We start from the raw sequence: 53,225 nt of genomic DNA, 5'->3' as shown, positions 1-53,225 counted from the left end.
ATTTGTAATCTTTCTATTTTTATTGGCTTAAGTTCTTCTTCGTAAAACTCCTTGAAAATATCCGTATCCTTTAATTTTGTGTAAAGTTCCAACATCTTCTTTATATCCTCTAAATCAACGGAATATTCGTTCACCTTCATGTGTATCACTCCTTTATATAATTATAAATCAGAAAGAAAAACCCGTACACACTGAATATGTACGGGTTTAACTTGCTTTCTCATTATCATTTTTATCTTCATTTTTACGTTCTTTTTCATCTTCTAGTTTTATTTCTTGTGCCAATTCAAGGAGGGCTTTTGCTGCTTTACGAGCATCAAACTTTCCAATTTCTTTGTATTTAAAATTCATGATGCCTCTCACCTCTGCCGATATGATATGCGAGACGTTTTGTCTGTGTTCTATGTCCCTATCGTTTTTTTATCGAGAGAATGAAAAGTGTAAATCAAAAACTAAAAAAAATAAAAAAGCCTCCCTAAAGGGAAGCTTCTTCATAGCCTTTTATTATGTAGCTTTATTTTATTAAATCGCCTTGCTTAACTAATTGTGCTAAGATTTCTTCACCGAAGTTATTTGAAACGAATTCTTTCTCGGATGCTAAATCTAAAACTCCAGTAGCTTTACCAACAGTACCACCCTGAGTAGACCAGAAGTAGTTATGATCAAGTACGATTTGGCTGTAGTCTCCTTTAACCCACCTTTCAGCAATTGCTAAAAGCTCTGCTTTCTTTTCAAAGTTACTGTTATTTAAGATGTCTCGTACTTTCTCTGCATTCTTTCTAGACATTGGGATAACTCCCCATTTCTTTTGAGCGATTACTTTTTGGTGACTCATATGGTGCATTGCTGTAAGAACCTCTTCTTCGCTAGAACTTTCAGTAATAGGAAGATTCATGAAAACACCATCAATTTGGGCGGTGATTGATTCTTCTTCCTCCTTCGGAGCTTCTTTATATTTGCTCGTTTCTACTTCAGCACTTGTTTTCTTGTCTGCGGATTTGGTTGCAAAATGTATTAGTCCGAGAGTTATGCCAATTGTAAGAACAACTAACCCTACGATTGATCCTAACCAAATAAATATTTTCTTTTTCATACTCACTTCTCCTTTTAAATTTTAATATATCGCTATGATTATATTATATCAAAAATTCCTTTTTATGGAAATTAAATTTTAGATTTCCTTTTCAAACCATTAGTACGTATTCTTCAACATTCAAACTTTTATAAGAGTTTATTTACATTTATATGTAATAAAAAAATCACCTCGATTTTCTAATATCGAGGTGATAAAAATAAATAATAAAATTGATATTTTATTAACTACTGTTTTTTTGACAAGAGTTTCTGACTTCTATATAAAGATCTCCCTCTCTTAAATACAGAGAATTCCTCAGGATATTTATCAATTCCGGTCGTTAAAATAATTTGGTAATTATTTTTTTCTGGCTCTTCTTCCGCAGTTGTAAACTTCTCCATTGATTTTTCTAAATTATCTTTATCTATCCCTAAATTTTCAGGGGTATCTATTAATAAAAACCTTGGAAAAGGAACCTTTGAATTATTTATTGACATTTTTAATAATGTTAGAAAATACATTAGTCTAATAGGAACATCAACACTTGCCTCTTTATATTCTCCTTCATTTATAATTGGCATGTAATTTTCTTCATCTATTCTAGCCTTATAAATATCTTCCTTTATATCTACTAATAAACTATTATAAATCTCATTAAATTTTTCGATTTGAATCTTTATTTCCTTTTGTGCATCGTTTTCTTTCTTTATTAACTTAGCGCTTGTTGCTGCTATCGAATTGTTTACTGCTATAAGCAACTTACTAATATCATCAAAATTCTTCTTTACTTTATAGTTTTGTTGCAAGGATGTAATCTCTTCCTTAAGCTTGAATTTTTTCTGCTGTACCTCTTTTATAACAGCAACATTTGTATTTCTCTCAGCATCTTTTTTACTTTCATTAATCAGCTTCAACTTATTTTGTTTTTGTTTTTTAAGGTTCTCAAGCTCTTCATGAAGTATAGAAAATTCATCATCACATGATTGGATTGCAATATCTAAGGTTTCAACAGATTTTTGCTTTGATTTTAGTATAGTTAGATATTCATCAGTGGAATAAAAAAATTTTTCATATTCATTTTCGGATACTTCTCTTCCACATATACAGTGTCCCTCTGCTCTTGTGACTTTATTTACACAATAAGGGCATGTATCTGGTGAAAACAGATTTAGTTCTTCATGAGTTAGAATAATTTTCTTTATTTGTGTAACTTCCAACATAGTATTTTCTTTTAATATTTTTATATTATGTATTTCTTTATACAACCTATTTATTTTATTTAAGGCATTTTCGATTTTAAGTTCTATTTCGATTAATTCCTTTTTGTAGTTTCTTACTTTAGAGATACTTTCAGAAGGATTTTCATCTACCTTAAGCAAATTCCCTTCATAAATTTCCAATCTTTGGAGTTGTAATTTTTTTTCATCTATTAAACTTTTTATTTCTTCTAAAGTTTCATTACGTAATTCCCCATAACCAAATTCCTTAGCAATATCAACAAATCCGTCTTCTCTCGCTTTTAATTTGCTCTTAGTTCTTTTATCCTTATTGAGCTTCCCAATTAATCGATAATACTCAGAAAACTCATGACCCATTAGCATTTGAAATATAACTTTCCTCATAAATTCTGAGTCCGAAACAAAATTACCATCATTTCTTGCTTCTTTATAAATTTTTTCAGGAACAGTCTTTTGATCATAATAAATTAATCTAAATAAATCAGAAAAATTCAACTTAGACTGAGCTGTTCCTTGAAAAAACTCGACAACTGGAATACCTAATTTTTCGAGCAACCAATCAGAAAAAATTTTAATATCATTTTGCGGTCTGTGAATTAAATAGTCCTGTATCTCTCCATCTTCTTCTACAAAAATTCGATTATCATTAAAAAATCTTTTTAATTTATATTTTTTGTCATCAATCGAAACAGTTGTTAAGACATAATTATTTTTATCATTAACAATTTCATTATGTTTCTTGCTTTCTCTTTTATCGAACTCTCTTACATAATTACCAAGAGAGAAACTTAGTAAATTAGAAAAAGTACTCTTTCCAGTTCCATTTTCACCTTCTATAATATTTATACCATTCTCAAATAATGGTGATTCGTAATAATAATTATCACCTTCATAAAAAACTCGCTCCACCTTTAAATATCCCATACAATCACTCCTTTCTCCTTGAAAAGTTTTGCAATTAAACTTTCTAGGCTTATTACCGTTAGTCTTTGATAGTACGATTTAAAAAGAGCGATGTTTTTAGACTCAACTGTAAATATTTCTGAGTTCAAAAAATCACTTGAAATCGAATTTGGAACTAACTGTACGTCTATGCTTTTTCTAGTTTTATTCTTCTCCATTTTTATATAACCTTTTTTTTCAAGAGTGAATAGAATAGATTTTAGTATCGGCTCACGCAATCTAGCATTTATATATATATCCTCTAGCATCTTTATTTCCTCTTCCTTTAAAGAAACTTCTTTAGTAACGATCTTTAAAAGAGTATTTTCGGCTATAAAAGGTAAAATGTATATTAATTTTCTATAATCATAAAAATTCGATTTACCTTCATAACAATTTAAATGATCTAATATTAACAATGAATTATACGTAATAAAATAATAATCGCTGTCCTTAGTAAACATTATTCTTTTCTTTATTTGCTCGTTATATGTTCCCATCGTAAAAACCTTTCTCATCAAAAGATAAAAAACAGCTATCTATTAACTCTAAAATGACTTTTTGTATAGCATCATCACTCTGAATAACGTATGAATAATCTTTAGATTTATCTTCTAAGTGCTTCTTTGATACCTCAAATAACTCTTCAAGCCAACCATCCACATCAACCGGAAGTTCTTTATCAAGTAATTCATTTAATCTTTTTTGACACGCCTCAAAAATCCTATATCTATATGATCCTTGTTCTTGGTCAGATAGCTGCTGGAATTCTTCTTTAATAGATGCAATGTCTCTTGCTTTCAAACCTATTTTCCTTTTTTTATAGTCTTTATCTACATCGAAAATTTTATCTTTTAATCCCCTATTATCGGTAGGTGGTTCTAAATTTTCCCATACACTATAAACCGGATCACTGTCTTTTTTCACTATATCCTTAGCTATTCTGAGTAAGATGTTTTCCACATGAGCTGATGTTACATGTTTGGACATAGCATCATTAAATTTTTCATTAGCTCCAAATTTATTTTCTAGTAAATTGATAATAAGATCTTCATTCCCCAAAACATCAATATTAGTTAAAAATGACCTTTTTTCCAATTTATCTATTAACGCTACTTCTAATTCTTTTTCATCATACTGGCCAAATTGCCAACTTATTCTCGAAAAAAAACTGACCCATTTTGCATATTCGAACTCTTTAATTACTCCTAAATAGCCATTTTCCTCTTTATTTTTATATTGTTCTTCATATTCATATAACAGTCGTTTCTTTATACACTCTATTACTTCCTTATTAAATTCATATGCTATTAAATAGTCTAATATCGGCTTTTCTGGTAACTCTATTCCTAATTTTTTTATTGTTGGAGTATTATCTTTTTCGTATGTATACTGGATATTTGTATAAAAACAATAGTATAGAGTATCACTCATATCACAATTCAACCAATTATCTAAGAAGATTATCAAACTATTTGTTACCTCTCTAGACATAAACGAAAACTTTTTCGAGTTATCGTAATTTTTGTCCCCTTCTGTATATGTAATTATTCCATCAGGAGAAACTTTTTTTATATAAACATCATCAAGATATTCTGTAGAAGCAAATACAGAAATTCTATCATCATTCTTTTCCATTTGGTCGAATAGCAAGCTTATCGCTCTCAATCTTTGTAGTCTAAATCCTTTTGTTTTATCTCCTGCATCTCTATTAATGGTCTTTGCCATAAGAAAAATTCCCCTTAATCTATATACTCATAATTATTATACAAAAAAAACCAATAAATTTATATAATTTTACATATTATCTAAACACCCTTTTTCATTCTAAAGCGTTATTACATTCTTAGAGAGATAAACAATTTAAAATGTTACTTGTAGAAATCAAATACAAATATGAGGTTATTTACAATAAATGGTGGTATGATAGAAGGAGGGGTGAGATTATGGATCTTAAAAGCAATGCGGAGATGTTCAGAGAGTTCAAAGCATTAAACGATGATGAAAAACTTATGGTATTCATGAATATTATGCTTCATCTTGATTTACAAAAGAGTCCACTAATTAAAGAAGTTTACGAGTTCATGGAAGCAGTTAAGACTGCTCAAAAATAAAGTTCATTCATCAGAATGAGCTTTATTTTATTTCAACGGAGTCTGAGAGTTTTCTTTAATGTCAGAGACCTAACGTCTACTAGATGATAAAGAAGGTATAAGCTTTCATAAAAAAGAAATAATATCGGTGAGGCTATTTAAAATTGAACTAAGAGGGAGAAGATGAATATGTCTGATAAAAAGCAAAATGATTCAAAAGAAGGATTAGCCCTTCCAGAAACCCCAAGTCTAGATGAGCCAAGCAATCGAGAGGAATTTGGTGAAGGTGTTACGGTTCACATAAGACCTTATCCAGGCATGGCAGTCGGAGATAAAGTTACACTTGAATGGCGTGACACTCAATCGTTGGGAGAAGATGAAAAAAAAGATAAAGAATAAAAAATAATTCGAAGGGTTATTCGTACAGAATAATCTTTTTTATTTCAACGGAGTTTGGGCCAATTGGTACCTTGTGTGTGAGTGTACTCTCCCTCGTTATTACATGATATTTTTCGTTTTTTTCTAAAGGGGTAGGCGGTATCTTCCAAACTTTTTTAGCCGCACACTTTTTTGTTTTTTTCATCGACTTTTTTTCGGAGAACTTTTCGGAGTTTTGTTTTTGCATTTCCTTCATTAGTTTGAGCAACATTTTCACTCACCTTTTCATCCTCATTAATCAACACACATTAATGCATCATCATCGTAGTTGCATCTGCTGTTGTTGTTGCTTCATCTACTGTAGTTACTGCTTCTTATTGCTGCTCACATCATCCTCTATTAATGCTGATTGATACTGCTTTACTTACTGATGTTATAACTGTTGTAACTACGTATGTGTATGCTGTTGTTAATGCTGTTCACACTGCATATCATTCTGCTTATCTATCAGCATACATATCTGTTATAACTGCTGATTATATTCTGTTTATATCTGCATTTGTATCTGCTATTAATCTGCTAATACCTTCTGATAGAGATGTATATACATAACGTTATATATAACCCCTCACATTCGCATTTAATGCTGTACCCTATAGATGTATATACAGCACCTCTCATAAGCACCTTATCCGCATATATAAGATAGTGCTTATCTCACCTCTTTAAGTATTACTTTCATTTTGTGGATATAGGTTATTACGAATAACACTAAATGATACTGGTTCTAACTGTTGTGATATTAGTACTTTGTTTACTGCTTTATGTAAATCCGTTTTACTTCCCACCTTTTCTTTTAAGTAGTGAGTAGCTATACGTGCAACCAATAGCCTATAATCATTTTCACGAAGTATACCTCTAAATTTTATTACTGATTCTATTTCTTTCATTTGTATGATTCCACCTCTCATTCAATAGTGCTTAAAATAAAAAAAGAAGGACCGGCGAATGCCGATCCTTTGAATAAATAATCTACTGTTGTTCGAATAATTTAAGCAACAACTAATTTAGCGATAGCTTGTGGATTATAGACTGCTCCATCCATATAACTATCCAACACGAAAGTAGTTGTTCCTGCCAGAGCATTTTCAGTATCAATTGTTCGTTGTAATCTTGCAGCCTGTTTAATCATTATTGCATAAGCATGATAAAAGTTTGCGAAAATTACTGGTGTCGATTCAGGTAAAACGTCAGTAATATAAATTGCTTTACCAAATAACGTTCTTGTAGGTCTTCCATTTACTACTCCATTTTGTACATAAGAGTGACCTAACGCATCTTTTAATTTAGCAATTTGGTTATATGTTTTACGTGCCATAACAAATGCTGCATTTCCATCTGCATAATCGTAAGGGATACTATTATGCAAATCCATTAGTTCATCAATTTCAACTTTCTTTACCTTCACAGTTGGAACAAGTGTATCGTTTACTATACCATTAAATTCATTTCCACCGGTACCAACTAAAATTGATTTTTCAATCGCTTTTATTAATTTACGTGATAATAGGTCTGCAATATAATCTGATGTTGAAATTGCAGTATCCTTTAATAACTGATTAGAAGCTCGGATAGCCGCCCCAGCTCTCTTCTGTTCTAATTTAACAGTTTCAAAATCCATAGCTAATTGTTTTAAATTAATTCCTTCACCAACAAAACCTGCATCATCTAAGCTGTCTTCCCTTGCAATCGTTAACGTACCTGCAACTGATGGAAATTTACGAGCCATTTCAAAAATAGGAGAACGCTCTTCCACTTTCTTAATTACTTGATTGTGAACAGATTCAGGAATTACGGCCCCACCAGCTGTTCCCGTTGTATTAAATCTTACCTCACTATTTCGATTTTCAGCTATTTCTTGTCCATTTTGTTTTCCTAAAACAAAGGACTCAAATTGTTCTAGTCCTAATTGTTCTTGTGTTCGTTCCTCAATACCATATTTAACTATCGTCTTTTCCATTTCTCTCTTCTCCTTTAGTTGATTGTTTGTTTTAACTTCTTTCGGGATTTCAACATCTTTAACAAGATCGATGCCTCGAGCTGCGATTGTTGATTGAGAATACGCAGGATTTTTCACAACCGATACCTCAAATAATTCCATTTCTTCAATTGTTCGTTCATAAAGATTAGATTCAAGTGATCTCCAACTGTCTTTAATAGTACGGAAACCAAATGACATGTTTCTGAGAATGCCAGAATTGATTAATTCGTAATAATCTTTTCCCCATGATGTAGGAGTAATTGTAGCTTCCATATAAAGGCCTTGATTATCTTCTGTTAATCGTAAAGAACCGTTGCGAGTCGAAGCTAAAATTAAGTCGCCCTTGTGTTCAGCAAGGAAATCAATATCTTTTTGTGCCGATTGAATCGCACGAGAGAAAGCTCCTTTAGAAATCTTCTCAACAAATCGTTTTGTAACTCCTAATACATTACTTAGTTGGCCAGTTTTATTAACATAACCGGAAACTGTCATTGTTCCATCTGTATTTGTATGTAAATCAGAGACTGCAACACGAAGTTCCATTTTCATTGTTTATTACTTCCTTTCAAGTTCTTAACACTGCTTTTAAAAGCAGTGAATTGTAAAAAATAAAATAGACGATACCGAAGTATCGCCTAAATATTTAAACTAAAATTACTAAATAAAACACTCAAAAGGATGCTTTCAAATGCTTTATCTAATAATCTTTTATTTAATTTTAAGGAAGCGAGATCCAACAAACTTTTAAAATTCGAATTAAGGAACTTTAAAAGCTTAATGGATCTCTAATTGAACTACTTGCATACGTAACAATGATTCTTCCTAACTTGCATTAAAAAGGAGGTTAATATGGAAATTAAAGAGTTGTATAAGTAAGCTTTATTACTTATACGACTCTCTATTTATAATATAAACAAGTAGCGATTTTTAGACAGTTTTTCTCACATTTATGAAACTTTTTATCTCTCTAATATTAATATATGTTTCCGACATTTTTTGTACGACTTCCCTTCATTTCCTTCCATTTTTCTTTTATTCTTTTCACTTCTTCATTGTCTTCATTTTGAATAGGCTTCAAAGTTATATGTCTAACTTGATTTGGAACTTTAAGAGGCTTAGTAATTTGAACTCTTTCTCCAAAGCCATGACGATCTACTTCAACAAACATTTTAAATACCTCCTAGATTTCAAAATTTATCCACCTTTTCAATAATCGTCGCATTCTTGCAGATGGAATATAGCAATACATTTGTTCATTATTTCTGATGCATCCTCTAAATAAGAATTGGATTAAATCTGATATTGCTAACAACTCTTCATCGACTTCAACTTCTCTGTATGAAAAGAATTGATATTCATTTGGATTCATGAATCTATTTAGAAGAAATGCAGTTGCTTTTCTATCAGCATAATCATTTGTTGCTCTAGTATTAAAGGGAACGAAATTATCTTTTGAACGATCATCCTTTTTATTTAACTTACATTTCACATTTTTTAAAGACGCAGCATGCCCTTTAAATGATGTCCAAAATAGCTCATCATTAGAAACAGGATTTTGAGTTCTGAAAATAGAAACTAAGTTTTTCTTTATCTGTTCAACCTGTTTAACATCAGCTTTGTCATACCAATTTTTAGACAAAGCTTTTTCAGGATTGTTCCTCTTATTCAAGTAATTTGAGTTCATCGAGCTCTTTCTTCCAGTAGAAGACTGGTAGTCTTCATAGATAGTTAGCAGACTGCCAATTAAACTTCTTGGTTCCTGAGTTCTATCATATGTTACTAGCTCATATTTCATTTCATCATTTTTTCGAACAGAATATTTCTCATAACTAATATTTTTCATTTCGTAATAGTACTTCTGAATTTGACCATCGAATAAATAAGTTAGTATATATACATCTTTAAATGACTTAAAGTTACTTACAGGCATGGTCCAAAAAATGATTGAATTATTATGGAGAAACAGATTTTTCTTTAGACTAAGTATTTTTATATCACTGAATTTCTTTCCTTGATAAAGAGGGTCTAACCAGGTGATTTGCCCGTCTTCCTCAATTTTAATAAGATTCGAATCAATCATTACTCTAATGTCATCTTTATCAACATCACTAACTGTATCAAGAACGTTTGCTACTTCATCCATAATAAGAACGTATCCTTCTTTTTTTATATTGAATAAAGTTTCTTCATCAAGCCTAGCAAATAATTCATGAGTCATAACAATATTTACTGCTTCTTCAACAAGAGCTTTAACATGATTTATTTTCTTTCCGTTTCCAGATTTAATATTCGGTTCAAAGAATTCTTTAATAGTCTGATTTTTAATTCTCTCAACTTCTGTCAAAAATGGTGTAACATATATAAACAACTTATCCATATGTTCATTCATATATTGAATTGCATAACTTGTTTTGCCTGCTCCACAAATAGCATCAATAACTTTAACAGTCATTTTTCATTCCTCCGTTTGGTTAATTTCCTTATGTTATATTTCTATCTGCTATAACCAAAACGTAAATGGAATGAAGGGACTTTTTAAAAGTTATTTTCCCAGCATCACTACTGACGTATGTCTTTTTTCTCGAACCTAAAAGGTTCTCGAAGAAATGATTTTTTATATTATTCTTTTTTACGAAAAAGTCCCGAAAGTATTGCGGTTGATACATTTCCAACGAGTTTTTGCACACTTTTTATGCAATTACTTTGGACAATCGAAGATTGGACAAAAAGAACATTACGATAGTCTAGCTGCTAAAAATTTATAATGATACATCTTTGTATATAAAATGAGAATTTCATTTCATGAAATACAACTGGTAAATTATAATTATTTGCTATTATAATAAAACGTAGTATGAAATAATAAGTTTTTAAAAGGATGATTCAAATGATAGTTACAAATGATTTTCAATGTAATGTTTGTAATAGTATTACTCGTATACAAGTTCAGCTTGGTTGGTTAAATCGCTATCCAGTAAGAATCAAATGTGGTAATTGTGGTATTTCAATATTCGGCAACGTATATTTAGATCAACAAAATGCAGGATTTTCTATAAAATTAAAAAATGTAATACCTTTAGAGAGCATTGGAAAACCCGATTATCTAATTGAAGTTTCTGGAGAGCTCTTGACTGAAAAAATGCGTCCATATACAGAAGATATGGATACTTTTTGCTCTCCTTTTTTCAAAAATGGTATATTCCCCATGGGAGGAAATATTGATAATTTCAAACAAAACACCATTGATTTTCTAGATAAAATTGAACATACTTGGCCCACTTTGAGACGAATTAATGAACTATGGTTTAATGGCAATCATACATACTTACCTAAAGAAATTCATAAATTATTAAATAAAACAAAATTCCCTGCAGATAATGAGCTAGAATTATTAAGAGCAGTTCATTTTTTAAATTTAATATTCACCAAAAATTTTGCAGACAATTATTTCAAAGGGATTTCTGACCATATTTTCAAAGAGTTGGATAACATTAGTGCAAAAAATCAATTATTTTTGATAGCACAACACTTTGAAAGTCATTTAGCTGATTATGAACGTAAGCTATTCGGTATTATCAATAAGTTTATTGATAAATTCCACATGTTTATTCCTATTTATGGATTAGACTTTTATTCAGAAAAAAATCACAAAGAAGAAGTAATCAAAAAATTAGGATTAACAACTGTTGATTTTGAAGATATTAAAGATTTCTACATAGATACCTTTGAAGATATAGGCGATATTTTAAATTTAATAGTTGCATATAATAATTTAAAGCATCGAGCAGATTTTAAAAAAATGAAAGAAAATGTAAACAAAGATATTTTAGATATTGAAGCTTATAGTAAAATGCGCAATAAAGGGCGAAAGTTAGAATTTATTAATGGTGAAGAAAGCTTCGATAGAATTTTCGTTTCTAAAGTTGATAATAGAATACGTAATGCAATAGGACATAGAAGTTATACTTATGATGTTATCACTCAAAAATTAACCTATTATCCTTCTGGCGATCAAAAAAAGGGAACTCCTGAAAATATATATTTAACAGAGTTTGTTCTTGAATGTTTTGAATTAATGCGATCATGCATTGGACTGGCAGAGATTGTTTATCAAACTCGTAAATTTTTTTATGCCAACCAAGGTGTTAAACCTAGAGCTTTTCAGGATTACTTTCCTTCGTCTATGAAAAAAAATATTAACAAAGATCGAGCTAAAAACCAAAAACATTCTAATAAAAATAAAAAGAAAATATCAAGAAAATCTCGTCAAAATAATAGAAAAAGATAAAGTAAAAGGACCTAAATGGTCCTTTTATTTTTAATTATAAAATAAAGATTTTATATACCAAACAGCCTTTGATTAATTTCCGTACCACGTTTAAATACCTCTCTTAGAAGGATTTCAGTATATTTATCGCTTTCTTTTTCATCATAGAATCTATCATAAGATTGTAAATTTATCTTAGCAAATTCACCTTCACTTAGATTTTTCCTTTCTTTCAATTCATCAATTTTCCCTCTTAAATAAACTTGAAAATCGGCGTCAGTACCCGTATTTTCTTCGAGGCGCAGATAAAATGTTAGTGCCTCCATATTGTTTTCAATCGGTTTTAACGTCCAATCGCTCATCAATTCTAATAAGACTGATGTATTCATAGGCCTACAGCACACTCGATTGTCGATAAGGATTTGAGAATCAGATTCAATCATTCTCTCCGCTATTTCCTCACCAAACTTCTTTTCCAATTGGAGGAACTCCTGTGCTTGTTCAGGTTCGCAACCATATTCCATCACAACATCAACCACTTCTGTCCCATATAAACTCTCCATACTTTTAATTTTCTCTTGATATTCTCGCACCTTTTTTATTTCCTCTAATATATACTCGGGGCTATAAGGATCAATTCCATTCTGATATAAACCAAGATCCTCAAGCTCTGCATTAATTACTTCATCATATTCATCGTTATCAATCATTTCATTGATTCGGCGCTTTAAGTCAGCAATTTCACGTTCAAATTTATTCTTCATTTATAAAACCTCCAATATTGTTTTTGTTTACATTACTCTTATATCTCGAACATATGTTCTTTAAAGTGGTAAATGTGACAGATTTGTGAACAAATAAAAAAAGACCTGAATGAATTCAGGTCAATAATCTTCATCTAACGTTTCATAATGTCCGCTTTTGTTGAAATATAAATCATACATCTTATCAAGTAATTTCCAACGTTCACCGTTCTCCATTTCTTCGATGAGCCTTAAAATGTCCTCTGCACTCATGCTCTAACCTCCATATTTAACCTATTAAACCTACATAAAAATTCAACAGTCAGCCTCTTAAAGCCTTCTAAAAGCCATTCTGAAGCCCTATTTTATAGCCATTCAATTTCTATTGTAGCGTCTTCTTTTGGTCTTGTTGTGTCATGATTCGCTTCTGTATTACTACTGAACCATATCTTCTTTATAAATTTCTTCAAAAACGTATTACATGATTCTGCTTTAAGCTCTTCTAATTTATCTAATTTTTTAATAGCATCTTGTAATCTAGCTTGTTCCTCATCTGTATTAGATAAATTCTCGAGTTTAATATCAATGAGCTCCATCTGTTGATTAACTTGTTTGATTTGTTCTTCGTTTTCATCACGCATTTCATAAAACTCAGCTTTCGAAATTTCTCCATCCATCCGCATTTCTTTAAGATTCCGTTGACGTTTATTAAATCTGTTTATTTGTTTCTCTAAAGACTCCCTTTGAATTGATAGTTTCTTTTCTACCTCTGTCGTATCAAGTGATTTCAACATTCGCAACTCTTGTTCAAAAGCTGGTTTCTTCTCTTTAACCTTTTGTAATACAAATTGCTCAATTGGCTCATATTTGTATCCACGATCTCTACATTTATTATTATCAACTTTATAGATACATGATTTTATATAATCAACGCCATTTCCGTCGCATTGTATGTATCTTTTCCTTTTACAGCAATTACAGTAAATTAGATTTTGAAGCTTTCTTGTCGCTTTTAACTTATTAAAGAAATTCCCCGTCGTATTTTCCTCCAATATTTTTTGGACTTCTAAAAACATTTGCTTACTTACAATTGGTTCATGAGCATCTTCAACAAACACTTCATCAACGACTCTACCATTTACTTTCCTACCTGCTTTTACAACTCCATAATAAACAACATTTCTTCTCATATTTGAAATGTGCGTCGAAGTTAAAACTTTACCTTGTCTACTTCTCCATCCTAGTATATCTAGCTGTTTTGCAATTTCATTTGCACTAACTCGTTCTAATGTCTTTTGAAAAATAAATCGAATTATTTTAGCTTCCTCTTCAACTACTTCTAAACGTTTTTCTTCGTTCTTTTTATAACCTAGTGGAACTCTGTTGCTCATTGTCCATTTCCCTTGCTCGGCTGCTGCTAATCGTCCCCTTCCCAATCTTTTACGAATTTGTTTATATTCAAAGTTCGCCATCATTGCTTGGAAGGAGAAAAGCATTTCATTACTTTCCTGTGATAAATCAATTGCACCTTGAGGAGTCAAAATCTTAATATCGTGGATAATCAACATCTTCTTAATTTCTTCAGCATGAGCGTTATCACGTGAAATTCTGTCTATATCCATTACAAGGAGAGCGTCATAATCATCTAATCTGCTTAACAATAAATTTAATTCCGGTCGTTCCGTATTAACTCCACTTGAGATTTCTTGATAGATGTCATAAGTCAACTTTTGCTGTTTTGCAAGCTTAGTTAAGGCGTTTCGATGATTCAATAAAATCTCATCTATGTTTAATTGTTCTTCGTTCCTCGATAAACGTAAGTATATTGCCGCTAACCCCATTTGCTTCACCTCTTAATATATGTATTAGGAATGATAACATAATATCCATCGAGTAAAAATAGAAAATTAACATTTGTGATTTTCCCAACGGTTCCATATAGCGTAATCACGACTATGTCCCCTACGTTGTATTTAGGTTGTTTTTTTCTTGCCATCTCTATCTCTCCTTTTTTTGACGTCGTGATTTTGATATCAGTATATGCAACCTACATAAAAACGCTTATCACAGAAGCTTATATTCATAAATTTTTTCAATAAAAATTATAATCTTATAAAATTTACGTTACACTCAAAAAAAAGCTAGTAACTAGACTAGCTTCAAATCAACAAATTTCGTATAAAAAAACATACAGAATACTTCACTTTAAACAAAGTAATGTATTCTGTATGTTTTCAAATAGTTTTTATCTATCTTGTATGTATAAATCCCAGGCTTCATCAAATATAGACATACTTTCTAGCATTCCGCTCAACTCTAAGTATGAACTAATTTCATCATAGTCTTCAGATTGCTTCGGAAAACTTAAATCATCATACATCGCCTCTGCTAAATCTGAAATTTCATTTCTAAATAAAGCTGCACGATGCTTCATCATATAATGGTAAAATGTTTTTTTCAAAAATATTCCCTACCTTTCTAACTTGGGTACATTATACAAGGCAAAAAAGAAAAAAACCAGCATAAAAGCTGGTTAAAAGTCGAAATAATTTCTTTTTAATAGACGTGGTCTTCCCATTAATTCTTCATATGTTAGTTGTTTTGGTAAATCTTTCGTATAAATTAAAAATAATTGATCTTCAATTTCTTTTACTGTATGGTCTGATTGATAGTCCATCCCGCACGAGGAACAAGAAATACATGGTGTCTTTTGGATTTCAATGGCTTTCGTACCATCTGGTAATTCCCAATATACAGTATTCAAGCTTTCTTTCGCTTCTGTACTGTCACACCACATACAATTCATACTGCATCACCCTCAGTTTTTTTGTCGTTTTCTTCTAATTTAGCCATTTGTGCTTGATATTTTTTATCTTTTAATTGATCGCGCTTATCACGTTTATCTTTTAAAGATGCATGAGTATCATTATCTTCATAGTCTTTACGACGGTTCATACGCTGTAAGTCGTCTGGAACGAGGTTAAATTTCTTATCGCTCATAAGACCTGCAATACCAACATCTGAACGTTTTTCTTCGTAGTTCGGATAAATCTCTTTAAAGTATCCTTCCGCTCTTCCTGGAATATAGCTCTCTGGCTCTGGATACGTCGTAATAACACCTTCAAAGTTACGAAGTACAACTTTATCTGCACTTTGTGAGATTAAATAGTTTGGTTGAAGTGCAATTTTACCGCCTCCACCTGGCGCATCAACAACGAATGTCGGAACAGCATAACCAGATGTGTGTCCACGTAAACCTTCAATAATTTCAAGACCTTTAGATACTGGTGCACGGAAATGACCGATACCTTCAGATAAATCACATTGATAAATGTAATATGGACGTACACGGATTTTTACTAAGTCATGCATAAGTTTTTTCATAATTGGAACGCTGTCGTTAATACCAGCTAAAATTACTGCTTGGTTTCCGACTGGAACACCAGCATTCGCTAACATTTCACATGCCTTTTTCGATTCTTCAGTAATTTCAATAGATGTATTGAAATGTGTATTTAACCATACTGGATGGTATTTTTTAATAATGTTACATAAATTTTCTGTAATACGTTGTGGGAATACTACTGGTGCTCTCGTTCCGATACGAATAATCTCAACATGCGGAATCTCTCGTAAATTTTTTAATACATATTCTAAAATTTTATCGTTAATTAGAAGTCCATCACCACCGGAGATTAATACATCTCGTACTTGTGGTGTTTCACTAATATAAGCAATCGCATCATCTAATTGTTTCTTCGGTACACCCATTCCAATTTGTCCACTAAAACGACGGCGTGTACAGTAACGACAATACATAGAACATTGATTTGTTACTAAGAATAGTACACGGTCCGGATAACGATGTGTTAGCCCTGGAACTGGTGAATCTTCATCTTCGTGAAGCGGATCTTCTAAATCATATTTTGTTTTATATAACTCTTCCGAAATCGGTACTGATTGCATCCGAATCGGACAGCGTGGATCATCAGGATTCATTAGCCAAGCATAGTACGGTGTAATGTTTAACGGGATCGTTTTCGTTGAAATTTTAACGCCCTCTTCTTCTTCAGGTGTTAAGTTAATTACTTTTCTTAAGTCATCTAACGTTTTGATCGTATTCGTTAATTGCCAAACCCAATCATTCCATTGCTCTTCAGTAACATCTTTCCATAACTCGATATCCTTCCAGTGACGATTTGGTTTGTATACATCATGTAACATTGCTATTCCCCCTTTTTATACGCTCATCCTTTATATAAGCAATAGTTATGCCAACTTTACATTGTTAATAAGTAAATGTGCGGAGAACCCTATTACATAAGCGAAAAAATATTTTTAAGCGTTGTATGAAATCAATACTTAACATCATATTCATTACTTTTTATATATGTAAACGCTCTTTTATTCGTGCAAACACACAAAAACCGCCGATTATTCGGCGGTTTTGTCGTACTTGCTCAGTTTATATTGAAGCGTTTGACGAGGGATACCTAACATTTTCGCGGCTTGTAATATATTCCCTTCCGTTTCAATCAACGCTTGATCTATTAATTCTTTTTCTGTTTGATGAAGTGCTTCTCTAAGTGGCATTATACCCTTCTTCTTCGAAAAATTCTCTTTCCGAAATGTACGTGGTAAACAATTGGCTGTTAATGTATTCCCTTCTGCAATAATAACAGCATGTTCAATCGTATGTTTTAACTCTCGGACATTTCCAGGCCACTGATAAGCTTGCAGTCTATCTTTCGCTTCCTCATCAATTTGAAGTACACCTTTTTTATAACTTTTATTATATTCTTTCAAAAAATAATATGCTAATAATAGTACATCCTCAGTTCTTTCACGAAGCGGTGGGATATATAATGAAAATACGTTTAAGCGATAATATAAATCAGTGCGAATTTTATTCTCTCGTAAACATATTTCTGGAGGCTGGTTCATTGCAGTAATAACACGAACATCTACTTTTCTCGTCTTATTATCACCAATTCTTCTAATGACTCCATCTTCTAACACTCGTAACATTTTTGCCTGCAAATCAAGAGGCATTGAATTCAGTTCATCTAAAAATAATGTACCACCATCAACAAGTTCAAATAGCCCAGCTCTTTCAATCGCTCCTGTATAGCTTCCTTTTGTCGTTCCAAACAATAAACTTTCTAATAGCGACTCTGGTAAAGCTGCACAGTTTTGTGCAATAAATGGCTTGTTTTTTCTTTTAGAAGCTTCATGAATTGCTTGTACGAACAGTTCTTTTCCTGTTCCTGTTTCACCATATATTAAAACATTTGCGTCTGTTGGTGCTACTTTTTGTGCTAACTCTTTCGTCTGTTTAAACCGCGTATCATTTGTCACTATCGTCTCAAATGCAGCATGCTTTTTAATCACTTTTTTTCTAGATGATCGCTTTATTTTCGACTGTAAGTCAACAATTGTGTCAGTAAGTTTTTGAATTGTAGAGTAATCCTTTGCAATTTCAACAGCCCCAGCAATATTCCCATCTATAAAAATAGGTAACGTCGTATTTACTGTACAAACATCTTCACCATTTAAATTTTGATAATGCTGTGCTTGATGTACGATAGGTTTTTTTGTATCTAGTACTTTCATCAATGTACTCGTTTCCCTTGATAAAGACGGGAACGCTTCTAACAGATGTTTCCCTAACACTTTTTCAATCTTCGATCCATCGTGTTTTGCAGCTACAGAATTATAAAATATTGTAATTCCATTCTCATCTACAGCGTGTATAGCCTCATCAATACTGCCCAAAATCGCTTCAATGACTTCTTGTGTCGAAACTGCTAGCAATGTCATCCCCCCTCTTGCCGAAAATCCAGCAATTACATGCCGAATTTTCGGCACACCTATGTGCGATTGTAAGCATGACGATTCCGTTCTATAATTTTGACCAATTTTATATTTTCATTAGATAACTCGAAACTCTAATTAGTACAGCTTTTCGAACACCCAGCTCCACCTAACTGTTTTGCTTTACAGCCGAATTTTGAGGCGGAAGTTTTACTGCTTTCGAATAGCTAGATAGATCTTTCACCCATATATTCATATCTTCCAACTTATCGAAAATGTAGCAATTATTCGCCAGTCTTCCTGCATACGTATAACCTAATTGATGAAAGGCAGCATTCATTCCGAAAGAAAGCGATCGAGCAATTGTATAGGAGCAGAAAATAGATCTTTCTCGAAGCTCTTCCTCTAATTTAATTAGTAAACTTTTCATAAATCCATGTTTACGATATTCAGGTAAAGTAGCACAATTCGTTAATTCTGCATTCCCTTCTTTTATATTCATTTCTGCAGATGCTGTACTAATAATTTTCCCCTCATATTCATATACGTAGTAAATTGTATCGTCTTCTTTCATCGTCTGTAATACATAACTCGCTTCATTTAAAGGTGTCGGATACACTTCAAATACTTTTCCGAATACAGTTGCTAATTCTTCTGCATCTTCTTCAGTCGCTTTTCTCAGCAAAAATTTCTCTGGAATTACTTTTTCTTTTATTTCTTTTCCTTTTACACCGCTTAATATAGTATCTTCCTCAGTCCAATGCATACTATTTCGTCTTTCATCATTATTATATTTCACAAAAAAGTATGCATCGTGTCCTTGAAAATAATGAGGTATCGTTGCTTCCAACAAAAAACCGAAAGAGAGCCATGTTGAAACATGCTCTCCCTTTCCTTTAATAATACATTTAGTGAAAGAATGTTCCTCTGCTAGTTCGTCAATTGTCTGTATAATACTTTCAACATTTCCTGTATAGTGATCTACCCGAATACGCTTATTAAAATAATCTAAAACGCCTTCTACTGTATAACAATTCGTCTGTTCTCTAAAAGATTCATAGTATTTCATTTTTTCACCTCACACCAATCTAGTAATGTACATGCAATAATTTTTGCGGCAGCTATCATTTTATCAACTTCTATATATTCGTTTGGATAGTGTGCTACTTTCGTCTCTCCTGGACCAAATACTATTGTTGGTACGTTTGCAATTTGTGTAAATAAACCTCCATCAGTCCCCCACGGAGATGCTTCAATAATTGGTTCGTTCCCTTCGATTTCAACAAAGTTGTGATGAAGTGTTGTAATGAGTTCATGATTCTCTTCTAATTCACCAGGAACCCATCTCGCTCCAAACCACTCTACTTCTACTGGATTTTCAACAAACCAATTGTCCACATCATTTAATTCAACAATCCAATTCTCAAACTCTTCTTTTGCCGCCTCTATAGTTTCATTCGGCGCAACACCGCATCTTCCTTCTAAAATTAATTTATCGGGAACAGAACTTGGCCAACTCCCTCCTTCAATTTTCCCAATGTTAATTGGAATTGGAATCGGAATTCCTTTAAATAACGGATCTGTAATTCGACTATTTCTTTTCTCCTCTAGCTTTCTTACATGTTCTATAACAAACATACTTTTTTCAATTGCACTAACCCCTTCATAACGCGTTCCACCGTGTGCAGCTTTCCCTTTTACACGTAGACGAAACCACATGGAACCTTGTTGTTTCGGGAAAAACTTCATATTAGTAGGCTCTGGAATAATGACACCATCTGCCTTATATCCTCGTAATATAGTTGCTAATGTCCCTGCTCCGCCACTTTCCTCTTCTATTACACTTTGAAAATAGATGTCTCCTTTTAATTCAATGTTAGATTCAATAATCGCTTCCATCGCAAGCATAAGTGCGACATTTCCGCCCTTCATATCCGTCGTTCCACGGCCATATATACGATTTCCGATTTTCTCACCGCTATAAGGATGATGTTCCCACTGATTCACATCCCCTTCTGGAACTACATCAATATGCCCATTTAATATCATAGATTTCCCGTCGCCACTTCCTTTTAAAGTTGCTACAATATTTGGGCTATCTGAAAAACTTGTACGGGGTGATACAAAATAAGGATGATCTTTCATTTTAGAAAAAGAAGGCTCCCATATATCAAGGTCTAAACCTAATTCACGTAATTTTTCAATCACAATTGCCTGCGCACCGCTTTCATCACCAGATACGCTCTTTTCTTGAATTAATCGTTTTAAAAATTTCACACTTTCCTCTTCACTGCTCTCAATATAATCACAAACTTGCTTTTTTAATTGCTCCATATATTACATCTCCCTTCATTCAATTACTAGTAAGTTAGAACTAATTTGAAAATCAGCTTCTGTATGTCGTTTTATATCTTCTACTGTGTATGGGCTCATTAATTCTTGTAATATAAGTCCACTCGGAGTTACCTCCATGACTGCCATATCAGTAATAATTAAATCTACACATTTCTTTGAAGTTAATGGCAATGTACACTCTGAAACAATTTTTGCATTTCCGTACTTATCAACATGATTCATCACAACAACGACCCGCTTCGCTTTTTGTGCTAAATCCATTGCTCCACCAATACCTGGAACACGTTTTCCAGGTACAATCCAGTTTGCTAAATCACCATTTTCACTTACTTGTAATGAACCAAGAATCGTTATATCTAGCAAACCTTTTCGAATCATACCAAACGCTGTGCAACTATCGAAATAACTCGCTCCTGTTATAAGAGAAGTTGGTAAACCTGCTGCATTACACAAATTTTCGTCTTCATTCCCTTTACTTGGCGTTGGTCCCATGCCGACGATTCCATTTTCCGCATGAAACATAACATTTATATCGTCAGGCAAATGATTTGGTACAAGCGATGGTATGCCAATACCTAAATTTACAATCATACCATTTTGTATTTCTTTCGCCGCACGCCTAGCAATCTTATCCCTCACTTCTACGCCCATACCCATTTCCAGTTCACTCCTTCCGACGGTACAATATAATTTACGAAAACACCTGGAACGACAATTTCCTCTGGATCTAAACTTCCAAGCGGGACTATTTCTTCTGCTTCTACAATTGTTATATCCCCAGCCATCGCTACATGAGGATTCATATTTCGTGCACTTTTGTCAAATACAAGGTTACCAAACGGATCTGCCTTTTTCGCATATACAATTGAAACTTCAGCAGTTAATGCTGTTTCAACTAAGTAGGTCTTACCATTCATTTCAACTGTTCGTTTTCCCTCTTCCACAATCGTATCAACACCAACATCAACTAAAACACCACCAAGACCAACGCCACCAGCGCGAATGCGTTCCGCTAATGTTCCCTGCGGAGAAAACTCAATTTGTAATCTTCCCTCGTTTAGTTGCCTTCCTGAATTTGGGTTGGAGCCAATGTGAGAAGTAATTAGTGATTTAACTCTTTCATTTGTAACAAGACGACCGATACCTACATCAGGAAATCCAGTGTCATTTCCAATCAAATTTAAATTTGTAACGTCTTTTTCTAAAATTGCCTGTATTAAAGATGGAGGGGATCCAATCCCTCCGAATCCCCCAAACATTAATGTCATATCATCATGGAACAAAGAAATTACTTCCTCAATTTCTTTTAATTTACCGAATGTATTTGTAATAGTTGTCATGCGATACTATGCCCTCCTTTTTGCATCATCTCTTCCACACTTTTAGAGAAAATTGAAAGTAATTCATCTAACTCGGAATATGTAGTTGTCATTGGCGGTGCTACAAGCAGTGCACTATCTTCTTTTCCTGCTTGCCCTGAAACTGCTTGGTATAAAAGTAGGCCATTTTTAGCTGCAACTGAAATAAGCTCCGACGCTTTTGTAAACGGTTGCAATTCTACTCCGATTAGCAACCCTTTTCCGCGCACATCAGCAATGATTGTCGATTGTTGCTGAACTTTCTGTAAGCCTTTTATTAAATACTCTCCCTTTTCTGCTGTTTTTTCAGGGAGATTATGTTTCTCCATATATTCAATAACAGCTAAAGCCGTTGCTGCAGACAATGGATTGGCACTTAACGTATGACCGCTCATTACTGAACGTGACCCACGTAATATTGGTTCCATAACACGATCACTTACAACTGTCGCTGCCATCGGTGTATATCCCGCTCCTAACCCTTTACCAAGTGTCATGATATCCGGTTCTACACCCCAATGCTCCATCGCAAACCATGCTCCAGTACGACCAAGCCCAGTCATCACTTCATCCGCAATAAATAAAATATCGTAATGGTCGCAAATATCTTTAATGACTTTATAATAGTCTTTCGGCGGAACAACCGCGCCTCCAGCTGCTCCGATAATCGGCTCAGCAATAAAAGCAGCAATATGCTCTGCACCAATTCTTTCAATTGATCTTTCTAGTTCAGTCGCACATGCCAGCTGACAAGTTGGATATACCTTTTGAACAGGGCATCTGAAACAATATGGAGCTGGTATAGTCGGATAATCTTCCAAAATAGATACGAAACGTTGTCTACGTAGTGGGTGACCAGACATCGATAACGCACCCATCGTAATACCGTGATAACTCATCCATCTTGATAATATTTTATGTTTCCCTTGAATACCTCGCTCTTGAAAATGCTGAATTGCAATTTTCATAGCTGTTTCATTTGCTTCCGTACCACTATTTACAAAGAAACTCCAGTTCAAATCTCCTACACTTAAATCACTTAACTTCTTTGCTAATTTTTCAGCCGGTTCACTCGTAAACTGTGATCTATAAACAAAAGCAATCTCCTCAGCTTGCTTTTTAATAACGTCTGCAATCTCCTTTACGCCATGCCCAATACCTGCCGTAATTGCTCCTGACGAACCATCAAAATATTTATTACCATTTTGATCATACAAATAAACACCTTTTCCATGTGAAATCATTGGATACGGCTGACCAACAAGTGGTTTAATTAAGTAATCGCGCATAGCGCTCCCCCATTTCTCCAATTTGTATATATATATGAAGAAAATTGACGTTTCTTTCATAAAAAAGAATCCTCTGCAAAAGCAGTGAATTTATCAAAAAACTATTATAAAATATACAAATGAGTGCTTAAAAATATTTATAAAACAGAAAATTCAGAACTCAAAGCGAAGACCAACCCTTTTCTATACGCCCAAATAACCCTCCCTTTTATATGAAATGACTACATCACCAAATGTTTTTATAGCATAATGCCAGCTGCCCTTAAATGCCGACATTCTGTACACTTCGACGGAACTCCCGTTAAACTCCTTCCTATTATCCTACTTTAAATTGCATATTTTAAAACAAATTTCGACACCCGCCTTACTAATCAATTCATATTTCTATTCATTATGTAAACTTTTCAGTTTTAAACTATAAAAAAAGAACCGATTAACCACACTAATCAGTTCGTCATGACGCTCTCTTATGGGTTAATACTGTCAATTGCTAAAATAAATAGAAAAATGAAGTTTACAAATTCATCCTACAGCCTATAACACAAAACCTTTTCATAACTTCATTCACAATTACTATCGGGATATCCCTATCCCGAAGTGGCACCCCTTTCCTGAGATTCAAACTACCTTTCCTTTATAATTTATGTAGGACAATTATCACTTTGTATGTGTATTTGCCTATAATTTAAAAAAACTCTAGTTTTCTAGCGATTGCTGGACATGTATTCAATATGTTAATTAAAATGCACTTTCAATTTGGCATTTATTTTACTTTCGTGCAGTCATTACTGCTTTACTCTGCCAAATACTCGTAAGCACCAGCACCTCTTTATGACGACATATTTGTTGTCAATTTTTAATTTTCCCTTTATAAAATTATTTTTTTCGCATAACCGCTTTCTTGCTTCGCATATAGTTTTAATGATGACAAAGGAGGAATGTTCATGTCTCAATCTGAAATTGAAAAATATGGACAAGAAGTTACGCAATACGAACAGCTCGCACGTTACTATCAGTTTCGTAATCCTAAGAAATATATAGAATTATATATGAAATATTACGATGCACTATCAAAACTTGTACAGGCGTATGAAACAAGAGACTCACAAGAAGCTGCTTTACCGTCACATATAAGAATTTTTCATGCCGATCCAAATATACCGGCGGTTGACATTTTAGTAAACGGACAAAAAGTTATTAAAAATATTTCATTTAAGCAATTCAGCCCTTATTTATCATTAGTGCAAGGTAAATACCGTATAGATATTGTTCCTGTCGGAAATGAAACTCCAATCTTTTCAGCGTTGGTACCAATAATGGGAAATCATACTTATACTCTTGCTGCAATAAATAGTGATAATCACCTACAATTACAGCCTATACTTGATAATACACATTTACCAGCTGGTCAAGCTAAAATACGCTTTGCACATTTCTCTCCAGATACCCCTATTGTAAATGTAGATTTAAAAGATGGGGATCACTTATTTGAAAATGTACTCTTTAAACAAATAACAGATTTTTTGCAAGTTAGCCCTGGTACAGCAGATATTGAAATTTCACTCGCAGATAATAAAAACGTTTTATTGACTATACCGAAATTCAATGTTGAACCAAATGTTATTTATACAATTTCAATAGTAGGTTATTCAACTAAAGATCCTAAATTAGAAGCCGTTATACTCACAAATTAAAACAGTCTACACCATTCATTTGGTGTAGACTGTTTATTTTTGAAATGCAATTTGAAATTCTGTCCAATCGTTATCTGATCGACACATAATGGATCCATTATGTTTTTCCACAATTTGTTTACATACAAATAATCCAATACCAGTTCCTAACTTTTTAGTAGTTACAAATGGTTCAAAAATCGTTTCTACATTTTCAGCTGGAATCATTGGTCCATTATTTTTTATCACAATTCGAATAGCTTGATCTTCTTCAAATACATCAATGATAATTTTTCGTTCTTCTTTCATTGATTCAAGAGCATCAATTGAATTCATTAATATGTTTAAAAATACTTGTCTCACTTCACTTCGATAACCAACAAGCGGAATTGGATACGGTAAATTCTTTTCAATCAAAACATTCGCATTGACCAAACTCGGATATAAGAATTGTATAATGTCTTGAAACAAGTCATTAAGCCAAAACCGTTCCGATTCATTCCACATTTCTTTTTTCGATACGAGTAAAAATTGCGAAATACGAAAATTTAATTGATCTAATTCATGCGAAATAATATCTAAATACGATAAACTCGGATGATCTGCCTTTAATAATTTGACAAACCCCATAATGGAAGTAAGCGGATTACGAAATTCATGTACAAAACTAGCTGACATTTGTCCTAAAATCGTCAGCCTTTCTTTATGTGTTTCGTTAATATATTGCTGTTTTTCCTCTAAATTCTTCGATATAATTTCCGAGTATTTTAAAACAGTATAATAAATTAATTTGTCAAAACAAGTATGTATTTTTGCCATAATTGGTTTCAATTCACGAGCGCTAACATCTAATTCACACATCGCTTCGAAAAGTTCATTTCTTCCCACGTTTGCGTTATAAACAAAATCTCCAATATTCGCATCTGCTCCAGCACGTTCAATAGCAATTTTCTCGCATAACGGTTGAAGATAATTTATATCTTTATCTTCCATAGTAAGTTCGATAATTAACTCTAGTAAATCCTCTCCATTTTGAACTACTTCTAGTTTAAATGGATCTTTTTCGGAAATTATCATTTTGTTTTTCCAGTTCTCTACGAATTGGTGCCTATTGTTTTTCAAGTGTGAACAAAATATTTCTTTAATATCCTTATCGATTGGAAAAACCTCCATTCCCTCCATTTCCATACGACGAATACCCTTTATATTTTGAATATTAACACAAAAAATACGATTCGTTAATAGATTTTTGTCACATTTTGTTAATTTCTGTTGATAAAATTATTTTTTCTTTCTTATTTAACTAATTGTATGCAAATTCCCTTTTTCCTTCACATATTTTCATTATTTCCGTAGTCAAAACGACTTTTTTTTGCATCATTTTTAATTCTTGCGTACAATAGAAAATGAAAGGTGTGAAAAATATGGTAAATAAAAATGTGGAAGATTATCTCCAAGAAGGCATTTACGGCCAAAAGCAAAACAAACCAGAAGAACGTAATATGTATTTAACTACATTACGTGAGCGTGTAGAAATCGCTTTAACGATCGGTCAAGTAATGCAAAGTAATGTATACTCTGAAGTGGCAGGTAGCATGCGCTCTTCTCAATCATTACAACTCCTCCTAAATGGTAGCATTGCTTACCCACATTTATCAAAATACATTAAATTAGCAAACGAAAAAAATGTTCCTTTTACAATTGTTCAAAATAAAGATACAGAAACACCAATCGGTTTAGTATTAACTCATGCTACTGCTGTAGATAAAGAACAAATTTATGTAGAAGATACTATTTTCAAACAAGAAATGAAGTAAAAGTTACACTTAATTAAATAGTTACTAAAAGCGTAAAAAAACGAGTATGGAATCGTAAACATTCCCTACTCGTTTTTTAGCGCAAATTTTAAGTTTTCTATTTTATTTTTTAATACATACTAATTTCATTTCTGTCATTTCTTCTATTGCATATTTAATTCCTTCGCGCCCCGTGCCACTTTCTTTCACACCACCATAAGGCATATGATCTACTCTGAACGTTGGAATATCATTAATCATGACACCACCAACCTCTAGCTCATCAATTGCACGCATTGCTTTAAATAAATTATTTGTAAATACTCCTGCCTGTAAGCCGTAACGCGAATTATTTACTTGCTCAATCGCTTCATCAAATTCTTTAAATGTATTTACTGTCATGAGTGGACCGAATACTTCTTGGCACTGCACAGATACATGATCTGGAACATTTGTTAATACAGTCGGTTCAAAAATTCTTGCATCCCGCTTCTTACCACCGCATAAAACAGTTGCTCCTTCCTTGATTGCTTCTTGAACCCACATATCAATTCGCTCTACATCTTTTTTTGAAATTAAAGCTGATACATCCGTTTCCTCAAGCAGTGGATCACCAACAACAACTGATTCCATCGCTTTCTTTAGCTTCGAGAGAAATTCATGCATTTTCGTTTCATGTACAAAAACACGTTGTACGGAAATACAAACTTGTCCATTATTAACAAATGCTCCCCATTTTACACGTTCAATTATTTCATCTGTTAACTCTACATCTTCATCAATAATAACAGCAGCATTTGAGCCTAGTTCTAACGTAACTCGTTTTAGCCCAGCCTTTTGTTTTATTCCGATTCCAACTTTTGGACTTCCGGTAAAAGTAATAGAAGCAACGTAATCATTTTTGACGATTGCCTCACCAACCGTGGCGCCAGGGCCAGAAATGATATTTAAAGCTCCATTTGGCAATCCTGCCTCTTCAAATAACTCAACTAATGCATAAGATGATAATGGCGTTTGATCAGCTGGCTTTAATACAACTGTATTTCCAGCAGCAATTGCTGGTCCAACTTTATGCGCTACTAAATTTAACGGGAAATTAAATGGTGTAATAGCCCCTATAACCCCAATCGGCTTTCGGATTGTATATGCAATACGCCCATCCGCACCAGGTGCGGCGTCTAATGGCAATGTCTCACCATATATACGCTTCGCTTCTTCAGCTGCAAATTTGTACGTTTGAACAGTACGATCTACTTCTCCCCTTGCAGCACGTATTGGTTTTGCAGCTTCTTTTGCAATAATCTCTGCAAATTCTTCTCTTCTTTCATCCATTTTTTGTGCAACTTTCTCTAAAATAGTCGCACGATCATATGCAGATAATTTATTCATTTTTATCATTGCATTTTTTGCAGCAGTAACAGCCTCTTTTACATCTTCTTCCGTTCCTTGTGCAATTTCCGCTAATGTTTCTTCAGAATATGGTGCGTATAATGGTTTATACGTGTTTACAGATTTCCAATCTCCGTTTATATATAAATGCTTTTTCATACTTCTTCTCCTTCCAAATATATGTATACAACAATACTTCACCTAGTGAAAGGTTCAACTTATGTCATTGTATCATAGCCCTTATCCCTCAAAAAACATTATGCTCAAAAAAACTCTGCTATATAGCAGAGTTTACGAGCTAATTTGCTCTTGTAACGGAATTTGTTTTTCATCTTCTAAAATAACAATCGATTCTACTATCTTTGTAACTTCTAATTTTTTTATATAATGTCCATCTAATTCTTTCACACAAAACTTATAATTTTCAATTTCAATGGAATCCTCTTCAGCAATCTCTATATTCTTCGTTAAAATCCAACCACCGATTGTATCAACACCATCATCATCAATCCCTAAACCAAATAACGTATTCACTTCACTAACAAGTACTTTTCCCTCTAGTATCGTCTTCGTTTCACTAACCTTTTGAATTTCTGGCTGCTCATCCGTATCAAACTCATCCTGAATATCTCCAACAATTTCTTCCAAAATATCTTCAACAGTAACAAGTCCAGATGTCCCACCATATTCATCTATCAATATAGCAATATGTGTTCTTTCTTTTTGCATTTTTAAAAACAAATCATGAATTGGAATAGAATCGATAACTAAAATAATTGGTCTCATATATTGCTCTACTGTCTTCTTATTAACAGCTTTATGTTGTACAAACTCAGTAAAAATATCTTTAAAATTCACAAAACCTATTACGTGGTCTTTGTCGCCATCAACAACTGGATACCTTGTATATTTTTCGCGAGACATTTTTTGCAAAGCTTCTTCAGCGGGCATTTCTTTACTTATAATATTCATTTCAGTTCGAGGTACCATTATTTCTTTTGCAATCCGATCATCAAATTCAAAAATTTTATTTACATATTTATATTCAGATTGATTAATTTCACCATTTTTATAACTTTCTGAAACTAACAACCGTAATTCTTCTTCTGAATGAACCTCATCATGCCCCTTCGGCGGTTTCAGCCCTAGCAGCTTCGTAATGATTCGAGCTGAACCATTTAATAGCCAAATGAATGGGAATGCAATACGATAAAAGAAAATTAACGGCTTAGAAACAAGCAAACTCACTTGTTCAGATTTTTGAATTGCAAATGTTTTTGGGGCCAATTCCCCTATTACAACATGTAAAAAAGTAATTAACAAAAATACTAAAGTTACAGCAAAAATATCTGCTAGTTGAGTAGGGATATTCCAATTTGCAAAAAGCGTATCAAACATTTGCTTTAACGCAGGTTTACCAAACCACCCAATTCCTAAAGCTGTAACAGTAATTCCTAACTGACAAGCAGATAAATATTCGTCTAAGTTTGTAATGACTGTTTTGACCGATGTTGCACGATTATTTCCTTCTGCAATTAAATAGTCAATTCGTGAACTTCTCACTTTAACAATTGCAAATTCTGCTGCAACGAAAAATGCCGTTAAGGCAATTAAAACAATCACTATACTTATACTATATATGTCCAAATACTTTTCCTTACTTACATTGTAAGCAAGGAAGCCACCTCCTACTTAATTTTATTCAAGTGAAGTAAGCATTCTAATACTCTAACAAAATTCTACATTAGCAACCACCTTTTTATATATTATATGCATACATAAAAAAGATATTTATCATTATGATAATCTAATTCATTTACACTCGTCAAATTATTCTAAATGTTACGATAAAAAATTTTTATTTAAACGAACTATTCTTCTCAACTCAATTTCGTGAAAAAACACTTTCTTTGCCGATTCCACACTTCTTTTGTCGCACTAGAAGGGAACTTACTTCATAGCTCGAAATCATTCAACAGGATATATATAGGAGGGATTATTTTGGAATATAAAACACCATTTATCGCAAAAAAATTAGGTGTTAGCCCAAAGGCTGTTGTCCGGATCGCGCAACAATTAAATCTTACGATAGAAAAAAACAAATATGGCCACTTTATTTTCACACAAGATGATGTCGATCAAATGTTAGAACACCATCTATTTCAAATAGAGCAGTCTCAAAATCCTCAACCTACTCAAAAGACTTCCTCAAATGAGGTTGAAGAATTAAAAACTCAAGTCAATACAATTGTTCAAAACATATCATCGAATGATTTTGAACAATTAGCTGATCAATTAAACACTATGACGAGAAGACTCGATCGAATGGAAGAACAAATGCAAGATAAGGCAAATGATGTCGTCACGTACCAACTTTTACAACACCGTCGTGAAATGGAGGAAATGTTAGAACGAATTCAAAAATTAGAAGCTGCCCTAACGAAAGAAGAACCCATTTATATTACTCCTGATTCAAAACCAACATACGAACGAGAAAAGAAACCGAAGCGCCGCAAAATGATTTTTAGTATATTTGGATTATAATTTTTAGACCCTTATTAAAATAATAAGGGTCTTTTTTAATGAAGAGTTATATCTTATAAAAATATTATTCTCTTTATTATACATATTCACTTCGTTTTATTTCGTTAACATAATATTTTTACTGTATTCTGCAATTAATGCCTGTGCATGAGCATTCCCTTGAATCACATCACGAAATTCTTTTAAAGAATACAAATGCGTAACCCCTTTTCGAGCATGAATTCTTACTGGTACACCTTGTAAAGTATCATGAAACTGAAATGGATTATCTATCGGTTCAATTGGAAAACCGAGTGTAAGTAAATACATATACATTCTTTTTGTTACTGCTGCAATGTACCATTCAGCTTTTGTTTCTAACGCATGTATAAATAAAATAGCTGTTAATCTTTTAAAATGTCCTCTCCCACGAGACGTTTTCGAAATACTTAACTTGCCTATTTCATACACATTCTTCAAATCTTTTACTAAATCATTTTTAGAAAACGGATAGAAAAACTCAGAATTTGATTGTTCAGGTACCGTATACTTAATACATTCTACTGTACCAATAGGATGTTCATCTTCTATTAATAAAAATCGTGATGGATTTAAATTACGTTCTACGAACATTAAGTTTCTTTCTTCACAAAAATCTCCCCATAGTTGCTCGAACCCAAAATGTTCTTCCTTTGTTTGAACACGCTGGAACATATTTAACCGCCTTTCCCATCGTCGCTCTGTTTTTTGATAACGCTTTCACCATCTATCATATAAGAACAAATCTTCGTATGCAACTAAAAATATTTATTACTTATTATATTCTGCAAAATGAATTAGATTCCAATTTAATCGACTTTTATCCCGCTCTCACATTCCTTTTAATAACACATTTGTATCACTTTTCAAATCTAACTTACAATATGTTTCTTTCCATACAGCATATAATTCTTCTTAATCTAAAAAAATCCTTTATGAAAAAGGATTTCTTTTACTTCTCAATGCTTTTTAACCACTTTTCAAAAATTTGTACCATCCCGTGTTTTCCAGCTAATTTCTCTTCCCCTTGTTTCGTCTTATATGGATATAACTGCAAGAAAACACCGCATCCAGACTCAATTTTTTTACTATGCATATGGCTTCCTGGATATACACAAATGACTTCATAAATTGACCTTCGATAATAGACTCGCTTTCCATCCTGTTCTTCTACATACTTTATAGACCAATACTTATACATTTGCTCAGTTGCTTTCGTATTTCCGACGTGCTGAAAAATATTATACATTGGACTATACTTCACTTCAATAATAATAGAAGATTTATATACGTATTTCCCATCTTCTTTTACATAACAGTCTAAGCGAATATCTGGCTTCTTCGTATCCTCACCATTGTAAAAATTACTCCCTTTACTTAATGCAATAAGAGGATGTGTTTCAATTAAGTCATTAAATGCGACATGCACCTTTAAATCATCTCGTTGTAAAACTACTGTCGTTCCATCTTGTAATCCATCTACATAAAAATGTTCTTGTATTTGTTCACGAATGGAATTTCTAGCCTCAAAACCAATTTGCTCTAAAATTGAAATAACGATAAAAAAAGCGTAATATTCATACACTAAAAACGTTGGCTTATAAACAAATAATAACGATGGAGATTGATCCGTATATTGCGGGAGTACTTCTAAATGATGTAGTAATTGTTGATGTGGTATCGGTAAATCATGTAAGTTCATGTTACTTGTTTCAGTAACTTCCCTCCAAAACGAGGAGTGCATTAACATTTGAAAGTATTGTACATTTTCATGAACAATGTGCGCCAATATTTTATATTCTTGTATTTTCATTGAGCTCTTTCGTAAATCGGCTTCTTTTAGTAAATGTATATTTTTATATTTTTGCTTCTCTCTATCGGTTACTGATCCATTACGCTCAATTGTTTGTATAATTGTTTTTACGGCTTGAAACTCTTCTGATTTTTTCTTTTTTTCTCTTTCTAATATTTCAATTGTTTGACGTAAAAAACTTTTAGCTTCAATTAAATAATGATAAAATTGCATCGATTTATATTTAAGAAATGCATTTTCCTTACTATTTTTTTGTTCCATAAACTTACGATTATAATGTTTTGCATAAGGTTTTCTTTCTGCCACTATGGTTCCTTTTCTTGTTGGCTTTCTCTCTTTTCCTTCCCATTTATATGCATTTATAAATTTTGAGCTTGATTCTATTTTCTTAAAGATTTGCTTTATCATCTTCATTTTTTGGGGTAACTTTCTAAGCAACACTAAATAAGAAGAATCCTCAATATCGCTAAGTGCAGAGAAAGTCTTTTTATAATAACCTCTATCCAAAATCAACTCATTTAAAATTGACTTCACATAGTCTTGAATCATTTCAAATTGATCATCAAAAAAGTTTTTCGGTACGATTTGAAAAGCACCATAATACGTTGTATCTTCTATACGAACTTCAAAATGGTATAAACCACAGCGCCATGGATAAAAGAATTCTGTTTTCCCATGTTCATATATTAATACTCTTTGTTTTTTTTCATTTATTTCATATTGAGCCTCTTTTATATTTTTCTGTCCCTCATATACTTTATTCCATATAAAAGTAATATTCATTGGGATTTCATAATTGTACTGCAATCTAATCGGTTTTAATTCTTGTACTTTATAAATGCATTGAACTAATGCTGTAGTAGATGTACAAAGACGATTTAATAAAATATAATCTCCTTTCCCCTCATTTCCAATGATTAACTTTAATACAAAAGGGAGCGTTTCATTCGTATCAACGATTTTTGTTTCGTAACGCCCTTCATTTTGCATATCCATACAGCTCCAGTTCCCTACGTTTTTCTCGTATATATGCTAAAGAGTGTTCAAATGTAGATACTCTGTTTGCAAGTGCAGATTGCAAAAGAGGTACTAAGGTCGCTCCCCTTTTTGCTTCTTCAGAAAGTAAAGAACCAACCATCATTTCGGTCCCTCTGATTTTCGTCAATACACGCTGCTTTATTTGTAAATCAAACCCTTCTTCTCTACTGATCATATAGGTATGGTTATTTTGGAACGGTATATTTTGTAAATAAGTCGCAATTGCGTTTGCACATCGGAAAGAAATTCCCTTAGACGCATCATGTGATGACAATACGACATGCAACTTATCTAATAGCTCTAATTCTTCTTCAGAAAACACTTCAATCATCGCTTTATTTCTCATCCAATTTATCCGAAATTCTCCCGCTGTTACTTTCAAAGGTGGGTGTAATACGACTTTCCCCAGTTCCATGCCCATCTCACAAAACGGAATTTTTTGTAACGTTATTAAGTTCGTTCGGTCTAATAATCGATCGGAGAGCTCTTTCGTTGTTTCATCAAAATTCACAGTACCTACAAATATAATATTTTCTCCAATTTCAATTGTTGATGGAATTGAATTCTCAATGTCCTGAACACCCTCATACAAGTTTAAAATACGATTTTTTGTTTCAAGTTGAAGAACAGATAAAAATGGAGTAAACCAATGCTCAATATGTGACATGTTCATTTCATCAAAAACGATAATATACAGTTGATTGGGATTTTCTTTCGCCTTCATTAACGTCCTAACTAACTTCGTTTCACTTTCAATAAAAGTACCATTTGGATGAAGGTAACCAAGTAAATCATGTGGTTCTTGATACGATGGTGAAATTGGAATCCAAACCAATTCTTCCCCATACTGTAATCCTAATGCTTCTGCATAAGTTTGCACAAAACGTGATTTCCCAACGCCCGGTATACCACCAAGAATCGTTAACATATTTGTTTTTACACTTATATGGAAATTATAAATATCCGTTGCATCCAAATATAGCCCTTTATTATGCACCATACTTTGTACATACTGTAAAAAGGACGATTCACGCTCATCCCATTCCCATTCATCTTTTTGCACTTTTATATCCTCTACTTCAACTAGCTTACCTTCTTCATGCATTCGTTTTTTTAATTGCTCATACACATGATCACTTACAAAATATAATTGATCTTCTACCGCTATTTCTACATACTTCGTCCAGTCACTGCAGTTTATATATTTACATTCACGTTTCTGTTCAAAATATGCGATTGAGCTAATTGATGACTTTAAGGATATGTTTCCATACAGTCTTCCATCGTGCCACAATAATTCGGGAGGCTCAAAGTCCTTCGGAAATTTAGGCATAAGAAATGATAAATAACCGTTGCTAAGTTTTCGTTCTAAAGATTCTCTTTTTTTATTATTTGTAACTTTAGGTGCCGGAATCATTTTATAGCTGCTTGCTATTTCTTTCGGTTCTTCTGTACATATTAACTCCACGTATACATTTCCTCTTTCATAATAAAGACGAAACATCACTAATTGCTTTTCTAGTTTTCTTTTCTTTAATTCCAAAAAGATTTTTTCATTCTTTTTATTGCTACATAACCCCTCAAATACATATGGTTCATTTGCAAATTGTTCCTGTAAAGTGAATGGTATTGGCGATAAGCATTGTACAAAGAAATTCTCTCCACTCTTCTCTTTTTCAGCTTTTGTAAATTTCCCTAAAAATCTCATATAGTACATTCGTTTTATAAAACTTGGCTGAAGAGCTTTATGTAATTTCACCTTAGTCACCTTCTTTTTTCATACTATTCTTAGTGTATGAAAGAAACGAAAAACTAGAAATAAAAAACCTGACGTTATCCGCCAGGTTCAAAATTAAAACGTATATTAATGAGAAGGAAATGCTTTTTTCTCTTGTAAAATTGCATTATGAGCAATTTTCATTTTAGCAAGTACGTAACGTAATCGATCTTCAGCATTTTCATCTTTACTTTTTTGCAATTCCGCCAAATTTTCAACAGAACTTGCTAAATTCTCAATGACTCCTCTCAGCTCAGGATGATGATTAAAAAAAGATTCTTGCACTAATACTTTCCTTAACTCACTAGCTAAATCAATTATTCTAGACAACTGTTCTTTTTCTTCCATTCTCATCCCTCCTGAATATCTTATGTAGTAAATATTCTCTAAACAAAGAAAAAAGCCCTTTAAATGAAAAGGACTTTTTACATTTTTATATTTCCAGTTAATAACATATACAGTGATGTGATAGCCGCAATAATAATTGCCCACATCACATATTTCTCTGCACCTGCAAAGCAACGGTTCCCTTGTTCTTTTCTTGCAAACGTGTAAACAATAATTCCAATTCCATACACAATTGAAACTAGTAGTAAATTCTTTAAACCAGCTGCATAAAGAAGCCATACAGAGTAAATAGAAGCAATTAAAGCTAACGCTCCATTTTTCAATTTAGCGTCTTTTAGCTCGTTTGTAATGACTAATTTAAATTGGAATAACGCTGATAATAAATATGGTAATAAAATTGATGTTGATGCAATGAAATACATAATTTGATATGTTGATTCTGAAAACAGAACGATGATAAATATAATTTGGGCAACACCATTTGAAATCCATAATGCCATGTGCGGTGTTTGCTTTTTATTTGTTTTCGTAAAGACTTTCGGAAATACGCCATCTTTTCCGGCTACATGAGAAATTTCAGAAACAAGTAAAAACCAGCCAATTAATGTACCGACAAGTGAAGCAACTAACCCAATGTTAATCGCAACTGCACCCCATGGACCAACAACATGCTCTAATACATGTCCCATTGACGGAGTTTCTAGCACAGAAAGTTCGCTTCTTGTCATCGCTCCCATTGACAGAACAGAAATTAAAATATATATGGACATTACTAAAATAAGTCCCATTACTGTTGCCTTACCAACATCTCGGCTATTCTTCGCTCTTCCGGATAATACAACCGCTCCTTCAACTCCAATGAAAACCCAAAGTGTTACAAGCATTGTATTTTTCACTTGACCAAGTATAGCGGAAAGTGAGAAGGTTCCTTCTCCCCAAAAATCATGTGTAAATGTGTCCCAGCGAAAGGCTGTTACCATTACAACAATAAATAAAACGATTGGAACTAACTTCCCTATTGTTGCGATAACATTCATAATAGAAGCTTCACGGATTCCAAATAAAATTAGAAAATGAAGTGTCCATAATAAAAGTGATGCCCCAACGATAGATGCAACATTATTTCCTCCTTTGAAAATTGGAAAGAAATAACCTAATGTACTAAACAGTAACATAATTGTTGCGACATTACCTAAGATTCCTGCTAGCCAATATCCCCAAGCACTATTAAATCCAATATATTCACCGAAACCAGCACGTGCATAACTATAAATTCCACCTTCAAGTTCCGGTTTTTGTCTTGCTAACGTTTGATATACGAGCGCAAGTGGAATCATTCCCATCGCTGTAATACACCAGCCAATTATTATTGCACCACTGTTTGCTCCTACTGCTAAATCATGCGGTAAACTAAAAACACCGCCACCAACCATTGTTCCAACTACTAATGCGATTAACGGAAAAAATCCTAACTTCTTTTCTATTTGTACCACCCCATCTGTCATTCTAGGTGTTATGTTCGTTCAACTATTAAAGTCACCTTTTTCTCTAATAGACGTTTCTCTTATATTTTTTCAGGAAAACATTACTTATTCTAAAAGAAAATGAACAAAAATGGAATACTTTTTTGAAAAAATGTATAAGTATGCACAAAAAAACCGCTCATTTTGTAATGAACGGTCATTTCAAACATATAAATTTGTATATTTCTTGTAAATTTAACGAAGTAAATTCTCTTTTTCTAAAAATTGTTTTGCGACTTCTTCACTACTTTTACCATTTACGTTAACTTCATAATTCATTTTTCGCATTTCTTCATCTGTAATCTTTCCAGATAATTTATTTAATACCTTTTCAAGTTCAGGATATTTCTGTAACGTTTCTTTTCTTAATAATGGCGCTCCTTGATAAGGTGGGAATAACCCTTTATCATCTTTTAACACTTTCAGTCCGTATTGCTCCAATTCACTATCTGTTGAATATGCATCAATTACGTTAACATCTCCAGATTGAATTGCGCTATAACGCAGCTTCGGCTCCATCGTTTTAACATTCGAGAACTTATAGTTATATAATTTTTGGATTCCTTTATAACCATCTTCACGATCAGCAAATTCCAATGTAAACCCTACTTTGGCTTCCTGCGCAACATTCCCTAAATCAGAAATTGTATTTATATTCTTTTGATCTGCTATTTTTTTCGGCATGGCTAGTGCATATGTATTGTTATACTCCATTGGCTTCAACATAACCATATTATATTTCTTTTCCATTCCAATGCGAGCCTGATCATATACTTCATCACGATTTGTGCTCTTTGGTTCTTCTTTCACGAAAGTAGATAAAGCTGTTCCTGAAAATTCTGGGTATATATCTACTTCCCCGGACTTCAACGCTTCAAATACAAATGCTGTTTTTCCAAGACCTGGTTTTAATTGTACGTTTAAATCGGTATCTTGTTCAATAAGCTGCTTATACATTTGAATTAAAATTTCAGGTTCTGATCCAAGTTTGCCCGCAATAACAATATCTTTCTTTTCTGTACTCCAAAGAAATGGAGAAGCAATCATTACTACAACTATACATATCGTCAATATAACACGCTTAGAAGAGCGTTTCGGTCGTTCAAGTATGCGAAGTACTATATCAAAGAATAAAGCGAGTAACGCGGCTGGTACGGCCCCTAAAATGATAAGTGCATGATCATTTCGATCTATGCCTAATAATATAAGCTTACCGAGCCCACCAGCACCAATGAGAGCTGCTAATGTAGCCGTTCCAACAATTAATACCATCGCTGTACGAATACCGGCCATAATGATAGGCAATGCAAGAGGAAGCTCTACCTTCCACAGCCTTCTCCAACTATTCATCCCCATAGCTCTCGCGGCTTCTATTAGTGATTCATCTAATTCCCTTATTCCTGTATATGTATTTCGTAAAATAGGTAATAGTGCATACACAACTAATGCAATAATCGCTGGAAGTTTTCCGATTCCTACTAACGGAATTAATAGTCCGAGTAATGCAAGTGATGGCACTGTCTGCATTACTGCAGAAGTTCCTATTATAAATTCAGCCATTCGTTCTTTTCTTGTTAATAAAATGCCAAGTGGCACCGCTATAATTACTGCAAAAAATAATGAAATAAGCGATATTTGTAAATGCTCACTTAATGCAGTTAGTAATTCTATTTTTCGTTCTTGGAACGTTTGTATAAAATTAGTCACTGTTTAGCCTCTTTCCTTCATTTGTTCAACAATATAATTGACAATATGACGACTTGTTAACGCTCCAATATATTGACCGTTTTCTTCAACTGGAACGACCTCATCATCACGCACACGAACTAACGCTTCTTGTAAAGAAGAATGTAATGATAGTGCCTGCCCTTCTAATTGCACACTTTGATCAAGCGGCAATACATCTGCTACACTTTTCTCCTCATACCAAGTTCGTCCACGATTTCCAATGAACTCCTCTACAAATTCATTTTTCGGATTATGTATAATTCCTTCTGGTGTATCTAGTTGAACAACTTTTCCTTCTTTCATAATACAAATGCGATCTCCAAGTGATAATGCTTCTTGCATATCATGTGTTACGAACACGATTGTTTTTTGAATCTTTTTTTGCAACTGTACAATATCCTTCTGAAGCTGTTCCCTACTTAATGGATCTAACGCACTAAATGGTTCATCCATAAGAACGATTTTCGGGTTTGCAGCTAATGCTCGCACGACACCGACACGTTGTTTTTGTCCTCCTGACAATTCATCAGGCATACGATCTCGATATATATCCGGATCTAATCCAACCATATGTAACAAGTCATCGACGCGTGCTTTTATTTCCTTTTTGCTCCATTGCCTCATTTCAGGAACAACTGCAATATTTTCAGCGATTGTCATATGAGGAAACAAAGCGATTTGCTGCAACACGTATCCTATATCCCAACGTAATTCGTTTATATTATATTGTTGAATATCTTTTCCATCGATTAAAATCGATCCTTCAGTCGTTTCGATTAAACGATTAATCATCTTCATTGTCGTTGTTTTCCCGCAACCACTCGGACCGATGAGAACGAAAAATTCTCCCTTTTTAATTTCTAAATGCAATGAATCCACTGCTTTCGTGCCATCTTCATACGATTTTGACACATGATTAAATTGAATCACAAACACAACTCCTTTATTGTTGTTTCCTTTATTTTGATGGAATATGGCATTCATTTCAAATGATACGCTTTTAAATTAAAAAAGAGCTCGCATTTGAGCTCTAACGGTCGAACAATATTGTTTTCATAATAGCAGCATATTCGCGAACATACATTTTTCTCTTAGAACGCATTGGTGTTTCAGCAGCTAGTGCCTCCATCTTCATGCCTAAACGCTTTGCAATTATTTTCGTTCGATATAAATGATATGTATTACTTACAACTACCGCATGTTTCACATTATATAAATCCATACTAAATTTTAAGTTTTCATACGTATTTGTAGATTGATCTTCTATTAAAATACGACTCTCATCTATACCGTGTACCATTAAATAATTTCTCATGCTATGAGCTTCCGGTATATCTTCATCTTCTCCTTGACCACCTGAAACAATTACTTTCGCTTCAGGATGGGAAAATAAATACTCCAACGCTACATCCAAACGATTTTGAAGAGATAAAGACGGTCTATCTCCAAATAACTTTGCACCCAGTATAAGAACGTACGGAGAGTGATAGCTCAATTTTTCACGAGCAACTTTGTTCATTCGAAACGTCATATAAATGATGTATAGTGGCGGTAATAATAAAATTATAAGAAAGATCCATTTGTTCATAAATAAGTATTCACTCCCTTTCTTTTGATTATATAGAAAAAGAAAGGGAGGCAGAAGTGTTTTTTCAAACGATTGATTTATTAGAAACATTCGCCGCTACTTTACGTTGTGATAGTACATAATAAATAGCGATTCCTAATGAGAAGATCAATATGCAGCTTAATACGTAAAACGGCAGCATGACTCCGACTTTAGATACACCCGCTGTAAACAACATTAATAATAAAATTCGTATTCCTGTACCAATTAATCGAAATAAGCTATCCACTCTTCCCATTACTTCGTTTGGAATTTCCTCCATCATCAATACATTTCTCGCCACTCTTGTACCCGCATTTCCAACTGCATGAAAAATTGCAAGTCCATATAAGAAAATTACGGAAGGTTCAATACTCATTGCGGTAATTGAAATTACATAAATGAACATCGTCATAACGATTGAAACTTCTGTTTTGACATATTTCATTATGAGTGGAATACAGATTCCTGCAACAACCGCTCCGACACCGTACATCGTGCCCTCTATTGCGTATACAGAGGCATTGGCTTTGAGTATATCCGAAATATACACGGGTATTAAATAATTTGCCATCATGACACCTATAAACGGCATATAAGTGGCCAGTAAGAACCAAAAGAGCTTAGGACGTTTTTTCATAAAGTGAATTCCTTCAAACAATTGCTTCTTAAATGTTATTTTTCTTTTCACTTCTTTTTTCTTTACGTACGGTATACATAAGAAAAGAAAAAATGCTCCAGCAAAAGTTAACATGTCTACTAACAAAATCCACTTCAAAGATACAATTTCAATTAAGAAGCTCGCGGCCGCTCCAGAAATAACTTGTGTTAACTGTCCTTGTATTTCCATCGTTCCACTTAAACTTTTATAATGTTCCGCTTGAAATATCTCTTGGTTGAACGCAAATATTGTAGGATAAAATAATAAATAGTAGAATGATCCGGCTATATAAATAAGAATATAGTGAATAGAATGATAAGGTTGCCCCGCAAATCCCCATATAACCATTATTCCAATTACGGCAATTCCGATTCCTTCGTTACATAGCAATAAAGATTTTCTTGAAAAACGATCAATACTTTGCCCAATGAATGGTGTTAATAAAAACATAATGAGGGTTGCAATGATAGAAACATAACCAAACGTTGTCTCTCCTCCACTCTCTTTAATTAACAGCCACGGAATCGTTATCATAACAATTCCGGAACCAATAGCAGATAGACTATTGGCCCCTAGAATGTAATACAAGCGAGAATCATGATAAAGTGAGGACATATCACTCCACTCCTAGTTGCTTTTTCACCTCTTTATATACGCTCATATATGCTTTTAATTCTTTAACTACATCATGAATTAATGGTTTGGCATCTTCCCCAAGTTCACCATCTTGCACATGTAATCCATCAAGCACAACTTGTTTTGGAATGGCATTTGCATAAACACCTCTAGCGACCGTTCGCATGCTGTTTAATGCATTTATTCCACCTTTACCGCCACCAGCAACCGCTAACAACGCAACTGGTTTATGAATAAATTCACTACTACTTAAGTAATCTAAAGAGTTTTTCAGCGCACCGCTCATCGCATTATGATATTCTGGTGTACATAATACAACCCCATCCGCAGCTTTCACTAACGTTTTCAATTTTTTTACTGCCTCTAAATCACGTTGTGACTCTTCTCCATTGTATAAAGGTAACTCCTCCATTGCTAAATCATATAATTCCCCTTCAAATTGATCCGCAATATATTTTGCCACCACACGAGTTCTACCAAATTTTCTTGGTGTACCGTTAATAACGACTAGTTTCATGATTATTTCTCCCCTTTGTTTTCAAGTTCTACTTATATATTATCAGAAATTTCTATACAAAACACAATATAAAGAGTTAACTTGTTTCATAAAATAGTATGATAAACAAAAAAGAACTCATACTTTCGTATGAGTTTCGTACAATTACTTTGTATCATCTCTCATGCTCAATGTACCTAAACTTTCATTTGCTTCAAAATGATTATATGCTTTTTCCGCTAATCTTTTCCGTTCTTCTGGTAATTCTATATATTTCATTACGTTTTCAATTATTTTTTCGTACGGAGTAAATACAATTCCCGGCCACTCTACCTCATCCTCTGGATTACTATTTTCCGAAATAATAAATTTCTTATTTGCGACTGCATAAGACACGCGAGGTGTTTCAAGAATTCCTGATAAATAAAAATGAATATTTAATATAATTTTAGACCTAGCAATCAATTCATTTCTAACAATTCCCCACGCATTATTTTTAAAAACTATATTTAAATTCGGAGCAATCGCTTTTAGGTGGTCAAAAATAGCTTGCCGCCTCGGATTAAGAGCACCTATAAACAGAATATCAATATCTTCAGTAATCTCATCTTCAAATGCATCTTTTTTTATTTCCAAAGTTGGAGCATAGTTCATTTCTACATGTTTTATTTCTTTTCCTACCCCTTTTTGTTTAAGCCATTCTATATTTTGTTTACTATAATCCCAAATCACTCTATCTTTTAATAATATTAAATAAAGGGGGTGCGCATATGGACTTCCTTCGTATAGCTGTTCTAAATTATAAATAATTGCATCTTTCGGAAGAAGATTCGGGTTATATGCGTATGTATGCGCTCCAAAAACAACTGTATTCTTTACATTTTCCAGTATTGTTTCTGATATAATTACTGTATTTCCCTCCTGCTCCAACCGCCACTTTAAAGCTCGCGCAACATCTATAAAACTACCATATGTCTTTGGGCATATAAAAAGACAATAATCATATTCTTTATTCAAATAAACTTCCATTAATCTTAAATTATTTTTATATAAATCTACATCCGGATGTTTAAGTACCAACTCATTTGCATGTTTTCTTGCTACTTTATATAACCCAGCATAATAAGCTGCGATGCATCTTCTTAATTCGATTCTTTCCCGATGTTCATCTAATACATCCATGTTTAAAAGAAGATTTGCGATACAATACGCTTTTAAGTGATCACGATCATAATAATAGTCTAGTAGTGGCATCAATTCTTCGTACGTATTTCCATGCACCGATTCTCCTAGTTCAATCGCCCATCGCATTAATTCCATGATTACTCCACTACTCCTTTAACCAAAAATGTATTTAATAAAATTTCGCATTATTCTCTACTATATTTGCTATATGAAATGGAATCTTTTCTTTTATTGATTCCAAATACTTTTGCGACACCGCCCCTAAATGTTTTTTATGAGGTATATAGAAAGCACTAATAGAAATTTCATAGTCAAATAAGTAATCATACACATGATAATCTACAAATAGAAGATCATCCTTTGGAAAAGGAATTTCCTTCCCTTGCAGAGCATACATCAAAGCAATATTGTTTTGAGATCGTAATCGATACAACCTTGCAAGTTGGTATAATGGTTCAGCCCGGGTTGGTCTATATTCCCACGCTTTTTGAAAATAAAAAACAGCTAATGCTAAATATTGCTCTTCTTGCCCTTTAACATTTTCTTTTTCATCTGCATCTGTCACGTCATTTTGTTTATTTGCTGAACGATTTGCTAACTGCTCATAACAAAATCCTATTCGCAATAACGAATAGAATACCTCTTCAACCCATCCCCCTGCTTCCACTCGTTTTTTATACCATTTAATCGAATCCTCAAATTGACTTAAATGAAAATAAGTCTGCGCTAAATAAAATAAATATCTTATATGCAAATCTGGCGTTGTTTCTGGGTCGTTTATTCCTTGTAACAACAACCTCTCATCTCTTTCAAATTTATCAGCTTTGCTCCCGCCATCTCCGGGATCATTCACGACAAGAGTCTCTAACCGAGCTACCCTCGTATTGTAATTCGCTCCAACTTTTGAACGATCTATATCCCAATACTCATGAGTAACACCGACAGATTTCCATGGTAAAGAAGCTTTTAAAAGACGTGTAAGCCAATATTTAATATGAACATCATATTGCAATGTAAGATAATGATCTTCCGTTAAGCTCGTTTTATCGAAATTCGGATCAACCTCTAAAATCATATCCGCATCTAATATTAATAAATAATCTGCTTCTGGGTATGTTTTTTGCGCTAACGAAACAGCTAAGCTTCTGTTATAACCAAAGTTTTTAAACGGCTCATGATGAACCGTCCCAGGTATCTCATTTTCCTTACACCAATTTTCAATAATTTCAGGCGTATTATCCATCGATCCAGTATCGCAAATAGAAACAAAATCTACAATTGATTTTGTTGCATTTAAACATCTTTCCATAATTCTAGACTCATTTTTGACGATCATACAAAGACATAACTTTTTTTCTTCCTTTACAGACTTCACTTGCTCATTTCCCATTTAACCACCTCATATTTTATTAACACGCTCTTCTCATATGTAACAACATTTCTTAGCTATACTGATGACATAAGCACCCTTTTACTATTTATGAAAACTTCATTTTATTTATTCTTACTTTTATGTTGGGACATATTCCATGCAGCGCTTTATATTTGATACAATCAATACAAAAAACATAATACGGGAATCCGTACATTTCAAAGTCTAAGAGGAGGTTATATTTTGTTGGATTACATTTGGCTAGATGACAAATCACCAATTTTAGAACAACTACCAAGCAATTTTAAATCTGCAGCTATATTGCTACATCCTTTTGTCCAAATGCCTTTAGGATGGGAAAAGTCTGTGAGAAAAAGACCATATGAGCACATCTATCCTAGCGCTGAAGAAATCATTCATAATGGGAAATCCGTTTCTTGGAAGGAAATAATGTCTTATAGTGGATTACATTCATACGCGGACCTAGCAATGGCCATGTTGACTTCCATTAGTGTCTTTACAGAAGAATATAAAAGAGAGGACTTAACTGAAAAGCTACATTCAAACTTAAAAAAAGATCTTTATTATCCAACAGAAGATTATACGTCTATATTTTTATTACATAAATTATTTAAACTCCTCGGTTCTAAAGGTGCAAAAAATCTATATTTCTCTGAACCAATTTTTGATACAAACGGATTATTAGAGGTAAATAATACTACTCCATTAGATATTTGGGACATTAGCAATAATGAGTTAATTATTACTGACGAAGACAACGAGTATGCGTTTATGAGTATATATGATTCCTTTACAACCTTATTATTAGCTAAAGAAGAAAATATAGAATATATTGTTCAATCAATGAACGTTGAAGCTGTCCTTTGTGACAAAAAAACGATGATTGATTGGTATTTTTAAATTAGTAATTTCTTAAACTATAAAAAAGAAACTTGCGCTTATGCACAAGTTTCTTTTCAAAAACATCCTTATTTTTTCACAACTTCATGTCCACCGAACTGATTACGTAGTGCTGAAACTACTTTTCCATGGAATGTATCATCTTCCTGAGAACGATAGCGCATAAATAATGACATCGCGATTACTGGTGCTGCAGCTTGAAGTTCAAGTGCAGTTTCAACAGTCCATTTTCCTTCTCCTGATGAGTTCATTACACCTTTAATGCCATCAAGTTTAGGATCATCTGCAAATGCTTTTTCAGTTAAGTCCATTAACCAACCGCGGATTACTGATCCGTTCGCCCATACTTTTGCAACATCTTCATAATTGAAATCAAAGTCACTCTTATCTAGTACTTCAAATCCTTCAGCAATTGCTTGCATCATGCCGTACTCAATACCGTTATGAACCATTTTTAAGAAATGACCACTACCAACGCGGCCAGCATAAGAATAGCCATTTTCTACTGCTAAATCTTTAAATAAAGGTTCTAATTGGTCATAAATTTCTTTTTCTCCACCAACCATTAAACAAGCACCGTATCTAGCTCCTTCTACACCGCCAGATGTACCGATATCTACATAATGTAATCCGAAGCTTTTTGCTTCTTCAGCACGGCGTAACGTATCTTTATAGAATGAATTTCCACCTTCAATAACGATATCACCTTCATCTAATAACGGATACACATCTTTTAATACTGACTCTACAACTTCTCCTGCAGGCACCATTACCCAGATCGTACGAGGAGCTTCTAATTCAGCGATCATTTCTTTTAATGTATGACGTGCAGTAATTCCTAGTTTCCCTGCCTTTTCTACAAGCTCTTTATTTACATCGTATACAACTACTTCATGCTTGTCTTCATGTAAGTGTTCAGCTAATGGGAATCCCATTTTTCCTAATCCAATTAAACCTAGTTTCATATTAATCAATCTCCCATTCTATACAAATATATTTAATATCGAAATTAATCCAAGTGCTACAACTGATAGTATCGTCTCCATTGCGGTCCATGTTAATAATGTTTCTTTCACAGTCATTCCGAAATATTCTTTAATCATCCAAAATCCCGAATCATTCACGTGTGATAAAATTAATGAACCTGCGCCTGTTGCAAGTGCTAGTAGTTCAACATTTACACCAGGTGTACTTGCTGCAATCGGTGCTACAATTCCAGCTGCTGTCATCATAGAAACAGTTGCCGATCCTGTCGCAACTCGGATAAGTGCAGCAATTCCCCATCCAAGTAATATTGGTGAAATATGTGATTCTTTCGCCATTTCAGCAATTGTAGTACCAATTCCAGAATCTAATAACACCTTATTAAATGCACCACCAGCACCAATTACTAACAGTATGTTTGCAATCGGCCCAAGGCAATCATTTGTAAATTGTAATACTTTATCTTTAGAAAATCCTTTTGCATAACCAAGGCTAAAGAAAGAATAAATCGTTGCAATTAATAAAGCGACTATTGGATCTCCAATAAAGTGTAACACCTGTGCAAGTTGACTCGTTTTATGTAACGCTACTTCAGCAATGGATGCACCAAGCATAAGAAATACTGGAAGTAAAATAGTAAACAATGTATTTCCGAAGCTAGGAAGTTCTTTCTTCTTATCTCTTTCAATAAATTGCTCCGCTATATCTAATGGTACTTCCTTATGTATACGAGCACCAATCCATTTCCCGTAAAGTGGACCTGAAATAATTGCAGTTGGAAGTCCGACAATTAACGCATATAAAATTGTCTTCCCTACATCTGCTTTAAAAATACCAACTGCCGCCATTGCCGCTGGATGCGGTGGAACAAGTCCGTGTACGACTGACAGTCCTGCTACTAGCGGAATACCGATTGTAATAAGTGATACCCCAGTTTCTAACGCAATTGTAAATACTAACGGAATTAATAGGACAAATCCAACTTGGAAAAATACCGGAATCCCTACTAAAAATGCAACGAACATCATCGCCCAGTGAACTCGTTTCTTCCCAAAACGATCAATTAATGTGTTAGCGATACGTTCAGCACCGCCAGATTCGGCCATCATTTTTCCAAGCATCGTTCCTAGCGCTAAAACTATTGCTAAAAAGCCTAACGTATTACCAAGCCCTAGTTTAATAGAATCAATAATCCCTGGATCTTTTGGTGAAGTTCCAATTAAAGGCATTCCCATTGCCAATCCTACACCAATTGCTGTTAAAATTAATGCGACAAATGGATGCCATTTTACTACCGTAATAAGTAAAAGTAGTATGACAACTGCCGCTAGTACGATCCCAACTACCATTTCTCCCAATCCCCCTATTGTTTACGTTGGAAAGCAGCTATACAATCAAATTCTTCTTTCAAACGATTGTAAAGTCGTTCATACATATAAAACATTTCTAAATATATAGCCGTATTTTCTTTATTCGGTACATGATGATGGACAATATCAATCCAATCCTTTACCTCTTCAAGAGAATCAATTTTTCCTACAGCATATAAAGCAACTGCCGCTGCCCCAAGCGCAGATGCTTCATGACTTTCAGGTACAAACAATTCTTTCCCCATCATATCGGACAACATTTGTCTCCAAAATGCAGATTTCGCAAACCCTCCTGAAACTCGTATTTCAGTAAGTGGCCCTGTACAATCTCTAATTGCAAGTGCAACTGAATATACACTCATACAAACGCCTTCCATCACTGCACGTATAAAATGTTCTCGCTTATGTTGAAGATTGATTCCAAAGAATGTACCACGAGCATTTGCATTCCAGTAAGGTGCGCGCTCTCCAGATAAGAAAGGTAAGAACAATAGCCCATCCGCTCCAGCTGGTACGCTTTCTGCATATTTAATTAATAAATCATATGGATCAATTCCGAGCTTTCTTGCTACCTCTTGCTCTGGACTACCAAATTCATCACGTAACCATCTCAGTAATATTCCGCCGTTATTCGTTGGACCACCGATTACCCAGTGCTCATCTGTTAATGCGTAACAAAACGTTCTCCCTTTCTCATCTGTATTTATATTTGATGAGATTGTTCGAACCGCACCACTCGTTCCAATCGTAATTGCAGCCGCACCCGGTGATATCGCACCAACTCCTACATTTGCAAGAACCCCATCACTTGCTCCGATGACAATTGGTGTTTCTGCACTTATCCCCATCTTCTGTGCTAATTCTGGCTTCATACCTGATAAAATATATGTAGTTGGTACAGGAGTTGATAATTTTTCTGGTGACATACGTAACATAGTTAAAACATCTTCATCCCAGTTTAATGTTTCTAAATTAAATAACCCCGTAGCAGAAGCAATCGAATAATCAACTACGTAGCGTGAAAATAATTGGTAAATCACATACTCTTTAATGGAAATGAATTTATAAGCACTTGTATATAACTCTGGTTCCTCTTCTTTCATCCATAACAATTTAGAAAGCGGTGACATAGGATGAATCGGTGTACCTGTACGTCTATAAATTTCATGCCCATTCATTTGTTGTAATAATTTTTCTGATTGCTTCGTACTTCGATTATCTGCCCAAATGATAGAACGCGTTAATGGCGCACCATTTTCATCTACTGCAATTAATGCGTGCATAGCTGTACTAATACCGATTGAAGAAATATCTTCTGGTAATACATTACCCTTTTCAATGGCAACGCTTACACTTTTGTATACAGCGGCACATATTACATCAGGATCTTGCTCCGCCCACCCTACGTTCGGTTGAATAATTGGGTAATCGATTGCATGTGATGCAATGACTTTTCCTTTTTCTGTGAACACAACCGTTTTCGTACTTGTGGTACCGATATCAATCCCGATTACTCTCCCCCTTGTTTCCATGCGAATCTTCCCTTCATTTCTAGCAAAATACGATTTAGTAAACCGTTTACATGAATTAGTATATAAAATATTTTTTCATTTATCAAGTTATAAAAAGAAAATTTTTTTCATGTCGAAAAATAAATACCCTCATTCCATTTCACTTATATACTAAATTTAGCTTTTCCGTGCGGTAAAATTACGTTATATTCGTTACGCAATACACTCTTTCCTCTCATTAACAACACATACATAGTGTCCTCCATACGTTCTACTTATTTGCATGAAAAAAGAGTTGAAAAGTAATATTCATTTTTAGCGGTCACGTAACATCACCATCAAGCCAAGAAAAGTAACTACCCGCAGAATGAGAATTCTGTGCATTTTTCTCTTGTTTATTGTTTTAAGCTCACTAGTCCTTTTGTCTTGATAAACATAGAGCACAGCCCCTATTATTACTTTTTTACCTTGTAAATATATCTTACATACAATAAACTCTAATAATATTTTTATTTTTCAGAAAAATAAAACAATAATACGGAATTTATTGTATAATGTTGTAAAAAGATGTCGGAGGGATTTAATGTTAAATAAAATATCTCAATTCACAATTAAGCTTTCATCAATTCTTTTATCACTCTTACTATTATTAAATTTACCTTATTTATTTATCACTCAACAAGGGTTTACCTTTCAACCAATTTATTTTTTTAATCAGATCGTTACCATGTTAAAACAGGTCTTCTCCCCTGAATCATTAGTGATTATAGGATCAGACCCGAAGTTTGGCCATTTCAAAAAAACACCATTATTTCCAACTGTTTTAGAACCTTACCTATATTCATTTACTATATTATTTTTAACCTTTTTTCTTGCTCTCTTTCTATCATCTAGCATGGCATTTTTTTATTTTTTAGCGAAAGATTATATAAAAAAATGGATAAACCGAATTGTGTTCATATTAGAAGCTGTCCCTGATATGATGATGATGATTTGTTTGCAAATATTCTTCATATGGGTACTTCAAAAATTCGGGGAATCTCCTGTCACTATTATTTCTTTTAATGAAAATCGAGCTTATTTACTCCCTATTTTATCATTAGCTGTCTTACCTACATTACAAATGTTTCGGATGATGGTGTTATACATAAAAGAAGAAGAAGGAAAACATTACGTAGAGGTTGCATATGGAAAAGGCCTTTCATCAAGTTATATACTCTGCATTCATTTATTCAAAAATATATCTATCCACTTCTTTCACCATTTAAAAACGATTTTTGTTTTCTTACTTTCTAATTTATTCATTTTAGAATTTGTTTTTAATATGGAAGGCATTATTCAATTTCTATTTAATAAGGCGTTTGTTTCACCTCCCGCTGCATTTATCATACTTGTTATGATTATTTTACCGTTTTATGCCATTTTCCAAATAGTCTCATTCATGATGAATAGATGGAAAAAGCAATTGAAAGGAGTATCATTATGAAATCTATTTGGAAATCAAAACGCTTTTTAATCGGCTTTACTTATCTATTCATACTTATTTCAGCTAGTTTTATTTATAGTTGGTTCTTTAAAGATAACATCCCAAAACCTCCTCAGTTACTTTACAATGACAATAACGAATTACTTGGAAAGGCCCCCTTTCCGCCATCGTTAATTCCACCTTTTGGATCTGATCGTTTTGGAGAGTCTGTTTTCTTACAAATTGTAGAAGGAGCAAAATTCACTATTTTATTAGCCGTAGCAATTAGCTTCTTTCGAATTTTATGCGGAACATGTATAGGAATCCTCTTAAGTTTATATGCTCCAAAACTCAAGAGATTTTTCCAGTCATGCTCAGAAGTTTTTTATTATATTCCAACTCTATTTATCGCATTCATACTCATCACGCCCGTTAATATTATAATCACATCAAATGCTGATGGGGTAGATCCAAATATTTCATTTACGTTTTATCAAGTACTCGTACTTATTTTCGTCGCTCTGCCTACACTTTCTTTATACATATCCTCAGAGGTTGATGAATTTATGAAACAAGATTACATCTTAAGTTCACAATTACTGGGGGCTAGTCGTTTTCATATTATTAAAAAACACTTACGAGTCTTATTACTTGACCGCTTATTTGTATTATTTATGGAACATATCGTCCAAACACTCATACTCGTTATCCATTTAGCGTTGCTTAACATTGTAATTGGCGGCATACAAATGCGTGAACTCTATGACGGAGTGCTCAAACCTGTTTCTCTATCTAATGATTGGGCAGGTCTTATTGGATTAAATCGTAATGAAATGAATCTTTCATGGTGGATTATTTTTTATACTCTCGCTTCATTCTTTATTACGATTCTATTTATTAAGCTTATGACCATCGGGATTCAAGATGCACTGAAAGCAAGAGATTCGCAAATTGTAGCAATTCAAAACGTTCCAAATCATAAAAAATTTGTTAAACATAAAGATTCCTTTTCGTTTGCAAATAAAGTAAACCTTTAATCATTTCTCATTAATCAAGTATTAATTGGCATCGATATTAGTAGAAAATAAAGAAGATGATCCCTATTAAATACAGGGATCATCTTCTTATGCTGTCTAACTTTTTTACATGTCCTTTGCTAGACTCATGCTTTTTATATTTAAAGTGAATTATTTGCAATCACAATTATGTTTTTTAAAATTAATTACCATACGCCCTTGAATTCTACCTTGTTCCATTTCTTCGAATACATTTTGTACTTTATCTAGCGAACAAGTCTGAACAACCGGCACTACTTTTCCTTCTGCCCCAAACATAAACGCCTCTTCCAAATCTTTACGAGTACCAACTAGAGAACCAACTACTTCAATTCCATCCAGTACAAGTCGCGGGATGTTTAAGTCCATTGTTTCTACTGGTAGCCCTACTGCAACTACTTTACCGCAAGCACGTACTGCATCAACTGCTGAGTTAAAGGCTACTTTAGAGACTGCTGTTACTACCGCAGCATAAGCGCCACCAAGCTCCTCTTGAACAATTTTATCAGCAGGACCTTGAGAAATTGGATTGATAGTCATATCAGCACCAACTTCTTTCGCTAAGGCTAATTTGTCGTCATTAATGTCTACTGCGATTACCTTTGCACCAAATACATTTTTAGCATATTGGATAGCTAAGTTACCTAATCCACCGCAGCCATAGATTACAATAGGTTGACCAGGTTTAATATCTGATACTTTAATAGCTTTATATGTAGTTAC

General features: G+C 33.5%; 49 protein-coding genes and 1 pseudogene (1 of these 50 only partly in view). 9 read left to right on the top strand and 41 right to left on the bottom strand.

What is annotated here, in order from left to right:
• Nucleotides 1-207: 207 nt before the first annotated feature.
• The 5 genes from ACTJJY_RS22055 to ACTJJY_RS22035 form a co-directional block, all read right to left on the bottom strand.
• A complete protein-coding gene (locus tag ACTJJY_RS22055) occupies nucleotides 208-351 on the bottom strand; it encodes a hypothetical protein (RefSeq protein WP_166704310.1) in 144 nt (47 codons plus the stop codon).
• Nucleotides 352-514: 163 nt separating this feature from the next.
• The gene (locus ACTJJY_RS22050) at nucleotides 515-1,093 is read right to left on the bottom strand and encodes a PRK06770 family protein (protein ID WP_098251731.1); all 579 of its coding nucleotides are present in this window, start codon (nucleotides 1,091-1,093) and stop codon (nucleotides 515-517) included.
• Between the two features lie 227 nt (nucleotides 1,094-1,320).
• Nucleotides 1,321-3,237: a hypothetical protein gene (locus ACTJJY_RS22045; RefSeq protein WP_440605825.1), complete on the bottom strand. Its 1,917-nt coding sequence runs from the start codon at nucleotides 3,235-3,237 to the stop codon at nucleotides 1,321-1,323.
• Entirely contained in the window at nucleotides 3,225-3,755 is a 531-nt protein-coding gene (locus tag ACTJJY_RS22040) for a hypothetical protein (RefSeq protein ID WP_440605824.1), read from the bottom strand. Before ACTJJY_RS22040 ends, ACTJJY_RS22045 begins: the two co-directional genes overlap by 13 nt.
• The gene (locus tag ACTJJY_RS22035; protein WP_440605823.1) at nucleotides 3,742-4,983 is read right to left on the bottom strand and encodes a hypothetical protein; all 1,242 of its coding nucleotides are present in this window, start codon (nucleotides 4,981-4,983) and stop codon (nucleotides 3,742-3,744) included. Before ACTJJY_RS22035 ends, ACTJJY_RS22040 begins: the two co-directional genes overlap by 14 nt.
• A gap of 218 nt (nucleotides 4,984-5,201) precedes the next feature.
• Here ACTJJY_RS22035 and ACTJJY_RS22030 point away from each other — a divergent pair, with 218 nt between their 5' ends.
• Nucleotides 5,202-5,369, top strand: coding sequence for a hypothetical protein (locus ACTJJY_RS22030; protein WP_215552357.1), 168 nt, complete (start codon nucleotides 5,202-5,204; stop codon nucleotides 5,367-5,369).
• 168 nt (nucleotides 5,370-5,537) lie between these two features.
• On the top strand, nucleotides 5,538-5,747 hold the full coding sequence (locus tag ACTJJY_RS22025) for a hypothetical protein (RefSeq protein ID WP_440605822.1): 210 nt from the start codon (nucleotides 5,538-5,540) through the stop codon (nucleotides 5,745-5,747).
• 155 nt (nucleotides 5,748-5,902) lie between these two features.
• Here the strand turns inward: ACTJJY_RS22025 and ACTJJY_RS22020 are convergent, their stop codons facing one another.
• The 5 genes from ACTJJY_RS22020 to ACTJJY_RS22000 all read right to left on the bottom strand — a co-directional run bounded on the left by ACTJJY_RS22020 (nucleotide 5,903) and on the right by ACTJJY_RS22000 (nucleotide 10,219).
• Nucleotides 5,903-6,028: a hypothetical protein gene (locus ACTJJY_RS22020; RefSeq protein WP_440605821.1), complete on the bottom strand. Its 126-nt coding sequence runs from the start codon at nucleotides 6,026-6,028 to the stop codon at nucleotides 5,903-5,905.
• A gap of 423 nt (nucleotides 6,029-6,451) precedes the next feature.
• Nucleotides 6,452-6,676: a hypothetical protein gene (locus ACTJJY_RS22015; RefSeq protein WP_440605820.1), complete on the bottom strand. Its 225-nt coding sequence runs from the start codon at nucleotides 6,674-6,676 to the stop codon at nucleotides 6,452-6,454.
• A gap of 101 nt (nucleotides 6,677-6,777) precedes the next feature.
• Entirely contained in the window at nucleotides 6,778-8,316 is a 1,539-nt protein-coding gene (locus tag ACTJJY_RS22010; protein WP_440605819.1) for a phage major capsid protein, read from the bottom strand.
• A gap of 424 nt (nucleotides 8,317-8,740) precedes the next feature.
• Nucleotides 8,741-8,935 carry a hypothetical protein gene (locus ACTJJY_RS22005; protein ID WP_440605818.1) on the bottom strand — a complete coding sequence of 65 codons (195 nt, stop codon included), beginning with the start codon at nucleotides 8,933-8,935 and terminating at the stop codon, nucleotides 8,741-8,743.
• Between the two features lie 12 nt (nucleotides 8,936-8,947).
• On the bottom strand, nucleotides 8,948-10,219 hold the full coding sequence (locus ACTJJY_RS22000) for a DEAD/DEAH box helicase family protein (protein WP_440605817.1): 1,272 nt from the start codon (nucleotides 10,217-10,219) through the stop codon (nucleotides 8,948-8,950).
• A 435-nt stretch (nucleotides 10,220-10,654) separates the two neighbouring features.
• On the opposite strand from ACTJJY_RS22000, the gene ACTJJY_RS21995 reads away from it, so the two are divergent.
• A complete protein-coding gene (locus ACTJJY_RS21995; RefSeq protein WP_440605816.1) occupies nucleotides 10,655-12,055 on the top strand; it encodes a metal-binding protein in 1,401 nt (466 codons plus the stop codon).
• A gap of 50 nt (nucleotides 12,056-12,105) precedes the next feature.
• On the opposite strand, the gene ACTJJY_RS21990 is transcribed toward ACTJJY_RS21995, so the two are convergent.
• From ACTJJY_RS21990 to ACTJJY_RS21935, 12 genes are all read right to left on the bottom strand, one after another.
• Nucleotides 12,106-12,798 (bottom strand): hypothetical protein, encoded by a 693-nt coding sequence (locus ACTJJY_RS21990; RefSeq protein ID WP_440605815.1) that lies wholly within the window; start codon nucleotides 12,796-12,798, stop codon nucleotides 12,106-12,108.
• Between the two features lie 120 nt (nucleotides 12,799-12,918).
• Nucleotides 12,919-13,050 (bottom strand): hypothetical protein, encoded by a 132-nt coding sequence (locus ACTJJY_RS21985; protein WP_440605814.1) that lies wholly within the window; start codon nucleotides 13,048-13,050, stop codon nucleotides 12,919-12,921.
• A 92-nt stretch (nucleotides 13,051-13,142) separates the two neighbouring features.
• Nucleotides 13,143-14,618: a recombinase family protein gene (locus ACTJJY_RS21980; protein WP_440605813.1), complete on the bottom strand. Its 1,476-nt coding sequence runs from the start codon at nucleotides 14,616-14,618 to the stop codon at nucleotides 13,143-13,145.
• A gap of 404 nt (nucleotides 14,619-15,022) precedes the next feature.
• Nucleotides 15,023-15,238 carry a YozE family protein gene (locus ACTJJY_RS21975; protein ID WP_000750717.1) on the bottom strand — a complete coding sequence of 72 codons (216 nt, stop codon included), beginning with the start codon at nucleotides 15,236-15,238 and terminating at the stop codon, nucleotides 15,023-15,025.
• A 72-nt stretch (nucleotides 15,239-15,310) separates the two neighbouring features.
• Nucleotides 15,311-15,583: a YokU family protein gene (locus ACTJJY_RS21970; protein WP_000995766.1), complete on the bottom strand. Its 273-nt coding sequence runs from the start codon at nucleotides 15,581-15,583 to the stop codon at nucleotides 15,311-15,313.
• Entirely contained in the window at nucleotides 15,580-17,001 is a 1,422-nt protein-coding gene (gene ablA / locus ACTJJY_RS21965) for a lysine 2,3-aminomutase (protein WP_000902145.1), read from the bottom strand. Before ablA ends, ACTJJY_RS21970 begins: the two co-directional genes overlap by 4 nt.
• Nucleotides 17,002-17,211: 210 nt before the next feature.
• The gene (gene rocR, locus ACTJJY_RS21960) at nucleotides 17,212-18,597 is read right to left on the bottom strand and encodes an arginine utilization transcriptional regulator RocR (protein ID WP_440606536.1); all 1,386 of its coding nucleotides are present in this window, start codon (nucleotides 18,595-18,597) and stop codon (nucleotides 17,212-17,214) included.
• 163 nt (nucleotides 18,598-18,760) lie between these two features.
• Nucleotides 18,761-19,660 (bottom strand): putative beta-lysine N-acetyltransferase, encoded by a 900-nt coding sequence (ablB, locus tag ACTJJY_RS21955; protein ID WP_440606535.1) that lies wholly within the window; start codon nucleotides 19,658-19,660, stop codon nucleotides 18,761-18,763.
• Nucleotides 19,657-20,925, bottom strand: coding sequence for a peptidase (locus ACTJJY_RS21950; RefSeq protein WP_440606534.1), 1,269 nt, complete (start codon nucleotides 20,923-20,925; stop codon nucleotides 19,657-19,659). The genes ablB and ACTJJY_RS21950 overlap by 4 nt, the downstream gene beginning before the upstream one ends.
• Before the next feature lie 15 nt (nucleotides 20,926-20,940).
• Complete coding sequence (locus tag ACTJJY_RS21945; protein WP_000525277.1) at nucleotides 20,941-21,603, bottom strand: CoA transferase subunit B; 663 nt, start codon at nucleotides 21,601-21,603, stop codon at nucleotides 20,941-20,943.
• On the bottom strand, nucleotides 21,588-22,286 hold the full coding sequence (atoD, locus tag ACTJJY_RS21940; protein ID WP_440606533.1) for an acetate CoA-transferase subunit alpha: 699 nt from the start codon (nucleotides 22,284-22,286) through the stop codon (nucleotides 21,588-21,590). The genes ACTJJY_RS21945 and atoD overlap by 16 nt, the downstream gene beginning before the upstream one ends.
• Entirely contained in the window at nucleotides 22,283-23,593 is a 1,311-nt protein-coding gene (locus ACTJJY_RS21935) for an aspartate aminotransferase family protein (RefSeq protein ID WP_001205877.1), read from the bottom strand. Before ACTJJY_RS21935 ends, atoD begins: the two co-directional genes overlap by 4 nt.
• A gap of 944 nt (nucleotides 23,594-24,537) precedes the next feature.
• On the opposite strand from ACTJJY_RS21935, the gene ACTJJY_RS21930 reads away from it, so the two are divergent.
• Complete coding sequence (locus ACTJJY_RS21930) at nucleotides 24,538-25,287, top strand: DUF4397 domain-containing protein (protein WP_440606532.1); 750 nt, start codon at nucleotides 24,538-24,540, stop codon at nucleotides 25,285-25,287.
• Nucleotides 25,288-25,320: 33 nt separating this feature from the next.
• On the opposite strand, the gene ACTJJY_RS21925 is transcribed toward ACTJJY_RS21930, so the two are convergent.
• A complete protein-coding gene (locus tag ACTJJY_RS21925; RefSeq protein WP_000425086.1) occupies nucleotides 25,321-26,454 on the bottom strand; it encodes a BA2291 family sporulation histidine kinase in 1,134 nt (377 codons plus the stop codon).
• A gap of 236 nt (nucleotides 26,455-26,690) precedes the next feature.
• Between ACTJJY_RS21925 and ACTJJY_RS21920 the strand changes: the two genes are divergently transcribed.
• Nucleotides 26,691-27,083: a YueI family protein gene (locus tag ACTJJY_RS21920; protein WP_000247562.1), complete on the top strand. Its 393-nt coding sequence runs from the start codon at nucleotides 26,691-26,693 to the stop codon at nucleotides 27,081-27,083.
• Between the two features lie 102 nt (nucleotides 27,084-27,185).
• Here ACTJJY_RS21920 and ACTJJY_RS21915 read toward each other — a convergent pair whose 3' ends face one another.
• Both ACTJJY_RS21915 and ACTJJY_RS21910 read right to left on the bottom strand, forming a co-directional pair.
• On the bottom strand, nucleotides 27,186-28,610 hold the full coding sequence (locus tag ACTJJY_RS21915; RefSeq protein ID WP_440606531.1) for an aldehyde dehydrogenase family protein: 1,425 nt from the start codon (nucleotides 28,608-28,610) through the stop codon (nucleotides 27,186-27,188).
• A 132-nt stretch (nucleotides 28,611-28,742) separates the two neighbouring features.
• Nucleotides 28,743-30,098: a hemolysin family protein gene (locus ACTJJY_RS21910; protein ID WP_440606530.1), complete on the bottom strand. Its 1,356-nt coding sequence runs from the start codon at nucleotides 30,096-30,098 to the stop codon at nucleotides 28,743-28,745.
• 354 nt (nucleotides 30,099-30,452) lie between these two features.
• On the opposite strand from ACTJJY_RS21910, the gene racA reads away from it, so the two are divergent.
• Nucleotides 30,453-30,995 carry a chromosome-anchoring protein RacA gene (racA, locus tag ACTJJY_RS21905; RefSeq protein ID WP_000456014.1) on the top strand — a complete coding sequence of 181 codons (543 nt, stop codon included), beginning with the start codon at nucleotides 30,453-30,455 and terminating at the stop codon, nucleotides 30,993-30,995.
• A 96-nt stretch (nucleotides 30,996-31,091) separates the two neighbouring features.
• Here racA and ACTJJY_RS21900 read toward each other — a convergent pair whose 3' ends face one another.
• From ACTJJY_RS21900 to ACTJJY_RS21845, 12 genes are all read right to left on the bottom strand, one after another.
• Entirely contained in the window at nucleotides 31,092-31,688 is a 597-nt protein-coding gene (locus tag ACTJJY_RS21900; protein WP_000487795.1) for a hypothetical protein, read from the bottom strand.
• A gap of 277 nt (nucleotides 31,689-31,965) precedes the next feature.
• On the bottom strand, nucleotides 31,966-33,816 hold the full coding sequence (locus ACTJJY_RS21895) for a hypothetical protein (RefSeq protein WP_001178725.1): 1,851 nt from the start codon (nucleotides 33,814-33,816) through the stop codon (nucleotides 31,966-31,968).
• Complete coding sequence (locus tag ACTJJY_RS21890; RefSeq protein ID WP_000766193.1) at nucleotides 33,806-35,623, bottom strand: AAA family ATPase; 1,818 nt, start codon at nucleotides 35,621-35,623, stop codon at nucleotides 33,806-33,808. The genes ACTJJY_RS21895 and ACTJJY_RS21890 overlap by 11 nt, the downstream gene beginning before the upstream one ends.
• Before the next feature lie 105 nt (nucleotides 35,624-35,728).
• On the bottom strand, nucleotides 35,729-35,989 hold the full coding sequence (locus ACTJJY_RS21885; RefSeq protein ID WP_000391447.1) for a hypothetical protein: 261 nt from the start codon (nucleotides 35,987-35,989) through the stop codon (nucleotides 35,729-35,731).
• A gap of 77 nt (nucleotides 35,990-36,066) precedes the next feature.
• Complete coding sequence (locus ACTJJY_RS21880; RefSeq protein WP_000129441.1) at nucleotides 36,067-37,494, bottom strand: basic amino acid/polyamine antiporter; 1,428 nt, start codon at nucleotides 37,492-37,494, stop codon at nucleotides 36,067-36,069.
• Nucleotides 37,495-37,707: 213 nt separating this feature from the next.
• The gene (locus tag ACTJJY_RS21875; protein ID WP_440606529.1) at nucleotides 37,708-39,219 is read right to left on the bottom strand and encodes an ABC transporter permease/substrate-binding protein; all 1,512 of its coding nucleotides are present in this window, start codon (nucleotides 39,217-39,219) and stop codon (nucleotides 37,708-37,710) included.
• A gap of 3 nt (nucleotides 39,220-39,222) precedes the next feature.
• Nucleotides 39,223-40,170 carry an ABC transporter ATP-binding protein gene (locus ACTJJY_RS21870; protein ID WP_440606528.1) on the bottom strand — a complete coding sequence of 316 codons (948 nt, stop codon included), beginning with the start codon at nucleotides 40,168-40,170 and terminating at the stop codon, nucleotides 39,223-39,225.
• 100 nt (nucleotides 40,171-40,270) lie between these two features.
• Nucleotides 40,271-40,828 (bottom strand): YdcF family protein, encoded by a 558-nt coding sequence (locus ACTJJY_RS21865; RefSeq protein WP_440606527.1) that lies wholly within the window; start codon nucleotides 40,826-40,828, stop codon nucleotides 40,271-40,273.
• Between the two features lie 64 nt (nucleotides 40,829-40,892).
• The gene (locus ACTJJY_RS21860) at nucleotides 40,893-42,122 is read right to left on the bottom strand and encodes an MFS transporter (protein ID WP_377822496.1); all 1,230 of its coding nucleotides are present in this window, start codon (nucleotides 42,120-42,122) and stop codon (nucleotides 40,893-40,895) included.
• Nucleotide 42,123: 1 nt separating this feature from the next.
• Nucleotides 42,124-42,660: an NADPH-dependent FMN reductase gene (locus ACTJJY_RS21855; RefSeq protein ID WP_440606526.1), complete on the bottom strand. Its 537-nt coding sequence runs from the start codon at nucleotides 42,658-42,660 to the stop codon at nucleotides 42,124-42,126.
• 144 nt (nucleotides 42,661-42,804) lie between these two features.
• Nucleotides 42,805-43,959: a glycosyltransferase family 1 protein gene (locus tag ACTJJY_RS21850; protein ID WP_440606525.1), complete on the bottom strand. Its 1,155-nt coding sequence runs from the start codon at nucleotides 43,957-43,959 to the stop codon at nucleotides 42,805-42,807.
• 34 nt (nucleotides 43,960-43,993) lie between these two features.
• Nucleotides 43,994-45,214, bottom strand: coding sequence for a glycosyltransferase (locus ACTJJY_RS21845; RefSeq protein ID WP_440606524.1), 1,221 nt, complete (start codon nucleotides 45,212-45,214; stop codon nucleotides 43,994-43,996).
• Between the two features lie 139 nt (nucleotides 45,215-45,353).
• On the opposite strand from ACTJJY_RS21845, the pseudogene ACTJJY_RS21840 reads away from it, so the two are divergent.
• Nucleotides 45,354-46,117 (top strand): annotated as a pseudogene (locus ACTJJY_RS21840) (DUF2711 family protein).
• A gap of 68 nt (nucleotides 46,118-46,185) precedes the next feature.
• Here the strand turns inward: ACTJJY_RS21840 and gnd are convergent.
• Genes gnd through gntK form a run of 3 tightly spaced genes read right to left on the bottom strand, consistent with a single transcriptional unit; the run spans nucleotide 46,186 to nucleotide 50,003 of the window.
• Nucleotides 46,186-47,082, bottom strand: coding sequence for a phosphogluconate dehydrogenase (NAD(+)-dependent, decarboxylating) (gene gnd, locus ACTJJY_RS21835; protein WP_000765981.1), 897 nt, complete (start codon nucleotides 47,080-47,082; stop codon nucleotides 46,186-46,188).
• 18 nt (nucleotides 47,083-47,100) lie between these two features.
• A complete protein-coding gene (locus tag ACTJJY_RS21830) occupies nucleotides 47,101-48,450 on the bottom strand; it encodes a GntP family permease (RefSeq protein WP_440606523.1) in 1,350 nt (449 codons plus the stop codon).
• A gap of 14 nt (nucleotides 48,451-48,464) precedes the next feature.
• On the bottom strand, nucleotides 48,465-50,003 hold the full coding sequence (gene gntK, locus ACTJJY_RS21825; protein WP_440606522.1) for a gluconokinase: 1,539 nt from the start codon (nucleotides 50,001-50,003) through the stop codon (nucleotides 48,465-48,467).
• Between the two features lie 562 nt (nucleotides 50,004-50,565).
• On the opposite strand from gntK, the gene ACTJJY_RS21820 reads away from it, so the two are divergent.
• Both ACTJJY_RS21820 and ACTJJY_RS21815 read left to right on the top strand, forming a co-directional pair.
• Nucleotides 50,566-51,468, top strand: a complete 903-nt coding sequence (locus ACTJJY_RS21820) for an ABC transporter permease subunit (protein WP_440606521.1) — start codon at nucleotides 50,566-50,568, stop codon at nucleotides 51,466-51,468.
• Nucleotides 51,465-52,484, top strand: a complete 1,020-nt coding sequence (locus ACTJJY_RS21815) for an ABC transporter permease (protein ID WP_440606520.1) — start codon at nucleotides 51,465-51,467, stop codon at nucleotides 52,482-52,484. The genes ACTJJY_RS21820 and ACTJJY_RS21815 overlap by 4 nt, the downstream gene beginning before the upstream one ends.
• 150 nt (nucleotides 52,485-52,634) lie before the next feature.
• Here ACTJJY_RS21815 and adhP read toward each other — a convergent pair whose 3' ends face one another.
• Nucleotides 52,635-53,225 carry the 3' portion of an alcohol dehydrogenase AdhP gene (adhP, locus tag ACTJJY_RS21810; protein WP_440606519.1) on the bottom strand. Its footprint extends 447 nt past the window's final position, so only the last 591 of its 1,038 coding nucleotides appear in the window; the start codon falls outside the window, past its right edge; it ends in the stop codon at nucleotides 52,635-52,637.

It is taken from the genome of Bacillus sp. 22475, from assembly GCF_052044835.1.
Lineage (GTDB): Bacteria > Bacillota > Bacilli > Bacillales > Bacillaceae_G > Bacillus_A > Bacillus_A cereus.
Note: the sequence above shows the minus strand (reverse complement) of the source record. Positions and strands in the feature narration are given on the sequence as shown.

Bases quoted from the DNA above. Each gene is read 5' to 3' on its own strand.
- ACTJJY_RS22015 (WP_440605820.1), bottom strand. From the start codon at position 6,676: ATGAAAGAAATAGAATCAGTAATAAAATTTAGAGGTATACTTCGTGAA.
- ACTJJY_RS21900 (WP_000487795.1), bottom strand. From the start codon at position 31,688: ATGTTCCAGCGTGTTCAAACAAAGGAAGAACATTTTGGGTTCGAGCAA.
- ACTJJY_RS22045 (WP_440605825.1), bottom strand. From the start codon at position 3,237: ATGGGATATTTAAAGGTGGAGCGAGTTTTTTATGAAGGTGATAATTAT.
- ACTJJY_RS21845 (WP_440606524.1), bottom strand. From the start codon at position 45,214: ATGGGAAATGAGCAAGTGAAGTCTGTAAAGGAAGAAAAAAAGTTATGT.
- ACTJJY_RS21950 (WP_440606534.1), bottom strand. From the start codon at position 20,925: ATGGAGCAATTAAAAAAGCAAGTTTGTGATTATATTGAGAGCAGTGAA.
- ACTJJY_RS21880 (WP_000129441.1), bottom strand. From the start codon at position 37,494: ATGACAGATGGGGTGGTACAAATAGAAAAGAAGTTAGGATTTTTTCCG.
- ACTJJY_RS22000 (WP_440605817.1), bottom strand. From the start codon at position 10,219: ATGACTGTTAAAGTTATTGATGCTATTTGTGGAGCAGGCAAAACAAGT.
- ACTJJY_RS21865 (WP_440606527.1), bottom strand. From the start codon at position 40,828: ATGAACAAATGGATCTTTCTTATAATTTTATTATTACCGCCACTATAC.
- ACTJJY_RS22030 (WP_215552357.1), top strand. From the start codon at position 5,202: ATGGATCTTAAAAGCAATGCGGAGATGTTCAGAGAGTTCAAAGCATTA.
- ACTJJY_RS22055 (WP_166704310.1), bottom strand. From the start codon at position 351: ATGAATTTTAAATACAAAGAAATTGGAAAGTTTGATGCTCGTAAAGCA.
- ACTJJY_RS21970 (WP_000995766.1), bottom strand. From the start codon at position 15,583: ATGAATTGTATGTGGTGTGACAGTACAGAAGCGAAAGAAAGCTTGAAT.
- rocR (WP_440606536.1), bottom strand. From the start codon at position 18,597: ATGACATTGCTAGCAGTTTCGACACAAGAAGTCATTGAAGCGATTTTG.
- ACTJJY_RS21915 (WP_440606531.1), bottom strand. From the start codon at position 28,610: ATGAAAAAGCATTTATATATAAACGGAGATTGGAAATCTGTAAACACG.
- ACTJJY_RS22050 (WP_098251731.1), bottom strand. From the start codon at position 1,093: ATGAAAAAGAAAATATTTATTTGGTTAGGATCAATCGTAGGGTTAGTT.
- ACTJJY_RS21985 (WP_440605814.1), bottom strand. From the start codon at position 13,050: ATGAGTGCAGAGGACATTTTAAGGCTCATCGAAGAAATGGAGAACGGT.
- ACTJJY_RS21860 (WP_377822496.1), bottom strand. From the start codon at position 42,122: ATGTCCTCACTTTATCATGATTCTCGCTTGTATTACATTCTAGGGGCC.
- ACTJJY_RS21920 (WP_000247562.1), top strand. From the start codon at position 26,691: ATGGTAAATAAAAATGTGGAAGATTATCTCCAAGAAGGCATTTACGGC.
- ACTJJY_RS22035 (WP_440605823.1), bottom strand. From the start codon at position 4,983: ATGGCAAAGACCATTAATAGAGATGCAGGAGATAAAACAAAAGGATTT.
- ACTJJY_RS21850 (WP_440606525.1), bottom strand. From the start codon at position 43,959: ATGGAATTAATGCGATGGGCGATTGAACTAGGAGAATCGGTGCATGGA.
- ACTJJY_RS21830 (WP_440606523.1), bottom strand. From the start codon at position 48,450: ATGGTAGTTGGGATCGTACTAGCGGCAGTTGTCATACTACTTTTACTT.
- ACTJJY_RS21990 (WP_440605815.1), bottom strand. From the start codon at position 12,798: ATGAAGAATAAATTTGAACGTGAAATTGCTGACTTAAAGCGCCGAATC.
- ACTJJY_RS22040 (WP_440605824.1), bottom strand. From the start codon at position 3,755: ATGGGAACATATAACGAGCAAATAAAGAAAAGAATAATGTTTACTAAG.
- atoD (WP_440606533.1), bottom strand. From the start codon at position 22,286: ATGACAACTATTACAAATACATTCGGTAAATTAAAAGAAATTGAGGAA.
- ACTJJY_RS22010 (WP_440605819.1), bottom strand. From the start codon at position 8,316: ATGAAAATGGAACTTCGTGTTGCAGTCTCTGATTTACATACAAATACA.
- ACTJJY_RS21930 (WP_440606532.1), top strand. From the start codon at position 24,538: ATGTCTCAATCTGAAATTGAAAAATATGGACAAGAAGTTACGCAATAC.
- gntK (WP_440606522.1), bottom strand. From the start codon at position 50,003: ATGGAAACAAGGGGGAGAGTAATCGGGATTGATATCGGTACCACAAGT.
- gnd (WP_000765981.1), bottom strand. From the start codon at position 47,082: ATGAAACTAGGTTTAATTGGATTAGGAAAAATGGGATTCCCATTAGCT.
- ACTJJY_RS21945 (WP_000525277.1), bottom strand. From the start codon at position 21,603: ATGGGTATGGGCGTAGAAGTGAGGGATAAGATTGCTAGGCGTGCGGCG.
- ACTJJY_RS21815 (WP_440606520.1), top strand. From the start codon at position 51,465: ATGAAATCTATTTGGAAATCAAAACGCTTTTTAATCGGCTTTACTTAT.
- ACTJJY_RS21925 (WP_000425086.1), bottom strand. From the start codon at position 26,454: ATGGAAATGGAGGGAATGGAGGTTTTTCCAATCGATAAGGATATTAAA.
- ACTJJY_RS21995 (WP_440605816.1), top strand. From the start codon at position 10,655: ATGATAGTTACAAATGATTTTCAATGTAATGTTTGTAATAGTATTACT.
- ablB (WP_440606535.1), bottom strand. From the start codon at position 19,660: ATGAAATACTATGAATCTTTTAGAGAACAGACGAATTGTTATACAGTA.
- ACTJJY_RS21980 (WP_440605813.1), bottom strand. From the start codon at position 14,618: ATGGGGTTAGCGGCAATATACTTACGTTTATCGAGGAACGAAGAACAA.
- ablA (WP_000902145.1), bottom strand. From the start codon at position 17,001: ATGTTACATGATGTATACAAACCAAATCGTCACTGGAAGGATATCGAG.
- ACTJJY_RS21935 (WP_001205877.1), bottom strand. From the start codon at position 23,593: ATGCGCGATTACTTAATTAAACCACTTGTTGGTCAGCCGTATCCAATG.
- ACTJJY_RS22005 (WP_440605818.1), bottom strand. From the start codon at position 8,935: ATGTTTGTTGAAGTAGATCGTCATGGCTTTGGAGAAAGAGTTCAAATT.
- ACTJJY_RS21885 (WP_000391447.1), bottom strand. From the start codon at position 35,989: ATGGAAGAAAAAGAACAGTTGTCTAGAATAATTGATTTAGCTAGTGAG.
- ACTJJY_RS21895 (WP_001178725.1), bottom strand. From the start codon at position 33,816: ATGCAAAATGAAGGGCGTTACGAAACAAAAATCGTTGATACGAATGAA.
- ACTJJY_RS21820 (WP_440606521.1), top strand. From the start codon at position 50,566: ATGTTAAATAAAATATCTCAATTCACAATTAAGCTTTCATCAATTCTT.
- ACTJJY_RS22025 (WP_440605822.1), top strand. From the start codon at position 5,538: ATGTCTGATAAAAAGCAAAATGATTCAAAAGAAGGATTAGCCCTTCCA.
- ACTJJY_RS21855 (WP_440606526.1), bottom strand. From the start codon at position 42,660: ATGAAACTAGTCGTTATTAACGGTACACCAAGAAAATTTGGTAGAACT.